Origin of the sequence: Janthinobacterium sp. UMAB-60 (assembly GCF_900095235.1) — a bacterium.
Lineage (GTDB): Bacteria > Pseudomonadota > Gammaproteobacteria > Burkholderiales > Burkholderiaceae_D > Janthinobacterium.
This window is the reverse complement of sequence record NZ_LT607485.1, coordinates 243155-300495: the sequence shown is the minus strand read 5'-3', so window position 1 is coordinate 300495 and position 57341 is coordinate 243155. Positions and strand designations below refer to the sequence as shown.

Annotated in this window: 53 protein-coding genes (2 of these 53 running past the window's edge); 39 read left to right on the top strand and 14 right to left on the bottom strand. The window is 61.8% G+C overall.

The window, feature by feature from the left end; translation table 11 throughout:
* Positions 1–782 carry the 3' portion of a trifunctional transcriptional regulator/proline dehydrogenase/L-glutamate gamma-semialdehyde dehydrogenase gene (gene putA, locus K0F86_RS09345; RefSeq protein WP_219134125.1) on the top strand. 2872 nt of this gene lie to the left of the window's left edge, so only the last 782 of its 3654 coding nucleotides appear in the window; the start codon falls outside the window, past its left edge; its stop codon occupies positions 780–782.
* 76 nt (positions 783–858) lie between these two features.
* On the opposite strand, the gene K0F86_RS09340 is transcribed toward putA, so the two are convergent.
* Entirely contained in the window at positions 859–1635 is a 777-nt protein-coding gene (locus K0F86_RS09340) for a 5'-methylthioadenosine/adenosylhomocysteine nucleosidase (protein ID WP_219134124.1), read from the bottom strand.
* Positions 1636–3087: 1452 nt separating this feature from the next.
* Between K0F86_RS09340 and K0F86_RS09335 the strand changes: the two genes are divergently transcribed.
* The 7 genes from K0F86_RS09335 (at position 3088) to K0F86_RS09305 (ending at position 11818) form a co-directional block, all read left to right on the top strand.
* Positions 3088–4713 carry a GMC family oxidoreductase gene (locus tag K0F86_RS09335; RefSeq protein WP_219134123.1) on the top strand — a complete coding sequence of 542 codons (1626 nt, stop codon included), beginning with the start codon at positions 3088–3090 and terminating at the stop codon, positions 4711–4713.
* Positions 4714–4846: 133 nt separating this feature from the next.
* Positions 4847–5617 carry an ABC transporter ATP-binding protein gene (locus K0F86_RS09330; protein ID WP_219134122.1) on the top strand — a complete coding sequence of 257 codons (771 nt, stop codon included), beginning with the start codon at positions 4847–4849 and terminating at the stop codon, positions 5615–5617.
* The gene (locus tag K0F86_RS09325) at positions 5617–6339 is read left to right on the top strand and encodes an ABC transporter ATP-binding protein (RefSeq protein WP_219134121.1); all 723 of its coding nucleotides are present in this window, start codon (positions 5617–5619) and stop codon (positions 6337–6339) included. Before K0F86_RS09330 ends, K0F86_RS09325 begins: the two co-directional genes overlap by 1 nt.
* Before the next feature lie 70 nt (positions 6340–6409).
* Entirely contained in the window at positions 6410–7618 is a 1209-nt protein-coding gene (locus K0F86_RS09320) for an ABC transporter substrate-binding protein (protein WP_219134120.1), read from the top strand.
* 157 nt (positions 7619–7775) lie between these two features.
* A complete protein-coding gene (locus K0F86_RS09315) occupies positions 7776–8660 on the top strand; it encodes a branched-chain amino acid ABC transporter permease (RefSeq protein ID WP_219134119.1) in 885 nt (294 codons plus the stop codon).
* 31 nt (positions 8661–8691) lie between these two features.
* A complete protein-coding gene (locus K0F86_RS09310; RefSeq protein ID WP_219134118.1) occupies positions 8692–9672 on the top strand; it encodes a branched-chain amino acid ABC transporter permease in 981 nt (326 codons plus the stop codon).
* Positions 9673–9748: 76 nt separating this feature from the next.
* On the top strand, positions 9749–11818 hold the full coding sequence (locus K0F86_RS09305) for a D-(-)-3-hydroxybutyrate oligomer hydrolase (protein WP_219134117.1): 2070 nt from the start codon (positions 9749–9751) through the stop codon (positions 11816–11818).
* A gap of 3 nt (positions 11819–11821) precedes the next feature.
* Here K0F86_RS09305 and K0F86_RS09300 read toward each other — a convergent pair whose 3' ends face one another.
* Together K0F86_RS09300 and sugE are read right to left on the bottom strand one after the other, a co-directional pair.
* Positions 11822–12979, bottom strand: coding sequence for an iron-containing alcohol dehydrogenase (locus tag K0F86_RS09300; RefSeq protein WP_219134116.1), 1158 nt, complete (start codon positions 12977–12979; stop codon positions 11822–11824).
* Between the two features lie 167 nt (positions 12980–13146).
* Positions 13147–13467: a quaternary ammonium compound efflux SMR transporter SugE gene (sugE, locus tag K0F86_RS09295; RefSeq protein WP_219134115.1), complete on the bottom strand. Its 321-nt coding sequence runs from the start codon at positions 13465–13467 to the stop codon at positions 13147–13149.
* Positions 13468–13792: 325 nt separating this feature from the next.
* Here sugE and mnmG point away from each other — a divergent pair, with 325 nt between their 5' ends.
* The 13 genes from mnmG (at position 13793) to K0F86_RS09230 (ending at position 25631) form a co-directional block, all read left to right on the top strand.
* Positions 13793–15730, top strand: coding sequence for a tRNA uridine-5-carboxymethylaminomethyl(34) synthesis enzyme MnmG (gene mnmG, locus K0F86_RS09290; protein WP_219134114.1), 1938 nt, complete (start codon positions 13793–13795; stop codon positions 15728–15730).
* Positions 15727–16371, top strand: a complete 645-nt coding sequence (gene rsmG, locus K0F86_RS09285; RefSeq protein ID WP_219134113.1) for a 16S rRNA (guanine(527)-N(7))-methyltransferase RsmG — start codon at positions 15727–15729, stop codon at positions 16369–16371. Before mnmG ends, rsmG begins: the two co-directional genes overlap by 4 nt.
* A gap of 168 nt (positions 16372–16539) precedes the next feature.
* On the top strand, positions 16540–17310 hold the full coding sequence (locus tag K0F86_RS09280; RefSeq protein ID WP_096232943.1) for a ParA family protein: 771 nt from the start codon (positions 16540–16542) through the stop codon (positions 17308–17310).
* A 64-nt stretch (positions 17311–17374) separates the two neighbouring features.
* Positions 17375–18259, top strand: a complete 885-nt coding sequence (locus K0F86_RS09275; protein ID WP_219134112.1) for a ParB/RepB/Spo0J family partition protein — start codon at positions 17375–17377, stop codon at positions 18257–18259.
* 269 nt (positions 18260–18528) lie between these two features.
* Positions 18529–18897 (top strand): ATP synthase subunit I, encoded by a 369-nt coding sequence (locus K0F86_RS09270; RefSeq protein ID WP_096232948.1) that lies wholly within the window; start codon positions 18529–18531, stop codon positions 18895–18897.
* Between the two features lie 51 nt (positions 18898–18948).
* Positions 18949–19758: a F0F1 ATP synthase subunit A gene (atpB, locus tag K0F86_RS09265; RefSeq protein WP_096232950.1), complete on the top strand. Its 810-nt coding sequence runs from the start codon at positions 18949–18951 to the stop codon at positions 19756–19758.
* Positions 19759–19817: 59 nt separating this feature from the next.
* Positions 19818–20099, top strand: a complete 282-nt coding sequence (atpE, locus tag K0F86_RS09260; RefSeq protein WP_010393790.1) for a F0F1 ATP synthase subunit C — start codon at positions 19818–19820, stop codon at positions 20097–20099.
* A 43-nt stretch (positions 20100–20142) separates the two neighbouring features.
* Entirely contained in the window at positions 20143–20613 is a 471-nt protein-coding gene (locus K0F86_RS09255; protein ID WP_219134111.1) for a F0F1 ATP synthase subunit B, read from the top strand.
* A gap of 2 nt (positions 20614–20615) precedes the next feature.
* Positions 20616–21161 carry a F0F1 ATP synthase subunit delta gene (locus tag K0F86_RS09250; RefSeq protein WP_071080008.1) on the top strand — a complete coding sequence of 182 codons (546 nt, stop codon included), beginning with the start codon at positions 20616–20618 and terminating at the stop codon, positions 21159–21161.
* 78 nt (positions 21162–21239) lie between these two features.
* A complete protein-coding gene (atpA, locus tag K0F86_RS09245; RefSeq protein WP_096232956.1) occupies positions 21240–22781 on the top strand; it encodes a F0F1 ATP synthase subunit alpha in 1542 nt (513 codons plus the stop codon).
* Positions 22782–22843: 62 nt separating this feature from the next.
* Positions 22844–23719 carry a F0F1 ATP synthase subunit gamma gene (atpG, locus tag K0F86_RS09240; RefSeq protein ID WP_070218929.1) on the top strand — a complete coding sequence of 292 codons (876 nt, stop codon included), beginning with the start codon at positions 22844–22846 and terminating at the stop codon, positions 23717–23719.
* A 29-nt stretch (positions 23720–23748) separates the two neighbouring features.
* Positions 23749–25149 carry a F0F1 ATP synthase subunit beta gene (gene atpD, locus K0F86_RS09235; RefSeq protein WP_071080005.1) on the top strand — a complete coding sequence of 467 codons (1401 nt, stop codon included), beginning with the start codon at positions 23749–23751 and terminating at the stop codon, positions 25147–25149.
* 62 nt (positions 25150–25211) lie between these two features.
* Complete coding sequence (locus K0F86_RS09230; protein WP_096232958.1) at positions 25212–25631, top strand: F0F1 ATP synthase subunit epsilon; 420 nt, start codon at positions 25212–25214, stop codon at positions 25629–25631.
* A gap of 75 nt (positions 25632–25706) precedes the next feature.
* On the opposite strand, the gene rsgA is transcribed toward K0F86_RS09230, so the two are convergent.
* The 7 genes from rsgA to K0F86_RS09195 all read right to left on the bottom strand — a co-directional run bounded on the left by rsgA (position 25707) and on the right by K0F86_RS09195 (position 31191).
* Positions 25707–26771 (bottom strand): ribosome small subunit-dependent GTPase A, encoded by a 1065-nt coding sequence (gene rsgA / locus K0F86_RS09225; RefSeq protein ID WP_219134110.1) that lies wholly within the window; start codon positions 26769–26771, stop codon positions 25707–25709.
* Positions 26772–27107: 336 nt separating this feature from the next.
* Positions 27108–27662 carry a hypothetical protein gene (locus K0F86_RS09220; protein WP_219134109.1) on the bottom strand — a complete coding sequence of 185 codons (555 nt, stop codon included), beginning with the start codon at positions 27660–27662 and terminating at the stop codon, positions 27108–27110.
* A 69-nt stretch (positions 27663–27731) separates the two neighbouring features.
* A complete protein-coding gene (speD, locus tag K0F86_RS09215) occupies positions 27732–28097 on the bottom strand; it encodes an adenosylmethionine decarboxylase (RefSeq protein ID WP_219134108.1) in 366 nt (121 codons plus the stop codon).
* A gap of 2 nt (positions 28098–28099) precedes the next feature.
* A complete protein-coding gene (locus tag K0F86_RS09210; RefSeq protein ID WP_219134107.1) occupies positions 28100–28270 on the bottom strand; it encodes a hypothetical protein in 171 nt (56 codons plus the stop codon).
* The gene (locus tag K0F86_RS09205; RefSeq protein WP_219134106.1) at positions 28267–29730 is read right to left on the bottom strand and encodes a DUF4178 domain-containing protein; all 1464 of its coding nucleotides are present in this window, start codon (positions 29728–29730) and stop codon (positions 28267–28269) included. The genes K0F86_RS09210 and K0F86_RS09205 overlap by 4 nt, the downstream gene beginning before the upstream one ends.
* A gap of 20 nt (positions 29731–29750) precedes the next feature.
* Complete coding sequence (locus K0F86_RS09200) at positions 29751–30773, bottom strand: SPFH domain-containing protein (RefSeq protein ID WP_219134105.1); 1023 nt, start codon at positions 30771–30773, stop codon at positions 29751–29753.
* 31 nt (positions 30774–30804) lie between these two features.
* Positions 30805–31191: a DUF350 domain-containing protein gene (locus K0F86_RS09195; RefSeq protein WP_219134104.1), complete on the bottom strand. Its 387-nt coding sequence runs from the start codon at positions 31189–31191 to the stop codon at positions 30805–30807.
* A 59-nt stretch (positions 31192–31250) separates the two neighbouring features.
* On the opposite strand from K0F86_RS09195, the gene K0F86_RS09190 reads away from it, so the two are divergent.
* A complete protein-coding gene (locus K0F86_RS09190; protein WP_219134103.1) occupies positions 31251–32762 on the top strand; it encodes a polyamine aminopropyltransferase in 1512 nt (503 codons plus the stop codon).
* The gene (locus K0F86_RS09185) at positions 32762–34396 is read left to right on the top strand and encodes an NAD(P)-binding protein (RefSeq protein ID WP_219134102.1); all 1635 of its coding nucleotides are present in this window, start codon (positions 32762–32764) and stop codon (positions 34394–34396) included. The genes K0F86_RS09190 and K0F86_RS09185 overlap by 1 nt, the downstream gene beginning before the upstream one ends.
* 183 nt (positions 34397–34579) lie before the next feature.
* Here K0F86_RS09185 and mmsB read toward each other — a convergent pair whose 3' ends face one another.
* The 3 genes from mmsB to chvE all read right to left on the bottom strand — a co-directional run bounded on the left by mmsB (position 34580) and on the right by chvE (position 38461).
* Entirely contained in the window at positions 34580–35794 is a 1215-nt protein-coding gene (gene mmsB, locus K0F86_RS09180) for a multiple monosaccharide ABC transporter permease (protein ID WP_219134101.1), read from the bottom strand.
* Entirely contained in the window at positions 35784–37325 is a 1542-nt protein-coding gene (gene mmsA / locus K0F86_RS09175; protein WP_219134100.1) for a multiple monosaccharide ABC transporter ATP-binding protein, read from the bottom strand. Before mmsA ends, mmsB begins: the two co-directional genes overlap by 11 nt.
* A gap of 113 nt (positions 37326–37438) precedes the next feature.
* The gene (chvE, locus tag K0F86_RS09170) at positions 37439–38461 is read right to left on the bottom strand and encodes a multiple monosaccharide ABC transporter substrate-binding protein (protein ID WP_226939565.1); all 1023 of its coding nucleotides are present in this window, start codon (positions 38459–38461) and stop codon (positions 37439–37441) included.
* 430 nt (positions 38462–38891) lie between these two features.
* Here chvE and K0F86_RS09165 point away from each other — a divergent pair, with 430 nt between their 5' ends.
* From K0F86_RS09165 to gabD, 15 genes are all read left to right on the top strand, one after another.
* Positions 38892–40052 carry a fumarylacetoacetate hydrolase family protein gene (locus tag K0F86_RS09165; RefSeq protein ID WP_219134099.1) on the top strand — a complete coding sequence of 387 codons (1161 nt, stop codon included), beginning with the start codon at positions 38892–38894 and terminating at the stop codon, positions 40050–40052.
* 26 nt (positions 40053–40078) lie between these two features.
* Positions 40079–40846: an SDR family NAD(P)-dependent oxidoreductase gene (locus K0F86_RS09160; protein WP_219134098.1), complete on the top strand. Its 768-nt coding sequence runs from the start codon at positions 40079–40081 to the stop codon at positions 40844–40846.
* Entirely contained in the window at positions 40843–42630 is a 1788-nt protein-coding gene (locus tag K0F86_RS09155; protein ID WP_219134097.1) for an IlvD/Edd family dehydratase, read from the top strand. Before K0F86_RS09160 ends, K0F86_RS09155 begins: the two co-directional genes overlap by 4 nt.
* 152 nt (positions 42631–42782) lie before the next feature.
* Complete coding sequence (gene xylF / locus K0F86_RS09150) at positions 42783–43757, top strand: D-xylose ABC transporter substrate-binding protein (protein WP_099389834.1); 975 nt, start codon at positions 42783–42785, stop codon at positions 43755–43757.
* A 197-nt stretch (positions 43758–43954) separates the two neighbouring features.
* On the top strand, positions 43955–45532 hold the full coding sequence (gene xylG, locus K0F86_RS09145) for a D-xylose ABC transporter ATP-binding protein (RefSeq protein WP_219134096.1): 1578 nt from the start codon (positions 43955–43957) through the stop codon (positions 45530–45532).
* On the top strand, positions 45529–46671 hold the full coding sequence (locus tag K0F86_RS09140) for a sugar ABC transporter permease (protein ID WP_100875092.1): 1143 nt from the start codon (positions 45529–45531) through the stop codon (positions 46669–46671). Before xylG ends, K0F86_RS09140 begins: the two co-directional genes overlap by 4 nt.
* 32 nt (positions 46672–46703) lie before the next feature.
* Positions 46704–47885, top strand: coding sequence for a DNA-binding transcriptional regulator (locus K0F86_RS09135; RefSeq protein ID WP_219134095.1), 1182 nt, complete (start codon positions 46704–46706; stop codon positions 47883–47885).
* Entirely contained in the window at positions 47882–48652 is a 771-nt protein-coding gene (locus K0F86_RS09130) for a hypothetical protein (RefSeq protein ID WP_219134094.1), read from the top strand. The genes K0F86_RS09135 and K0F86_RS09130 overlap by 4 nt, the downstream gene beginning before the upstream one ends.
* An 84-nt stretch (positions 48653–48736) precedes the next feature.
* Positions 48737–49750, top strand: a complete 1014-nt coding sequence (locus K0F86_RS09125) for a 2-dehydro-3-deoxygalactonokinase (protein WP_219134093.1) — start codon at positions 48737–48739, stop codon at positions 49748–49750.
* Complete coding sequence (araD, locus tag K0F86_RS09120; RefSeq protein WP_219134092.1) at positions 49747–51477, top strand: L-arabinonate dehydratase; 1731 nt, start codon at positions 49747–49749, stop codon at positions 51475–51477. The genes K0F86_RS09125 and araD overlap by 4 nt, the downstream gene beginning before the upstream one ends.
* A gap of 15 nt (positions 51478–51492) precedes the next feature.
* Complete coding sequence (locus K0F86_RS09115) at positions 51493–52386, top strand: SMP-30/gluconolactonase/LRE family protein (protein WP_219134091.1); 894 nt, start codon at positions 51493–51495, stop codon at positions 52384–52386.
* A gap of 13 nt (positions 52387–52399) precedes the next feature.
* Positions 52400–53053 (top strand): bifunctional 2-keto-4-hydroxyglutarate aldolase/2-keto-3-deoxy-6-phosphogluconate aldolase, encoded by a 654-nt coding sequence (locus tag K0F86_RS09110; protein WP_219134090.1) that lies wholly within the window; start codon positions 52400–52402, stop codon positions 53051–53053.
* Positions 53054–53117: 64 nt separating this feature from the next.
* A complete protein-coding gene (locus K0F86_RS09105) occupies positions 53118–53540 on the top strand; it encodes a CoA-binding protein (RefSeq protein WP_219134089.1) in 423 nt (140 codons plus the stop codon).
* Positions 53537–54379, top strand: a complete 843-nt coding sequence (locus K0F86_RS09100) for a PPK2 family polyphosphate kinase (RefSeq protein WP_219134088.1) — start codon at positions 53537–53539, stop codon at positions 54377–54379. Before K0F86_RS09105 ends, K0F86_RS09100 begins: the two co-directional genes overlap by 4 nt.
* A 92-nt stretch (positions 54380–54471) precedes the next feature.
* A complete protein-coding gene (gene gabD, locus K0F86_RS09095) occupies positions 54472–55926 on the top strand; it encodes an NADP-dependent succinate-semialdehyde dehydrogenase (RefSeq protein WP_219134087.1) in 1455 nt (484 codons plus the stop codon).
* 6 nt (positions 55927–55932) lie between these two features.
* On the opposite strand, the gene K0F86_RS09090 is transcribed toward gabD, so the two are convergent.
* The gene (locus K0F86_RS09090; RefSeq protein WP_219134086.1) at positions 55933–57069 is read right to left on the bottom strand and encodes a poly(3-hydroxybutyrate) depolymerase; all 1137 of its coding nucleotides are present in this window, start codon (positions 57067–57069) and stop codon (positions 55933–55935) included.
* A 175-nt stretch (positions 57070–57244) separates the two neighbouring features.
* Here K0F86_RS09090 and K0F86_RS09085 point away from each other — a divergent pair, with 175 nt between their 5' ends.
* Positions 57245–57341, top strand: partial view of a glutathione peroxidase gene (locus tag K0F86_RS09085; protein ID WP_219134085.1) — the 5' end (the start) only. The gene runs 482 nt beyond the window's last position; 97 of the gene's 579 nt are visible here — the first part of the coding sequence; the start codon lies at positions 57245–57247; its stop codon lies off the right edge, out of view.

Sequence of the window (57341 nt, the reverse complement as noted above, 5' to 3'; positions counted from 1 at the left end):
GCGGCTACGGTTTGACCCTGGGCATCCATACGCGCATCGATGAAACCATCGATTTCATCACCAGGCGCGCACACGTGGGCAATATTTATGTAAACCGCAACATCGTTGGCGCCGTCGTCGGCGTGCAGCCGTTCGGCGGCGAAGGCAAATCGGGGACCGGTCCGAAGGCGGGCGGCCCCCTGTACCTGAAACGCCTGCAGCGCAATGCGCCGGCCGGCGCGCAGCACCAGCGCCAGGCGCCGCCCGCGCTCGACGCGCTGACCGTCTGGGCCAAAATGCATGGCCACGACAAGGTCGAGCAACTGGCGCAGGAATACGCGCGTACCACCCTGCTGGGCAGCACCACCGTCTTGCCAGGCCCGACCGGCGAGCGCAATACCCTGAGCTTTGCGGCACGGGGCACGATTCTGTGCGCGGCGGCCACCTCCGGCACCTTGATGAACCAGCTGGCGGCCGTGCTGGCCACCGGAAACCAGGCCCTGGTGCTGGCGCAGGCGCCGGAGTTGATCCCGGGCGACTTGCCGGCGGCGCTGAAGGACCGCATCCAGGTCGTCAGCAGCCTGGAGTCGGTCAAGCATGATTTCCAGATCGCCATGATCGAGCCGAGTCTCGATGACCAGCTCAAACCGCTGCTGGCGGCACGGGAAGGGGCCCTGGTGGGCACCATCGCCACCACGCAGGAGGGTGTCATCCCCCTGTGGCGCCTGGTCGCTGAGCGGGCGCTGTGCGTGAATACGACAGCGGCCGGTGGTAACGCGAGTTTAATGATGCTCAGCGTCTAATATTTAAGCAGGTCATCAACGCAAAAAGGGCAGAACCAGTGGTTCTGCCCTTTTTTTATGCACGTTTGAATGAAAATCAGCCGGCCAGGCGCTGGCATAGCTGCTGAATCACCGTGAACGCGTACGGCGAAGCAACCGTTTGCACGAAACGCATGAAGTCGACGGCCGCCTCTTCGTTCGCGTTGTCGGAAATGGTGCGCATGACGGTAAACGGCACACCGAGTTCAAAACAGACTTGCGCCACGGCGGCGCCTTCCATTTCGACGGCCAGCAGGTCGGGGATATCCACTTTGAGCTGGTGCAGATGCGCGGCGCTGCTGATGAACTGGTCGCCGCTGGCGATCAGGCCCCGGTGGACTTGCGCGTGCTGCAAGCCAAATGCCACGATATCGGCCGCCTTGAGCACGCTGGAAACATCGTTACGCAAAAAATCTTCCGCGGCAGCTGCCAGTTGCGTGCTGAGGTCCAGATCCGTGGCGAAGCGCTGCAGTCCCGTCAGCGGCACTTCGAAGCGGGGAAATAAAGGTCGGGCGTCCATATCGTGCTGCAGCAGCGATTCCGCCACCACGATGTCGCCGACTTTCACGTGTTTAGCGCCACTGCCGGCCACGCCGGTGAAGACGATGTGGGTAACTCCGTACTTTTCCACAAGGATAGAAGCAGTCATGGCTGCGGCAACCTTGCCCAGACGCGACAGGACGCACACAGCGTCGATATTCCACAAGGTCCCCAGGGTGTAGTCGCGCATGCCGTGCGAGCGCCTCTGGGGGCCTTGCATGGCTTCTACCAGCCCCTGCTGTTCTTCGTGCAAGGCACTGATGATGCCTAAACGCATTTTTTTGTGTGAATTCATGCTGTTTTTACAGGTTTTTTGCATTGCAAGACGGTTTACAGGGTGAAAACAGCCGTTTGGGCGACTTTTCCACCGTTCGCGTTTGTCTCTGTGTTTTAAATAAAGATGTATACATAAAAATAGTAGTGATAGTAAACGGCCATTTTTTTGTGGATAAGTCGGTATACCGTCTAAAAATCATCGACTTAGCGCACAAAAAAGTAGGCGCACAAGCATTGTATCCAGCGAGGACTTGTTTGGGATAAAAATTGAGCTGTGGACAAAGAACGACTTTTCCCACATCTCATCCTGTGGATATGCAGGCACTTATCCACAGTAGCAAGCAAAAATCACGGGTTTTCTTGCTGTAGTGGCATGTTTGATGTGCTTCATACGTTCAGATCCCTGTTTGGCAATCAACCTTGAGCGTTCACGAACGTTGTTCTTTCACGGACCTTGGCATCGAGGTGATTCCTGGAAGACGGTTTGGCAGTGGGTCGCGCTGTTGCCGTTGGCTTTTTTCTTTGACGTTTTTTGCATGCTTTTTGGAAATATCCCCGGACTTCCGCTTTTTTTGTCGGTTTACAATAGATCTATATATAAAAATAGTAGTAATAGTAAACGCGGTTTTTTCTGTGGATAAGTCACTTTTTTTCAACAGGATCAAGCGTTTACGCGCAAAATAAAGCGTGCATAATCGCTGTATCACGCGAGGAGCAAAATTGTATAAAATGCGGGCCTGCGCATAACTTCGTGATTACTCACAAGTCATCCTGTGGATATCAAGTGGCTTATCCACAATCGTTTCAAATTCCCCCTCTTTTCGACATCGAACCGCTTGCTGGCCTTGTGCCTGCTTAAGCCGGTTGACGTTTCCATTTTGCAAAACGGTTTGGCAGTGCAGTGCGCGTGATGCCGGCGTGCCGGTTTTCGTCGCTCAGTTGTTGGCACGATTTTTTTTGTCAGCCAAAGCAGCTCGTCGGCTTTTTTTGAGGACAGGCTTGCGAACCTTTCCGAAGGTCAAGCACAGGCAAAGCGGGCGTTGTCGGGTTTACCTTAATAAGATCGTATACAAGAATAGTAATAGTAGTTAACGGCGGCATCTTCTGTGGATAAGTCCCGATTTATCCTTGTAAACAATCGCTTGGCGTGCGGATAAGCGCTGAGTAAGGGTTGTATCTGCGTGGGACGGTTTCTGGACAAAAAAACGCCGCCGAAAAAATTTTTCGTTTACGCACATATCGTCCCTGTGGATATCCATACGGTTATCCACAGCTTGCGACCCCTGTTTTGCCCGGCTTTTTAGCTTGTCGCGAGGCTCGCCACGATTAATGTCGCCCTGGCCCGGCACTGGTGGTAATCTCAATCTGGCTCAACAGCCATGCATGCATGAAGAAAGACAGACTCTGGTAGCGGAACGGGGCGGGGAGACACGCCGCGCGACAGCTTGATGGCATACCGAAAGGAGCTTCATTGGAATCGGCAGGCGAATACGACTACATCATCGTGGGTGGCGGCACGGCAGGTTGCGTGCTGGCCAATCGGCTCACACGCGACAAGGATGCCAACGTTTTACTCGTGGAAGCGGGCGGCAAGGACGATTACGTGTGGATCCACATCCCCGTCGGCTATCTGCATTGCATCGGTAATCCCCGCACGGACTGGCTGTATTCCACGCAGGCGGACGCGGGCCTGGGCGGGCGCAGCCTGATGTATCCGCGCGGAAAAGTGCTCGGGGGCAGCTCCTCCATCAACGGCATGATCTATATGCGCGGCCAGGCCGGCGATTACGACCACTGGGCCGACCTGACGGACGACCCCTCCTGGCGCTGGGACAAAGTCTTGCCGCTATTTAAACAAAGCGAGGATTATTACGGCGGCGCGTCGGAAAACCATGGTGCGGGCGGCGAATGGCGCGTGGAAAAACAGCGGCTGTCGTGGGATATTTTGAATGCTTTCCGCGATGCGGCGCAGCAAGTCGGCATTCCGAAAACCAGCGATTTCAATGGCGGAGATAATAGCGGCAGCGCCTATTTCGACGTCAACCAGCGCCGCGGCATCCGCTGGAATACCTCGAAAGCGTTCCTGAAACCGGCGTCGCGGCGGCCGAATCTGACCATCATGACTGGTTGCCACGTGGAACGTCTACTGCTGGAGACGACAGAATCGGGGCCGCGCTGCACGGGCATCGTGTTTACGGGCGGCGGCACGCAGTGGCAGGCGACGGCCAAACGGGAAACCTTGCTGACGGCGGGCGCCATCGGATCGCCCCAATTGCTGCAACTGTCCGGTATCGGCCCGGCCGCCTTGCTGCGCGAACACGGCATCACGCCCGTGCTGGACTCTCCTGGCGTGGGCGGCAATTTGCAGGATCACTTACAGCTGCGCATGGTCTTTAAAGTGCAGGGCGTCAAGACTTTGAACGTGATGGCCAGCAATATTGTCGGCAAGATGCAGATCGGCTTGCAATATGCGCTATTTCAGAGCGGGCCCATGTCGATGGCGCCGTCGCAGCTGGGCGCGTTCGCCAAGTCCGATCCGCAGCAAGCCACGCCGAACCTGCAATATCATGTGCAGCCGCTCTCCCTGGATAAATTCGGCGAACCGCTGCATGCGTTTCCCGCGTTTACGGCCAGTGTCTGCAATTTGCGCCCCACCTCGCGTGGTCATGTGCACATCGGGTCGGCCGACAGCTATGTGGCGCCGAAGATCGTGCCCAATTACCTGAGTACCGAGCCGGACCGCAAGGTCGCTGCCGACGCCTTGCGCCTGACGCGTGCCATCGCCGCCGCGCCGGCCCTGAAAAAATTTGCGCCGCAGGAATACAAGCCTGGCGTGCAATTCCAGAGCGAGGAAGAGCTGGCGCAGGCGGCCAGCCAGATCGGCACCACCATCTTTCACCCGGTGGGCACTTGCCGCATGGGCGTGACAGGCGATGCGTCGAGCGTCGTCGACAGCCAGCTGCGCGTGCTCGGCGTGGCCGGTTTGCGCGTCGTCGATGCCTCCATCATGCCGTACATTACTTCTGGTAATACGAACTCGCCCACCGTGATGATTGCGGAAAAAGCGGCGCAAATGATACATGCGGCCTGGAAATGACCGCGGCAAAGCGCGGGTTTGCGCTATTCGGGCTGGCGAAAAATCCCCGTAGTTATACTGTATTGTGCGTTAAATTTAAGTTGTGTATTATAAAAATGACTAAGTAGTACAAAAAGTACAACTAGGAGACACGATGTCAAACGTAATCTTGGAAACAAGAAATTTGACCAAGGAATTCAAGGGTTTCACCGCAGTGAGCGAGGTGAACCTGAAGGTAGAGCGGGGCCATATCCACGCCTTGATCGGTCCTAACGGCGCCGGCAAGACCACGTGTTTCAACTTGCTCACCAAATTCCTGGTCCCCACCGGTGGACAGATCCTGTTCAATGGGAAAGATATTACGGCAGCCAAACCAGCGCAGATCGCCCGCATGGGCGTGATCCGTTCCTTCCAGATTTCCGCCGTCTTCCCGCATCTCTCCGTGTTGCAAAATGTGCGCATCGGCTTGCAGCGCCAACTGGGCACCTCGTTCCACTTCTGGCAAAGCGAACGCACCTTGAACCAGCTCAACGACCGCGCCATGGCCTTGCTGGCCGAAGTCGACCTGACGGAGTTTGCCGACACCATCACTGTCGACATGCCGTACGGACGCAAGCGGGCGCTGGAAATTGCCACCACCCTGGCGATGGAGCCGGAAATGATGCTGCTCGACGAGCCGACCCAGGGCATGGGGCATGAAGACGTGCACCGCGTCACCGAACTGATCAAGAAAGTCTCGGTCGGCCGCACCATTTTGATGGTGGAACACAATATGAGTGTGGTCTCTGGCATCTGCGACAAGATTTCCGTCCTGCAGCGCGGCGCCATGCTGGCCGAAGGCAGTTACGCGGAAGTGTCGCGCAATCCGCAAGTGATGGAAGCGTACATGGGCACCACCCACGCCGAACTGGAAGGGGCACATTGATGACCGCTAGCAACAAGGCACCCGCGCTGGAAATTGCACAACTGCACACCTGGTATGGCGAATCGCACATCCTGCACGATGTGAACTTGAAAGTGGAGCAGGGCGAAGTGGTGACTTTGCTGGGCCGCAACGGCGCCGGCCGCACGACCACCTTGCGCGCCATCATGGGGCTGACGGGCGCACGCACGGGTTCCATCAAAGTCAATGGCGTCGAAGCGATAGGTTTGCCCACGCACAAAATCGCCCACCTGGGCATCGGCTATTGTCCTGAAGAGCGCGGCATTTTTTCCTCGTTGTCGACAGAGGAAAACCTGATGCTGCCGCCGACACTGGCCAGCGGAGAGAAAGGCATGTCGGTCGAGGAAATCTACGCCATGTTCCCGAATTTGCAGGAACGCCGCCACAGCCAGGGCACGCGATTGTCGGGCGGGGAACAGCAGATGCTGGCCGTGGCGCGCATCCTGCGCACGGGCGCGCGCTTGCTGCTGCTCGATGAAATTTCCGAAGGCCTGGCGCCTGTCATCGTGCAGGGCCTGGCACGCATGATTACCACCCTGAAAGCGAAGGGGTACACCATCGTCATGGTGGAACAGAATTTCCGGTTTGCCGCACCGCTGGCGGACCGGTTTTATGTGATGGAGCACGGTCAGATCGTCGAGACTTTTGCTGCATCCGAACTGGAAGCCAAGATGCCGGTATTGACCGAGCTGCTTGGCGTGTAATGCCCATGTAGTTCCGTATCGTCGTCGAGCAATCGTTTAAATAGCAAACAATAATCCCAACGGAGACACTATGAAACGTAACGCTATCGCCATTGCCACCGCCACTCTTTGCGCCCTGGGCTTTTCCGCCGCCGCGCACGCCCAGGTATCGGGCGACACCATCAAGATCGGTTTTATTTCCGACATGTCGGGCGTGTATTCCGACGTCGACGGCCTCGGTGGCGCGGAAGCCATCAAGATGGCGATCGCCGATGCCGGCGTGGTATTGGCCGGCAAGAAGGTGGAGTTTATTTCCGCCGACCATCAAAACAAGGCCGACATCGCCGCCTCGAAGGCGCGCGAATGGTTCGACCAGCAAGGTGTCGACATGCTGATCGGCGGCACCAATTCCGGCGCCAGCCTGGCCATGGCCAAGGTGGCGGCGGAAAAGAAAAAAATCTTCATTGCCATCGGTGCCGGTTCCTCGCGCCTGACGAATGAAGAATGCACGCCTTACACCGTGCATTACGCCTACGATACGGTGGCGCTGGCGCGCGGGACGGGCGGCACCATCGTCAAACAGGGCGGCAAGAGCTGGTATTTCATGACGGCCGACTATGCATTTGGCCATTCGCTGGAAAAAGACACGGCCGAGGTCGTCAAGGCGGCCGGCGGCAAGGTGCTGGGCAGCGTCAAGCATCCGCTGGGCGCCTCGGATTTCTCGTCCTTCCTGCTGCAGGCACAAGCGGCCAAGCCGCAGATCCTGGGCCTGGCCAATGCGGGCGGCGACGCCATCAACAGCATCAAGGCGGCCAACGAGTTCGGCCTGACGAAGTCGATGAAACTGGCCGGCTTGCTGATCTTCATCAACGACATCCACTCGCTGGGCCTGAACCTGACGCAAGGCATGTACCTGACCGATGGCTGGTACTGGGACTTGAATCCTGAAACGCGTGCCTGGTCGAAACGCTATTTCGCCAAGATGAAGAAAGAACCGTCGATGCTGCAGGCGGCCGACTATTCGGCCGCGGCGAACTACCTGAAAGCCGTCAAGGCGATCGGCACGGATGACACCGAGAAAGTCATGGCGTATTTGAAAAAGACCAAGATCAACGACATGTTCACCCAGAATGGCGAAGTGCGTCCCGATGGCCGTATGGTGCACGATATGTATTTGATGGAAGTCAAGAAGCCATCCGAGTCGAAATACCCATGGGATTACTACAAGGTGGTCGCCACCGTGCCCGGTGCGCAAGCGTATGTGACCAAGGCTGAATCGAAGTGTTCGCTGTGGAAGTAAGGCTGTAGCAACATCCACGGAGTGCTCGCCGCTGCGCGGGCGCTCTGTCCTGCACTTCGCCCGCAGGGTTCGCCTTGCGCCGCCGCAGCCGTTTGCGGTGGCGCGTTTCCCTTGATACCACACCGCTACCCGGCGGTGCTTTTTATACTGTGATGCCATGGAAATTTTCGGCGTTCCAATACAAGCGATGATGAGCCAGCTGCTGCTGGGTCTTGTCAACGGCTCGTTTTATGCCATGTTGTCCCTCGGTCTGGCCGTCATCTTCGGCTTGCTCAACGTTATTAATTTCTCGCACGGCGCCATGTACATGATGGGCGCCTTCCTGGCCTGGATGGGCCTCAGCTATTTCGACATCAATTACTGGGCCATGCTGGTCATCGCCCCTATCCTCGTCGGCCTGGTCGGCATCCTGATCGAAAAGACCATGCTGCGCTGGCTGTATAAACTCGACCACCTGTATGGCTTGCTGCTAACCTTTGGCATCACCCTGATCATGGAAGGCGTGTTCCGCTCGTTCTATGGCGTCTCGGGCCAGCCGTATGCCGTGCCTGAAGCGCTGGCCGGCGCGACGGACCTGGGCTTCATGACCCTGCCGAACTACCGCGCCTGGGTGGTGATCGCCTCGCTCTCCGTCTGCCTGGCCACCTGGTTCGTCATCGAAAAAACCAAACTGGGCGCCTACCTGCGCGCCGGCACGGAAAACCCGAAACTGGTGGAAGCGTTCGGCATCAACGTGCCGCTGATGGTGACCTTGACGTTTGGCTTCGGCGTGGCCCTGGCCGGTTTCGCCGGCGTGCTGGCGGCACCGATCATCCAGGTCTCGCCGCTGATGGGCTCGAACCTGATCATCGTCGTGTTTGCCGTGGTGGTGATCGGCGGCATGGGTTCCATCATGGGCTCCATCCTGACGGGCTTGGGCCTGGGCGTGATCGAGGGGCTGACCCGCGTGTTCTACCCGGAAGGCTCGGCCACCGTGGTGTTCGTGGTGATGGTCATCGTGCTGCTGTTGCGTCCCGCCGGCCTGTTCGGCAAAGAAAAGTAATCCTCATCAGTCATGTATTGGAGCTACCACGATGAATAAGAATGTAGGCTACGCCATTGCCCTGCTGCTGGCGTTGGCGGCCCCGTTTTACGGCTATCCCGTCTTCCTGATGAAGTTGCTGTGCTTTGCCCTGTTTGCCTGCGCGTTCAATTTGCTGATCGGCTACACGGGCTTGCTGTCGTTCGGCCATGCGGCCTTTTTCGGCGGCGCTGGCTATGTCACCGGCTACGCGCTGCGCACCTGGGGCTGGCCAACGGAACTGGGCTTGCTGGCCGGCGTCGCTACGGGCGCCTTGCTGGGCCTGGTGATCGGCGGTCTGGCGATCCGCCGCCAGGGCATCTACTTTACGATGATCACCCTGGCGCTGGCGCAGATGGTGTACTTCCTCGCCTTGCGGCTGCCGTTCACGGGCGGCGAAGATGGCTTGCAGGGTGTTCCACGTGGAACCTTGCTGGGCATGATAGACCTGGGCAATGACACGGTGCTGTACTACGTCGTGCTGGCCATTTTTGTCGCCGGCTTCGCCCTGATCGTGCGCACCATCCACTCGCCGTTCGGGCAAGTGCTCAAGGCCATCAAGGAAAACGAACCGCGCGCCATCTCGCTCGGCTACGACGTCAACAAGTACAAGCTGATGGCCATCGTGCTGTCCGCTTCGCTCGCTGCCCTGGCCGGCGCCACCAAGACCCTGGTGCTGGGCTTTGAAACCCTCACCGATGTGTACTGGGGCATGTCGGGCCTGGTCGTGCTGATGACCCTGGTGGGCGGCATGGGCACCTTGTCCGGCCCCATCCTCGGCGCCGTGCTGATCATCGCGCTGGAAAACAAGCTGGGCGATGTCGGCACCTATCTGGCCACGCACACGGGCATCGAGTGGTTCGGCACCCTGGGTGAATCGGTGGGCATGGTCACCGGCGTGATCTTCGTCATCTGCGTGCTGCTGTTCCGGCGCGGCATCGTCGGCGAAGCCATCGCGCGCTTCGGCGGCAGGCCAGCCAAAGCCGCTGTCTGATTTTCAAGCAACGCCGGACAAATCGTCCGGCGTTTTTCATTGTGCGTCCACTGTTACCTCAACGGAGAGAACCACCATGCAAATGACGATCACGCGCGCGGGCACGACTGGCATGCGCCTGTGCACCTTGCTGGCCTTGGCAGCCTGCGGCAGCAACCATGCGCCGGAAGAACTGAACCAGATTCCCGGCTACCTGGGCACCATCACGCGCGCCGACTACGACGGCAAGACGAACGATCTGCTGACGGCCGGCCTGGGCAAGACGGGGCTGGCGGGCGCCACGCCCTTGTATGCGAATGCCGAACAGCCGACGCCGCTCGAACTGCGCCGCAATGCGATCCACGCCAACTACCGCGCCGTGCTCGACATCGCCGCCAACAGCGGCTACGGCACCCTGTACGGGCCGAACGTGGATGCGTCCGGCAATGTGGGCAGCGGTGAAGGCTTGATTCCTGGCAGCGAATACATCGCCTATGCTGATGATGGCACGGGCAAGAAGAATGTCACCTTGATGGTGCAGGTGCCGGCCAGCTTCGACCCGGACCGTGCCTGCATCGTCACGGGCACATCGAGCGGCTCGCGCGGCATCTACGGCGCCATCGGCAGCTCCGGTGAATGGGGCTTGAAGAAGGGTTGCGCCGTGGCGTATGCGGACAAGGGTTCCGGCACGGGCCTGTATGTGTTCGAGGACGACAGCGTCAACCTGCAGAACGGCGTGCGCGCGGGCAGGGTGGCTGCCGGCAAGAGCGCGCTCTTCGCGCCGGACTTGAGCGACGCGGAGCGGCTGGCCTGGGTCGGGGCCAACCCGAACCGCATCGCCTTCAAGCATGCGCACTCGCAGCAGAACCCGGAGAAGGATTGGGGCAAGGTCACCTTGCAGGCGGTCGAGATGGCGTATTACGTCTTGAACGAACGCTACGGCGTGCTGGCCCGCGACGGCAGTTCGCGCATCGTGCGGCTGACGCCGAAGAACACCATCACGATCGCGTCGAGCATTTCCAACGGCGCCGGCTCGGCCCTGCTGGCGGCGGAACAGGATAGCAAGGGCTTGATCAGCGGCGTGGCGGCCAGCGAGCCGCAAGTGCAACCGCAGCCGTCCACGGCTTACAGCGTGCGCCAGGGTGGGGTGGTAGTGAACGCACCGGGGCGCGCGCTGTTTGACTACGCCACCTATGCGGCGCTGTACCAGCCATGCATCGCTTCCGTGGCCGGCAATGCGGGACGCTGCACGGCGCTCGTCAGCAAGGGGCTATTAAACGGCGCCGATCTGGCGGCGCAGCAGGCGGACGCGAAGCAGCGCTTGCGCGCGTATGGCTGGCTGATCGATTCCGATCCGCTGCAGGCGGCGCACGCGGGCACGAATATCCTGGTGGCCGTCACATATGCGTATGCTTACGGGAAATTTTCCGTGACCGATAAAGTATGCGGTTTCACGTTTGCGCAGACGGATGGCGGCGGCAACCCGATTGCGTTTACCTTGGCGCAAAAGGCGGCCAGCTTTGCCGCGCAAAACGGCATCCCCGGCAGTGTCGTGTACGAGAACAGCGTGGGCGGCGCCAAGGGCTACACGGCCGGCGTGTCACCCTCGACCAGCCTGGCGGACCAGTCGCTCGATGGCTTCCTGTGCCTGCGCAGCCTGGCGACGGGGCGCGACGCCGTCAGCGGCGCCAATTTGCAGGGCACCCTGGCCGGGCAGAGCGTGCGCGTGCGGACAGGCATGGCCGAGGTAGCGGCCAGCGGCCAACTGAACGGCAAGCCGGCCATCATCGTGCACGGCCGTAGCGATACCCTGATTCCCGTCAATCACGCTGCGCGCGCCTATCTTGGCCTGAACGCCGCCGTGGAAGGCAGCAATAGCAAGCTGCGCTATATCGAGGTGACCCATGCCAACCACTTCGATTCCTTCAGCAGCGCCTTGCCGACCCTGATCGTGCCGCTACACGTGTACCTGAACCGGGCGCTCGATGCCATGTATGCGCATTTGTCTGCCAAGCAAGCCTTGCCGCCATCGCAGGTGGTGCGCACGGTGACGCGCGCCGATGCGTCGACCTTGATCACGACTGTCAACGTGCCGGCGATAGCGTCGACGCCGGCGGCAGGCAATGCGATCAGTGTGACGGGGACGGTGGTGGATGTGCCCGACTGAGTCTCATAGCGCTGCCGCATAGATGGCGCGGGCATCCTCGCGTGTCACGACGCGCGGATTGTTGCCCAGCAATCGCGTCTGCAGCATGGCGCCGTCGGCCAGCCGATCGAGGTCGCTGGCCGCGATGCCCACCTCGCGCAGGGTACGCGCGATACCGGTGGCGCGCGCCAGCGCCTGCATGGCGTCGATCAGGGCCACGGCCCGCGCTTCCTCGCTGCCCACGATGCCGGGCTGCAAGACGGCCGCCAGTTGCGCATACAGCGGCGCCGCGTGGGACAAATTGAAACGCAGCACGTGCGGCAGCACCAGCGCATTCGACAGGCCGTGTGGCACGTGAAACAGTCCCCCGATGGGATAGGCAAGCGCGTGCACGGCGGCCACGGGCGCATTGGCAAACGCTTGGCCGGCCAGCATGGCGCCGAGCAGCATGGCCTGGCGTGCCGGCAAGTTGCTGCCGTCGCGGCAGGCGGTAAGCAGGTTGCTGGAGAGCAGCGACAGCGCCTGCGTGGCCAGCATATCGGACAGGGGATTTTTCAGCAGGCGGCTGGTGTACGCTTCGATCGCATGCACCATCGCGTCGATGCCGGTGGCGGCCGTCACGGCGGGCGGCAAGCCCAGGGTCAGGCTGGCGTCGAGGATGGCCAGGTCCGCATACAGTTGCGGCGCGACCACGCCCATCTTGCTGGTGGCACCCGTGGTGACGATGGCGATGTGCGTCACCTCCGAACCGGTGCCGGCCGTGGTGGGCAATTGCACCAGAGGCAGGCGCTGGCCATGGACATTGCCGATGCCATACAGTTGCGCCAGTTCCTGGCGGCCCGGCGCCAACACGGCGATCAGCTTGGCCACGTCCAGCGAGCTGCCGCCACCGAGGCCGATAATCAGTTCCACGTGAAACATCTGGGCCTGCGCCACACCGGCCAGCACGATGGCTTCCGAGGGATCGGCTTGCACGTCGGCAAAGACGTGTGCTTCGATACCCGCCGCCAGCAGGCTGTGCAGGGGGGCATCGGCCAGGCCCGTGCGCAGGAAGCCCGCGTCGGTGACGAGCAGGGCGCGGCGCACGGTGGGGAAGTGATGGGCGACGTGCGCGCCCAGTTGGGTGGCGGCGCCTGGTTCAACGATCAGATGCGGCACGGTGCGGAACTGGAAGGCGGACATGCGTACTCCTGGCGGGAACGATGACAGCAAGCTTACTCCGCTTTTCCGCCGTGCGCCTGTTTCACGTGGAACCAGAAGCGGGGCTTACTCCCACTCCAGCGCGCCGCGTTTCCATTCATACGCCAGGCCGATGGCCAGCACGCTCAGAAAACCCATGGGGATTCCTCTCAGTGGCTGGACGACAGTTTCATCAGCACGATGCCGCACACGATGAGGACGGCGGCGCACACGCGCATGGTGTTGACTTGCTCGTCCAGAAAGACGATGCCGACGATGAAGGCGCCGACGGCGCCGATGCCGGTCCAGATGGTGTAGGCCGTGCCCAGGGGCAGGGTGCGCATGGCAATCGACAGCAAGCCGAAGCTGGCGATCATCATGACGACGGTAATGACGGAAGGGGTGAGTTTGCTGAAACCCTCGGAGAGTTTCATCGAGTATGCCCACACGACTTCCAACATGCCGGCAATGAGTAAAAGTATCCAGGCCATGGCGGCTCCTTATACAGAGCGGGCCGTCCCGGTGTGTGCCCATGATGGGGGAGGCCGTCCTCCTGGATGATCGTCGCGATGGCCACTGGCGTGACCACGGTTGCGGACGATGCGGCAATTGTAGCAAACATTGCAGGACACTGCAGTCCCTGCAGTCCCCTCCTGGGTCTGCTGCGTGTTCCACGTGAAACAGAAATCACCGCTTCCTTGTCACTGCTGAGTAAAAATTAAGCAAAAATTGGCCCGTGGAAGGTTGCGCTCGCAAAAAGACTCTATAATCGGAGCTCTCTTCCCGCATTTTTACTTGCACTGTTACCTATTTATCATGTTATTTCCTACAGAATTCGACGTCATCGTTGTCGGTGGTGGTCACGCCGGTACCGAGGCGGCCCTCGCTTCCGCCCGCATGGGGCAGAAGACGCTATTGCTCACGCATAATATTGAGACACTGGGCCAGATGTCGTGCAACCCCTCCATCGGTGGCATCGGCAAGGGCCACCTGGTCAAGGAGGTCGATGCCATGGGCGGCGCGATGGCGATTGCCACCGACGAGTCCGGCATCCAGTTCCGCATCCTGAACTCCTCGAAAGGCCCGGCAGTCCGCGCCACGCGCGCCCAGGCCGACCGTATTTTGTACAAGGCCGCCATCCGTACGCGCCTGGAAAACCAGCCGAATCTGTGGCTGTTCCAGCAAGCGGTCGATGACCTGATCGTCGAAGGCGAGCGGGTCGTCGGCGCCGTGACGCAGATCGGTTTGAAGTTCCTGTCGCGCGCCGTGGTGCTGACGGCGGGCACTTTCCTCGACGGCAAGATCCACGTGGGCTTGAATAATTACTCGGCCGGCCGCGCCGGCGACCCGCCGGCCATCTCGCTGTCCGCCCGGTTGAAGGAATTGAAACTGCCGCAGGGCCGCTTGAAAACGGGCACGCCGCCGCGCATCGATGGCCGCACGATCGACTTTTCCGTGATGCAAGAACAGCCGGGCGACCTCGATCCCGTGCCCGTGTTTTCGGTCATGGGCAACACGGCCATGCACCCGCGCCAGGTGCCGTGCTGGGTCACGCATACGAATAGCCAGACGCACGACATCATCCGCGCCGGCCTCGACCGCAGCCCCATGTACACGGGCGTCATCGAGGGCGTGGGCCCCCGCTATTGCCCGTCCATCGAAGACAAGATCCACCGTTTCGCGGGCAAGGAATCGCACCAGATCTTCCTCGAGCCGGAAGGCTTGACGACGCACGAGTTCTATCCGAACGGCATCTCTACGAGCCTGCCGTTCGACGTGCAGATCGCCCTGGTGCAATCGATGAAGGGCATGGAAAACGCCCACATCCTGCGCCCCGGCTATGCCATCGAATACGACTATTTCGACCCGCGCGGCTTGAAGGCCTCGCTGGAAACGAAGGCCGTGGCGGGCCTGTTCTTCGCCGGCCAGATCAACGGCACCACCGGCTACGAGGAAGCGGCCGCGCAAGGCATGCTGGCGGGCCTGAATGCGGCTTTGCTGACGCAGGACAAGGAAGCCTGGGTACCGGGCCGTTCCGAGGCGTATCTGGGCGTGCTGGTCGACGATCTGATCACCCAGGGCGTGCAGGAACCGTACCGCATGTTCACCAGCCGCGCCGAGTATCGCCTGAGCCTGCGCGAAGACAATGCCGACATGCGCCTGACGGAAATCGGCCGCACCCTGGGCTGCGTCGGCGACGCCCAATGGCAAGCGTTCGAGACCAAGCGCGAAGCGGTAGCGCTGGAACTGCAGCGCCTGCGTTCCACGTGGGTCAATCCGCGCATCCTGGCGGCCGCCGAATCGGAACGCATCGTCGGCCAGGCCATCGAGCGCGAGTATTCGCTGGCGGACTTGTTGTGCCGCCCGAACGTCGCCTACGACACCCTGATGGGCATGACGGGCATCGCAGGCCAGGCCCTGGCCGGCCCCGGCGTGGAAGACCCCGCCGTGCGCGAGCAGGTGGAAATCCAGCTCAAATATGCGGGCTACATCGAGCGCCAGAGCAAGGAAATCGAGCGCCACGAACACTATGAAAATCTGGCCTTGCCGGCCGGTTTTAATTACCTGGACATCGGCGCGCTGTCGGTCGAAGTGCGGCAAAAACTCGACAAGCAGCGCCCGGAAACCCTGGGCCAGGCCTCGCGCATTTCGGGCGTGACGCCGGCGGCGATTTCGCTGCTGCTGGTGCACTTGAAAAAGCGCGGCTTCGGTGCCGCGCAGACCACCATTTTAAAGGACGAGGTTGTTGAATGAAGCAGTTTGACCGGGCCGCACTGGCCCCCATTTTGAATGAAGGCATCGCCGCGCTGGAGCTGGACTTGAGCGCGGATCAGACGGAAAAACTGCTCGATTACCTGGCCTTGCTGGCCAAATGGAACAGCGTGTACAACCTGACGTCGGTGCGCGATCCGATGCAGATGCTGACCCTGCACGTGCTCGACTCGCTGGCCGCCGTGCCCGCGTTCGCGGACGCCAAAAACGTGCTCGACGTGGGCGCCGGTGGCGGCTTGCCGGGCATGGTCCTGGCCATCGCGCGGCCCGATATCAAAGTGTCGATGATCGACACGGTGCATAAGAAGACGGCATTCCTGACGCAAGTGAAGGCGGAACTGGGGCTCGCCAACGTCACCGTGTACACCAAGCGCGTGGAACAGCTGGAAGTGCCGCAGAAATTCGACGTGATCACCTCGCGCGCCTTTGCCGACCTGTCCGATTTCGTCAACTGGTCGAACCACGTACTGGCCGAGGGCGGACAATTCATCGCTTTGAAAGGGGTGGCACCGCCAGACGAGAGAGAGAGACTGCCGGCAGACTGGCAAGTGACGCAATTACGCGCCATCCAGGTGCCAGGGCTAAATGCAGAGCGACATCTGGTCTTTATAGCAAGAATGTAAAGGCCGAAAAATTAAATGGTATAAATCATATAAATAGTTTATACGGTATAAATGATATAAACCGTATAAACGATTTATATCGTATAAATGAAATAAATAGTATAAATCGTTTCGGCCGGATGCCGGGGCGCACGATGAAGTTTGCATCTCTTTACAACTAGAAGATACATGGCCAAAATTTTTTGTGTAGCAAATCAAAAGGGTGGTGTTGGTAAAACCACAACAAGCGTCAACCTTTCCGCCGGTCTGGCCAAGTTGAACCAGCGCGTGCTGCTGGTCGACCTCGACCCGCAGGGCAATGCGACCATGGGCGCCGGCATCAACAAGGCCGGCCTCAAGGCGTCGACCTATGAAGTCATGCTGGGCGAGTCCGATGTCAAGACGGCACGCCAGCGTTCGGAAGCGGGGCGCTTCGATGTCTTGCCGTCGAACCGCGAGCTGGCCGGCGCCGAAGTGGAGATGGTCGAACTGGACAACCGCGAACGCCGCCTGAAGGATGCGCTGGCCGAAGTGGACAGCGAATACGACTTCATCCTCGTTGATTGCCCACCGGCATTATCGATGCTGACCCTGAACGGCCTGTGCGCCGCGCATGGCGTGATCATCCCGATGCAGTGCGAGTACTACGCGCTGGAAGGCTTGTCGGACCTGGTCAACACCATCAAGAAGGTGCATGCCAACCTGAACCCGGACTTGAAGATCATTGGTCTCTTGCGCGTGATGTTCGATCCGCGCATGACATTATCGCAACAGGTGTCGGCCCAACTGGAACAGCATTTCGGCGACAAGGTCTTCAAGACCATCATCCCGCGCAATGTGCGCCTGGCCGAAGCTCCATCGTACGGCCTGCCCGGCGTGACCTTCGACCCCAGCTCGAAAGGTGCCCAGGCGTATATCGCCTTCGGCGCCGAGATGGTCGAGCGCATCAAACATATGTAACAAAGGGCGAGCGACTCGCAAGGAATGATGTGAGCGCTTACTCTGAAAACACGATTAGGACAACATGGCTACGAAAAAATTAAAAGGACTGGGTCGCGGACTCGACGCCCTCCTGGGTGGCGGCGGCGACTTCGCCAGCCCGGACACGCATCAACCCTCCAGCTTGCCCGTGTCGCAAATGCAAGCCGGTAAATACCAGCCGCGCACGCGCATGGACGAGGGGGCCCTGAATGAACTGGCCGCCTCGATCAAGGCGCAAGGACTGATGCAGCCGATCCTGGTGCGGCCGATCGGGCAAGACACCCTGAGCGGACTTGTCAAATATGAAATCATCGCCGGCGAACGCCGTTTCCGCGCCTCGCAACTGGCCGGCCTGACGGAAGTGCCGGTGCTGGTGCGCGACGTGGACGACCTGGCCGCCGCCGCCATGGCCCTGATCGAGAACATCCAGCGCGAAGACTTGAATCCGCTGGAAGAGGCGCAGGGTATTCACCGCCTGATCGCCGACTTCAGTTTCACGCATGAGCAAGCGGCCACTGCGCTGGGACGCTCGCGCAGCGCGGTGTCGAACCTGCTGCGCCTGATGAACCTGGCCCATCCCGTGCAGACCATGCTGATGGCCGGCGATATCGACATGGGCCATGCGCGCGCCTTGCTGGCCGTCGATGCGGCCAGCCAGATCACGCTGGCCAACCAGGTCGTCGCCAAGCGCCTGTCGGTGCGCGAAACGGAAAAGCTCGTCACCCGCACGGTCGAGGAAGCGGCCAACCCGGTCGAGCCGCGGCTAAAGGAAAAGTCCGGCGACATCGCGCGCCTGGAAGAAGAGTTGTCCGATGCGCTGGCCACGCCCGTGGTGTTCAAAATGGGCAACAAAGGCCGTGGCCAATTAGTGATCGATTTTGCCGATCTTGACGTGCTCGATGGCTTGTTGACCCGCTTGCGTGGTTAAATAGCAAGCTGTAAAGACAGGGGGAGTGCGGCGTGGCCAATCCGGCCATGCTTTCCAGATGCACCACGTGATTCCTTGATAACACGGCTGGAAGCGGCCAGACAAGCGACTTTGCCATATAGTGGTGCAAATGGCGGCGAATAGTCGGTAAAGCGTCAGTTTCACGCCGCAATCGCCCTGCTGCGGTGCAGCAACGTTTGACTCTATAGATCAAAGCCAACTATAATCCCGTGTCTTTGCGTGTGTAGATTTTTTTGGGAACCTGGCAATTGAGTGATTCACAACAGAGTATTGCCAAGCCCGTCTACAAAGTAGTTGCCTTGCAGCTAGCAATCGTGATCAGCTTTGCCACAGTCACCCTGTTTTTCGGTGGTAGTGTGAGAGGCTGGTCCGCCGCATGCGGCGGTGCGATCGCCGTCGCCGGGAGTCTGGCGTATGCCTTGCTGGTGGTTCGCGGTAGTAGCGACGCCAAAAAGGCTTTTCGCGCGCACTTGCGTGCGGAAATGGTGAAAATATTTATTACAGCGGTGCTGTTTATATTAGCACTGGTGTTGTTTCAGTCGGCCGCCTGGTTATGGCTGATCTTGGGTTTCGCGGTGGCAACCTTAGCATACTGGTTTTCATTGCTCGCTGTTTAATCATTGGTTTTGGGGCCTGTTGTGCTCTGAAACGACAAATCTAAATTCATTATGACCACAGAACACGCTATTGAAGCGGGCCATGCTGCCCCGGCCAACGCCACAGAATACATCAGCCACCACTTGACCCACTTGAAAAGCGCCGATGGCGCCTTCAATCTGGACACCTTCTGGGTGTCTGCCATCATGGGCTTTGTTTTCCTTGCCGTTTTCTACATGGCTTCGCGCCGCGCGACGGCCGGTGTTCCTGGCAAACTGCAAAACTTCGTCGAAATGATCATGGAAATGGTCAATGAAACTATTAATGGGGCCTTCCACGCAAAAAGCAAGATCATCGCGCCGCTGGCCATCACGATTTTCGTCTGGGTCTGGTTGTTGAACGCAATGGACTTCCTGCCGGTTGACCTGCTGCCGACAGTGTTGAGCTGGTTTGGCGTGCACAAGCTGCGCGTGGTGCCGACCGCCGACGTCAACCATACTTTTGGCATGTCGTTGTCGGTCGTTGTGTGCATTATCGCGTTTTCCATCAAGGCCAAGGGCCTGGGTGGCTGGATCAAGGAATTGTTTACCGCGCCTTTCCATGCAAGTGGCATCATCGGCACGATCTTGTTGGCACCAGTTAATTTCTTGCTGCAAATGGTTGAGTTGGTTGCAAAACTGATCTCCCTGTCGCTGCGACTGTTCGGCAATATGTATGCCGGTGAGCTGATTTTCATCTTGATCGCGTTGTTGCCTTGGTGGGCACAGTGGGCGTTGGGTGGTCCATGGGCAATTTTCCATATCTTGATTGTAACTTTGCAAGCTTTTGTGTTTATGGCGTTGACGGTTGTGTATCTGAGCCTTGCGGTTGAGAAACATTAATCAGCAACTTTATATTTTGTTTTTTTAGTATCTTTCGTTTTTAAATTTAGGAGAATTTTATGCAAGCTCTGATCGCACAAGTACAAAGCATGACCGTTCTGGCAGCAGCAATCATCATCGGCCTGGCCGCAATCGGCACCGCTCTGGGCTTCGCTATTCTGGGTGGCAAATTCCTGGAAGCTTCGGCACGTCAACCAGAACTGATGCCACAACTGCAAACCAAACTGTTCGTTATCGCTGGTCTGCTGGATGCTATCTCGATGATCGGCGTTGGTATCGCTCTGCTGTACACGTTCGCTAACCCGTTCCTGGCTCCATTGATGGCTGCTGTTGCTCAGTAATTCGCTCCAATCCTAGGAGAAACTTTTAGTCAGGAGCAAAGGTATGGACATCAATATGTCGCTCATCGGCCAGATGATCACCTTCGCGGTGTTGGTCTGGGTCTCGATGAAGTTCGTATTTCCAGCGCTGAACGCAGCGCTGGATGAGCGTGCCAAACGAATCGCGGATGGATTGGCTGCGGCCGATCAAGGTCAGGCTTCGATGGCTGTCGCTGAGAAGCGTGCGCAAGAGGCATTGAACAGTGCACGTGAAGAAGCGTCGCAACGCGTTGCGGATGCTGAAAAGCGCGCGCAGCTGGTTGCTGAAGAGATCAAGCAAAATGCACAAGCTGAAGCTGCGCGTATCATTGCGCAAGCCCAGTCGGACGCCGAACAGCAACTGTCGAAAGCACGCGAACAATTGCGCGCTCAGGTGGCTGACCTGGCTGTCAAGGGTGCCGAGCAGATCTTGAAGCGTGAAGTCAACGCTACGGCTCACGCCGAAATGTTGCAGCGTCTTGCTGTCGAGCTGTAATCATGGCAGAACTCGCAACCGTCGCCCGTCCCTACGCGGAAGCTTTGTTCCGCGTAGCCCAAGCTGGTAAGGAGTCAAGCAACCTCGCGGCGTGGTCCGAACTGGTGTCCGAACTGGCACAGATCGGTAGCCACCCCGAGGTACAGGCGTACGCGCGCAATCCGAAAGTTTCGGAAAGCGACGTCGCCGCCACCATCCTGTCGTTGTTGAAATCGCCGCTCAATGAAGAGGTCAAAAACTTCGTCACGTTGTTGATCGAAAATGGCCGCATCAGCCTGCTGCCGGAAATCGGCGCGCAATTCCATGCCTTGAAAAATGGTCTGGAAGGTGCGGCTGACGCCGAGATCACGAGCGCTTTCGATCTGAGCGAAGGCCAAACGGCCGAGCTGGTCGCAACGCTGGAAAAGAAATTCAGTCGTAAGCTCAACCCTGCCGTCACAGTGGATCCATCGCTGCTCGGCGGCGTGCGCGTGGTTGTTGGCGACCAAGTGCTCGATACCTCGGTGCGCGCCAAGCTGCAGCAACTGCACGCTGCATTGGTGTCGTAAGACACGCGCTTCGGCAGGCCAGCTAAGACAGACCCTTACCCCTCGCGCAAGCTGAGAGAAACACTTTTAGGAGTTAGTATGCAACTCAACCCATCTGAAATCAGCGAGTTGATCAAGAGCCGGATCCAAGGTCTTGACGGCGGCGCTGAAGTGCGTAATCAAGGCACGGTTATTTCCGTCGCCGACGGTATCTGCCGCATCCACGGTTTGTCGGACGTGATGCAAGGCGAGATGCTGGAATTCCCAGGCAACACGTTTGGCCTGGCAATGAATCTGGAACGCGACTCCGTCGGTTCCGTGATTCTGGGTGCCTACGAGCACATCTCCGAAGGCGACACGGTGAAATGCACCGGCCGCATTCTGGAAGTGCCAATTGGTCCTGAGCTGCTCGGCCGCGTTGTCAACGCGCTGGGTCAGCCAATCGACGGCAAAGGCGCCATCGACACGAAACTGACGGCCGCGATTGAAAAAATCGCTCCGGGCGTGATCGCCCGTGAGTCCGTTTCGCAACCAATGCAAACCGGCCTGAAGTCGATCGATGCGATGGTTCCAGTTGGCCGCGGCCAGCGTGAACTGATCATCGGCGACCGTCAGACCGGCAAGTCGGCTGTGGCGATTGATGCGATCATCAATCAAAAAGGCCAGGGCATGAAATGTATCTACGTCGCGATTGGCCAAAAAGCCTCGTCGATCAAGAACATCGTGCGCTCGCTGGAACAGCACGGCGCGATGGAATACACCATCGTTGTCGCCGCTTCCGCTTCGGAATCGGCCGCCATGCAATACATCTCGCCGTACTCCGGTTGCGCCATGGGCGAATACTTCCGTGACCGCGGTGAAGATGCACTGATCGTCTACGATGATCTGTCCAAACAAGCTGTTGCATACCGTCAAATCTCGCTGCTGTTGCGCCGTCCACCAGGTCGCGAAGCATACCCAGGCGACGTGTTCTACCTGCACAGCCGCCTGCTGGAACGCGCAGCACGCGTGAATGCCGCCTACGTCGAGAAGTTCACCGACGGCGCCGTCAAAGGCAAGACCGGTTCCCTGACGGCACTGCCGATCATTGAAACGCAAGCTGGCGACGTGTCCGCATTCGTTCCAACCAACGTGATTTCGATTACCGACGGTCAGATCTTCCTGGAAACCTCGCTGTTCAACGCCGGTATCCGTCCTGCGATTAACGCCGGTATTTCCGTATCGCGCGTCGGTGGCGCCGCCCAGACCAAGGTCATCAAAAACCTGTCCGGCGGTATCCGTACCGACTTGGCGCAGTACCGTGAACTGGCCGCGTTTGCGCAGTTCGCATCCGACCTGGATGAATCGACCCGCAAGCAGCTGGACCGTGGTGCCCGCGTGACGGAATTGCTCAAGCAAGCCCAGTACTCGCCACTGTCGATCTCGCTGATGGCCGTATCGCTGTTCTCGGTGAACAAAGGCTTCATGGACGACGTGCCAGTCAAGCAAGTGCTGTCGTTCGAAGCTGGTGTCCACGCTTACATGAAGACCAAGCAAGCTGCTCTGCTGGCCAAGATCGAAGAAACCAAGCAACTCGACAAAGACAGCGAAGCAACTCTGTCGGCGGCCATTGCTGATTTCAAGAAATCCGGCGCATATTAAGCGGCCAGGCGGCGCCCACCTCGAGTGAGGCGCCGCCCTACGCGCAGAAGGAGTAAGGACTCATGGCATCAAGCAAAGAGATACGAGGCAAGATCAAGAGCGTAGAGAATACGAAGAAGATCACCAAGGCGATGGAAATGGTCGCCGCGTCCAAAATGCGCAAGGCGCAAGACCGGATGCGGGCCGCTCGTCCCTATAGTGACAAGATTCGGAATATCGCCGCCAATCTGGCGAATGCCAATCCGGAATACACGCACCCGTTCCTGGCAGTTGCCCAGGGTACGCAAGCGAAGGCAGTCGGTTTCATCGTTGTCACGACCGACAAGGGTCTGTGCGGCGGCATGAACACCAACATCCTGCGCCAGGTGACGTCGAAGTCGCGCGAGCTGGAAGCGGCTGGCAACCGGATTGAAGCAGTTGCCATCGGTAACAAGGGTTTGGGTTTTTTGAATCGCATCGGCGTCAAGATCGTCGCTTCTGCCATTCAAACTGGTGATACGCCCCACCTGGACAAATTGATCGGACCTGTCAAGGTCATGCTCGAAGAGTTCCAGGCAGGCAAGCTCGACGCAGTGTACCTGTGCTACACCAAATTCATCAACACGATGAAGCAGGAACCAGTGGTCGAACAGTTGCTGCCCCTGACGGCTGACAAGATGGTCGCCGACAAGAGCGCACACTCGTGGGATTACATCTACGAGCCGGATGCGCAAAGCATCATCGACGAATTGCTGGAGCGCTATGTAGAAGCGCTGGTGTACCAGGCAGTCGCGGAGAATCTGGCGTCCGAGCAATCGGCACGGATGGTCGCGATGAAAGCTGCAAGCGACAACGCGGGTAGTGTGATCGGCGAACTGAAGCTGATCTACAACAAGACCCGCCAAGCTGCGATTACCAAAGAACTCTCCGAAATCGTCGCCGGTGCGGCTGCGGTTTAAACGAATTTAACTATATTGAAGGAACGAACATGGCTGATGGCAAAATCGTTCAGTGTATCGGCGCTGTGGTGGACGTTGAATTTCCCCGCAACGCGATGCCTAAGGTATTTGATGCCTTGAAGATGGCAGGCTCGGAACTGACCCTGGAAGTACAACAGCAGTTGGGCGACGGCATTGTCCGTACCATTGCACTCGGCACGTCCGATGGCTTGCGTCGCGGCATGATGATCCAGAATACCGGCAAACCTATCATGGTGCCAGTCGGTAAAGCAACCCTGGGTCGCATCATGGACGTGTTGGGCAACCCGATCGACGAATGCGGCCCAGTGTCGCACGAGCAAGTCGCGTCGATCCACCGCACCGCTCCTGCATACGACGAACTGTCGCCATCGCAAGAACTGCTGGAAACCGGCATCAAGGTGATCGATCTGGTTTGCCCGTTTGCAAAAGGCGGTAAAGTTGGTCTGTTCGGCGGCGCTGGCGTAGGCAAGACCGTCAACATGATGGAATTGATTAACAACATCGCCAAAGCGCACAGCGGCGTGTCCGTGTTCGCCGGTGTGGGTGAGCGTACGCGTGAAGGTAACGACTTCTACCACGAGATGGCTGACGCGAAAGTGGTCGATCTGGAAAATCCAGAGAACTCCAAAGTGGCGATGGTCTACGGTCAGATGAATGAGCCGCCAGGTAACCGTCTGCGCGTTGCGCTGACCGGCCTGACGATCGCTGAATCGTTCCGTGATGAAGGCAAGGACGTTCTGTTCTTCGTCGACAACATCTACCGCTTTACGCTGGCCGGTACCGAAGTCTCGGCACTGCTGGGCCGTATGCCGTCGGCTGTGGGTTACCAACCGACCCTGGCTGAAGAAATGGGCCGTCTGCAAGAGCGTATCACGTCGACCAAGACCGGTTCGATCACCTCGATCCAGGCCGTCTACGTTCCTGCCGATGATTACACCGATCCGTCGCCTGCTACCACGTTTGCTCACTTGGATTCGACCGTTGCGCTGTCGCGTGACATCGCTTCCCTGGGTATCTACCCAGCCGTGGACCCACTCGATTCGACCTCGCGTCAGCTCGATCCGTTGATCGTTGGTCAAGAGCACTATGACACCGCGCGTGCCGTGCAAACGACCCTGCAACGCTACAAGGAATTGCGCGACATTATCGCGATTCTGGGTATGGACGAGCTGGCACCGGAAGACAAACTGCTGGTTGCCCGTGCACGTAAGATGCAGCGTTTCCTGTCGCAGCCTTTCCACGTCGCTGAAGTCTTTACCGGCGCGCCTGGTAAATACGTTTCGCTCAAAGACACGATCAAGGGCTTCAAAATGATCGCTTCGGGCGAACTCGATCACCTGCCGGAACAAGCGTTCTACATGGTCGGCACGATCGAAGAAGCAATCGAAAAAGCCAAGAAACTTAACTAAGTTAAGTCTGGGCCTAACCCCGCCCTTTACACGGCGGGGTTCTTCAACCCGATAGGACACACATGGCACACACAATTCACGTTGACGTGGTTTCCGCTGAAGAACTGATTTTTTCAGGCGAAGCAGAATTCGTCGCGTTGCCGGGTGAACAGGGCGAGCTGGGTATTTACCCACGCCACACGCCTTTGATTACCCGCATCCGTCCGGGCGCGGTCCGCATCAAGGTAGTCGGTCAGGCTGAAGAAGTATTCGTCTTCGTTGCCGGCGGCTTGCTGGAAGTGCAACCGGACACCGTGACCGTCCTGGCCGATACCGCGATCCGCGGTCACGACCTCGACGAAGCGAAAGCGCTGGAAGCGAAGAAGTTGGCGGAAGAAAATATCCACAACAAGGATTCGGGCATCGACTACGCGCAAGCGCAAGCCGAGCTGGCCAGCGCGATTGCGCAGCTGGCAGCGATCCAGAAGCTGCGCAAGCATTAATTTGCTCGCAAGCAGTAATACAAAAAGGCAGCCTGCGGGCTGCCTTTTTTTTCAGCAAACTGATTTCAGTCAAAATCAGCGGCGCTTGTCCTTGCCCCTTTCCAGTCCCGCCTTCAATATCGTCTTCCACTTGGCGCGCGCGGCAATGCGCTCGAGCGGCGTTGCCTCGCCACGGCGCGCGTCGCGCAGCAGCTTGTGATAATTGCGCAGGCGGTCCCCATCAACAGCGCCGCGCACGGCGCAACCGGGTTCGCTGGCATGCTGGCAGTCGCGGAACTGGCAGGTGGACGCCAGTGCCGCGATGTCGTCAAACGTGGCGGCCAGGGTCTGCGCATCGGCATCGGCCTGCCAGCTGCGCAAGCCCGGCGTGTCGATGATGCAGGCGCCGTGCGCGCACAGGTGCAGCGAGCGGGCCGTCGTCGTATGCCGGCCACGCCCGTCGCCGTGGCGTACGCCGTTGGTCGTTTGATCCACCGCGCACAGGGTGTTGGTCAGGCTGGACTTGCCGGCGCCCGATGAACCGAGCAGCACCAGGGTCTGGCCGGCGCCCAGCCAGGGGTCCAGGATGGCCACGTCATATGCATGGCGCGTATCGACGGCAAACAGCGGTACGTGGGGCGGCAGGCGCTGTCTCAATTGCGCCAGCTTGCCCGGCACGTCGTCGGCCACGTCAGCCTTGCTCAGCACCACCACGGGGCTGACCTGGGCTGACAGCACGATGGCCAGATAACGTTCCAGGCGGCGCGGATTAAAATCCGCATCCAATCCCATCACCAGCAAGGCCGTATCGACATTGCTGGCGAGCCGTTGGCGGCGGCCGTCATTGCCGCGCCGGGCGATCTGCGTGACTGGGGATAAGTGCGCCGTTATCCACAGCGTGCCGTGAAGATCGTGTTCAGCGGCGATCCAGTCGCCGACCGTGAGGACGTCGTCCTGCGCCTGCAGCGCGTGCAGCAGGCGCGGCAGGATCTGCGCCGGGTGTTCCTTGGTGCCGTCGTGCACGCCGATGCTGTCGCGATGCACGGCGCTCACGCGCAGCAGTTGTGCGGCGGGGGAAGAGATGTCGAGTTGGGTGGCTGCGCTGGCGATGGCCTGCTGCAGCCCGATAAGGCGTAGTTGCGCAAAATCGAATGCGATCATGGTAGCGTGATTCCAGATTCTGTCGTCCGCGTGCGGACGTGTAGCCTGCGCGTGCAGGCACCGCCAGTCGCGATGACTGGCACGAAAGAAGGGGGATGTCGGCTACGCGATCACGCGTATGGGCAATAGCGGGCTAAGGGTCTTAGCGGGAAAAACAGTGATCAGGCAGCCGACAGCACGGCAGTATCCGAATGGCGCATGTTGTCACCTCCTGAGGTGTGAGGGAAAACGCCAGTGTGCCAGCGGCGTACGCCGCCGTCAACCTCAGCTGCACATGCCGTAGGTCGGATTAGTCCGCAGGGCGTAATCCGACACATTGTTGGCGCGATTGTTGAATTAGCTGCACATGCCGTAAGCCTGGCGCTCGGGGAAATAGCGATACGTAAACGTGCGCACCGGGTAGCGCTTGCCGCCGACGAGCATGTCGGGCATCGACAGATCAAAGCGCTGCGGCAGCTGGCGCGGCAGTTGCAGGCGCAGCCGCCACTGGGTTTCTTTGCTGCTGCCGACGGCGGAAAACATGATGGGCAGCGTTTCGATGACGTCGACGATTTCCGCCTTGCGGTTCATGCCGCGCTGGTAGATGGTCAGCACCTTCGCCTCGGCGAACGGTTCCTTGTGCGGTTCTTCCAGCAGGAAGGACAGGCGCGTAAAACTGGCTTGCGTACCGACGGGCAAGGTGAAGATCAGCGCCAGTTCCGTACCGCCTTCCTTCAGGGTGACGGGTGGCGTGGCATACACGCTGATACCGCGCGGCAGCTCGAAGCGCGAACCTTCCGTCCACGTCTTGCACTCGGGCGTGGTGGCCTGGTACAGGCTCGGCGCCGTGTAGTCGTCACAGGCGGAAACCAGTAGTAGCAGGGGCAGGGCGAGGAGGGCGGAACGGCGCATGGGAGTCACGGTTGGGATATGAGCCGACAGTGTAAGCGATCCCCACGCGATCCACCAGCGACGCCAGGCCTACCCGGGCGGGGCGCGCCGCACGGACTGCAGCTGGCAGTGCGCCGCCTGCAGCGCGTCCTTGATGACGTCGAGCGCCAGCTGCGGCCGGGCCGCGCCGCACATGAAGATGTCGACGGCGGCAAAGCTGCATTCCGGCCAGGTGTGGATGGAAATGTGCGATTCGGCCAGCAGTACCACGCCCGTGACGCCCTGGCCTGCGCCAAAGCTGTGGAAATGGCTGTGCAGCACCTGCGCGCCGGCCGTAGTGGCCGCTGCGCGCAGCAGGCGTTCGAGCGCGGCGGCGTCGCGCAGGCATTCGGGCGCGATGCCGGACAGGTCGGCCAGCAGATGGATGCCCAGGGGCAGATGCGGTGTGGCTGTCATGCTTACTTGTGGCTGCCGCCGCTGGAGCCGCCGCCATAGCTGCCGCCGCCGCTGCCCGTGCGCGAACTCCAGCTGCTGCCGCTGCCGCTGCCGGCTACCTTGAACATGCGCACCCAGTTGGCGGCCGTGACGGAAAACGTCACCATCAGGGCATAGATCACATATTTACTCATGGGGGATTCTTTGCATTCTTGTCGAGGAAAACGGCGGGCAGGAACAGCGCCAGGCAGCCCAGCAAACTCCACATCAAGGTGCTGGAGAACGAGACAAACATCGGGATCGCATTCAAGACCAGCACGATGACGATGAAGACCTTGGCGATGCCACGGTGGCTCAGTTTAATATTTTGTACCTTGGCGCCGCCGTGGAAGGCGGCGCCGAACCAGGCGGCCATCTGGTCATAGGCGACGGGTACGGAGCGCGACCACGTCATTTCCTCGCCGGTGAGCTCCGCCGCCAGCTTGGTCTGTCCCTGCTCGAATTCAAACACGCGCGTGCTGTCGCCGACGGCCACCTTCCAGTTGAAGGCACCCGCCGCATACACGACCTGCGAGCCGTAGTCATACAGTTTGCGGTAGGTGGCGCCATCGAGCGTGCAGCTGGCGGCGTCCAATGACGCCCAGTTGGGCCAGTTCGGCAGCACGTTCGAGCGCGACCAGCCGTCGTCCGTCTCCACCAGCCAAAAGAAGCCGGCGCGCGCGTTGTACAACAGGTATTCGTTCCATTCGCTGCCTTCGTCGTCGGCGCGGCGCATCATGCCGATGACCGTGAAGTCGGCATTGCTGATCTTTGCGCTGGCGCCCAGCTCCAGCGTGATGTCGGCGTTGTCGTGCACCTGCTTGCCGATGGCCAGCACCTGCGCTTCCGGGCCGCTGGCGTCGAGCTGCGCGTGGCAGGCGGGACACACCAGCTGCGCCGCCGCGCCTGGGACGTACTTGATGCCGCTGCCGCAGGACGGGCAGTCGAGCGCATCGAGCTTGCCGCGGTACTTGCCGGCACTCTTGGCAATCGCATCGTCGTCGCGCAGCAGCTGGCACTGCAAGCCGTCCAGGGTGACGGCAACGCCCTGGTAGACGACCGGTTGCGGGCCATCCGTGTAATCGAGCGTGATAAAGCTCGCGTAGTTGCGGAAGTCCGCCACCTGGATGCGCCAGCCCGCGCCCACCTTGAACGGCAATTCGCCCTGGCCGGCGATGCATTCAGCATTGCGGATCTCGGCTGCCGTGTACGGCTCGCCGCAAATCGTATAGCGCTTGCCTGGCGCCAGCTCGCCAAAGACGGGTAAGGTGCCTTGCGTGCTGCGCTCACGCGTCAGCGTGTACAGGCCGGACGAGTCGCCCAGCCAGGCCGTGCTGGCGTCGTCGAACAGCAGATACCATTCGTTCCACATGCCGGCGCTGTAGCGCTGCTGGATGCGCCCGACGACGGTGAAGTGCAGGCCGTCGTGCACGCCGGCCGTGCCGATCTGGATTGGCGAATAGTCTTCCAGGACGGCCGACATCTTGCCCACGTCCCTGACGGAATCAGCGTCCTTGAGGATGGTGCTGTGGCAGTACTCGCACACGGCGAGCACGGAAGCGTGCGAGCGGAAATGGACTTCCGCGCCGCAGCTGGGACAGGAAACAGTTTGCATGCAGTCGTATTTCGCTCTAATCAGCCGATCAGTTTCTTCAGCAGTTCCGCTTTCGCGCCGTCATAGTCGGCCGCCGAAATCAGTCCCTTGTCCAATAAACCCTTGAGCTTTTCCAGGCGCGCCTCGATCGGTTCTTGCGCCGGAGCCGGCGCCGGTGCGGGCTGTTGCAACGCATTGCCCATCCCCTGCGCCATCACCTGGCCAATCGACAAGCCTGCCCCCAGGCCCGCGCCGATGCCGGCCATGCCGCCTTCGTTCTGCGCCGCTAGCGGGATCGCGTTGGCGACCTGGAATTTGGTGTACCCGCTCATCTTGTCGGCGCCCAGCCCGCCCTTCATGCCGGCCGAGATGCGCTCGTCGAGCGCCGCCTGCAATTCCTCGGGCAGGCTGATGCTGGCCACGTTGAATTCATCGAGGCCCACGCCATAGCGGGCAAACGCCTGCGCCAGGCCATCCTTGACCTCTTGCGCCATCAGCGCCTGGTTGGCCGCCATGTCGAGGAAGGGCACATTCGCACCGCCCAGCGAGCTGGCCATGCTCGACATCAGAATGCCGCGCAATTGATCTTCCACCTCGTCGCGCGTATAGACTTCGCGCGTGCCGCTGATCTCTGTGAAGAAGGTGCGGGCGTCGGCGATGCGGTATGAGTACATGCCGAAGGCGCGCACGCGGATCATGTCGAAATCCTTGTCGCGGATGGTGATCGGCTGCGGCGTGCCCCACTTGCGGCCCGTCTGCACGCGGGTGCTGAAGTAATACACGTCGGACTTGAAGGGCGAGTCGAACAGCTTGTCCCAGTTTTTCAGGTTGGTCAGCAGCGGCAAGGTCTGCGTCGTCAGCTTGTGCGTGCCGGGACCGAAGACGTCGGCGATCTTGCCTTCATTGACGAAGACGGCGACCTGCGATTCGCGCACATTCAGGATGGCGCCGTTCTGGATTTCGAAGTCCTGCATGGGAAAACGCCAGGCCAGTACGCCTTCCGTTTCTTCGTTCCACTGCAGTACGTCGATAAACTGCTTCTTGATAAAGCTGCCGAGGCTCATGATGGATATCCTTGAATAAGATAAAACGGTGTCAGGAAATGCAGGCGGCGTTGATGGCGCCGATCGACAGGGAAATGGCGCCCAGCAGGCCGCCGAAGGCGCTGTTGTTCGATTCGATCTGGTCCTTCGACATGCGCAGCAGGCGCGTGGTGACCACATAGGCGAGCAATTGCACCACCATGGCGCCGAAGGCCCAGGCGAAGAACTGCTGGTAGTCGGCCGTGTGCATCAGGGACGAGGCGATGGTGGCGGAAAAGCCCAGCAGCGCGCCGCCCAGCGACAGGGCCGCCGCCTGGTTGCCCTGGCGGATCAGCAGCACTTCGTTATACGGCGTGACGCGCGTGTAGATGATAAAAAATATAATCAACAGCCCGGCGGCCAGTAAAAGATGGATCAGATAGTTTAGGATGGCGGGCACGGCTTTCCTCGCAATGAGTATTTGATAACGTCAACGCATATTAGAACAAAAAAAGTCCAATGAACAAAAAGATTCTGATCTTGTCCGTCTTCGTGGTCGCCTCCTGCGGCCTCGCGTATGAGCTGATCGCTGGCGCCATGTCCAGCTACCTGCTCGGCGACTCCATCCTGCAGTTTTCCACCATCATAGGCTGTTACCTGTTCGCCATGGGTGTGGGTGCTCACTTTTCCAAGTATGTAAAGGACGACGATGTGCTCTCGCGCTTCGTCGACATCGAACTGGCCGTGGGCTTGATCGGCGGCCTCTCGGCCGCCATCCTGTTCATGACGTTTTCGTGGATGGCGGCGCCATTTCGCACCTTATTGTATGTGATGGTGTTCCTGATCGGCGCACTGGTCGGCATGGAAGTGCCGCTGGTGATGCGCGCGCTGAACACGCGGCAAACCGAATTTTCCGAACTGGTCAGCCGCGTGCTGACCTTCGATTATCTGGGCGCGCTGGCCGTCTCCCTGCTGTTTCCGCTGGTGCTGTCGCCCTACCTGGGACTGGTGCGCACGGGCTTTTTGTTCGGCATGCTGAATGTGGCCGTCGGCCTGTGGAGCATTTACGTGTTTCGCGCCGAGCTGAAGAACCTTACGGGGCGCTTCCTGCGCGCCTGCGCCGTGCTGCTGCTGCTGGTGACCGGCTTTGCCATGTCTGACCGCATGGTGGAGTGGGGCGAGCACGGCCTGTTCGGCGACCAGATCGTGTATTCCACCACCACGCCCTACCAGCGCCTGGTGATCACGCGCTGGAAGGACGATACGCGGCTGTACATCAATGGCAACCTGCAGTTTTCCTCGCGCGACGAGTACCGCTACCACGAGGCGCTGGTGCACCCCGTGCTGGAAGCGCTGCCGTGGGCGCGCCGCGTGCTGGTGCTGGGCGGCGGCGATGGCCTGGCGCTGCGCGAAATCCTGCGTTATCCCCACATCGAACACGTCACCGTGGTCGACCTGGACCCCGCCATGACGGCCGCGTTTACCACGCGCCCGGAGCTGGCAAAGCTGAATAACCATTCGTTCTCGGACAAGCGCGTCACCGTCGTCAATGCCGATGCCGCCGTCTGGCTGCGCAACAACGGCGACATGTTCGACGCGGCCATCGTCGACTTTCCCGATCCCTCCAGCTTCGCGCTCGGCAAACTGTACTCGGTGCCGTTCTACGACCTGGTGAAAAAGCACCTGGCGGCCAAGGGCTTGATGGTGGTGCAATCGACGTCGCCGTTCTTTGCCCCGCACGCCTACTGGACCATCAATTCGACCCTGCGCGAAGTGGGCATGCGCACCTGGCCTTACCACGCCTACGTGCCCTCGTTCGGCGAATGGGGTTTCATCCTCGCCTCGCCCCAGCTTGACTACACACCGCCGACGACATACCGCCTGCCGATGCGCTACCTGAATGCGGACACCACGCGCGAGATGTTCATCTTCCCGCCCGACATGCAGCCGCTGCCGATGGCGCCGAATCGCTTGAATACCCAGTCGCTCGTGCATGAATTCGAGCAGGACTGGAACCGGGTGATCCGCTGATGCAGCGCCGCTCCTTCATGCTGTGGGCCGCCGGTGGCACGGCGGCGGCCGCCGCCGGCATCGGCAGCATCGCCGCGTATCTGCGCTGGCAGGAAATTACGCCCAAGGTGCTGTATCCGGGCCGCAGCGAGGGGCACTATTTGCGCAAGCTGCTGCGCGAGCGCGCGGCGCTGCCGCCGCCATCGCGCACCTTGAGCACCGACGTGGCCATCCTCGGCTCCGGCATCGCCGGCCTGACGGCGGCCTGGCGCCTGAACAAGCTGGGGCACCAGGATTTCCTCATGATCGACGGGCCGCAGCCGTATGGCAACGCGGCCGGCGGCCACTTCGGCGACCTGGCCTATCCGACCGGTGGCCACTACTTGCCGCTGCCTTCGCCCGAATCGACCCATGTGCGCGAGATCCTGTTCGACCTGGGGATTATCCAGCGCGATCCGCAGGCGGAAAAGCCATATTATGACGAGCGCTACATCCTGCACGCGCCGGAAGAACGATTGCTGTTCAACGGCCAGTGGCAGGACGGCTTCATTCCCACCGAAGGCGTGCCGCCCGAGGAACTGGCGCAGCATGCGCGCTTCTTTGCGCAGGTGGCGCAGCTGCGCCAGGCGCGCGGCAATGACGGCAAGCGCGTCTTCGTGTTCCCGACCATCGAGTCTTCGCAGGACCCGGCCTGGCAGGCGCTCGACGCCATCACCTTGAAGCAGTGGATGGAGCGCGAAGGCTATACCTCGCCCACGCTGCACTGGTATCTGAATTACTGCTGCCGCGACGACTACGGCACGCGCTACGACCAGGTCTCGGCCTGGGCCGGCCTGCATTACTATTGCAGCCGCTGGGGCCAGGCGGCGAATGCGGGCAATGGCGCCTGGCTGACCTGGCCCGGCGGCATGCAACCGGTCGCCACGGCCATGGAGCAAGCATCAAAAGTGCGGCGCCATTCCGGCACGGTGGTCTCGCTCACCACGACAGCAAATGGCGTGGAAGCGCTGTGCCTGGAACTGGTCGACGGCCAGCCACGCACCTATCTGGTCCGCGCACGCAAGGCCATCTGCGCCATGCCCTTGTATGTGGCGGCGCGCGTGGTGCCGGACATTGCCAGCTACGGCTTTGATGCGAAGCTGCACACGCCCGCGTATGCGCCGTGGATGGTGGCGAATTTTTTACTGAAACGCTTTCCCCACGAACTGCCGCATGCGCCCCTGTGCTGGGACAATGTGGTGTACCAGGAGCCGGGCCTCGGCTATGTTGTCTCGACGCACCAGGACATCCGCGTGCGCCCGCCCGAGAAAACCGTCTTCAGCGCCTACGTGGCCCTGTCCGACCGCACGCCGCAGCAAGCGCGCAAATGGCTCGATACGGCCACGCCCGAGCAATTGCTGGCGCTGGCCAGCGTCGATTTAAAGACGGCGTATGGACGCGATTTTGCCAGCTGCGTCGAGCGCGTCGACATCACCGTGCGCGGCCACGCGATGGCGGCACCGTTGCCGGGGTTTCGCAGCAACGCGGGCTTGAAGGCGCTGCGCGAGCACGATGGCGCCATCCTGTTCGCGCATGCGGATTTGTCGGGCTTTTCCGTGTTCGAGGAAGCGGCGTGGTGGGGGGATCGCGCAGCGCGATTGGCCGCCAACGTCTGACATAAGCTACTGCGCGTCGCAATTTGCGGCCTGCGATGCTCACTGTGCTAAAGCACAGCTGCGCTTCTCAGCCACAACTTGCTGCCGCTCGCTACGCTTTTGTCCGACGTTATATATAAAAAAGGCCGGCGCGAACGCCGGCCAGAGCCCCCTAAGGCTCGAACCTGTGCTTCCTTGTTCTTCTCATTTATTTTTATTAATGACGTCGATGAAGACGGCGGCCAGCAGCACCAGGCCCTTGATCACCTGCTGGTAATCGATGCCGATGCCCATGATGGACATGCCGTTGTTCATCACGCCCATGATGAAGGCGCCGATGACGGCCCCCATCACCTTGCCCACGCCACCCGAGGCCGAGGCGCCGCCGATGAAGCAGGCGGCGATCACGTCCAGCTCGAAGCCCGTGCCCGCTTTCGGCGTGGCCGTGTTCAGGCGCGCCGCGAAGATCAGCCCCGCCAGCGCGGCCAGCATGCCCATGTTGACGAAGGTGTAGAAGCTGACCCGTTCCGTCTTGATGCCGGACAGGCGCGCCGCCTTCTCGTTGCCGCCGACGGCATACACGCGGCGTCCCAGCACGGTGCGGTTGGTGATGAAGGTGTAGGCGACGATCAGCAGCGACATCACGGCCAGCACGTTGGGAAAGCCGCGGTACGACGCCAGCAGGTAGCTGAAATACACCATCACGGCGGCGAAGATGGCGTTTTTCAGCAGGAAGAAGGCGCGCGGCTCGTTTTCCATGCCGTGTTTCAGTTGCTTGGCACGGCTGCGCAGCGAAGTGATGATCAGCGCCGCAGCGGCGATCACGCCCAGCAGCAGCGACAGGCCGCGCAGATTCTCTCCGCCGAACGGATCGGGCAAAAAGCCCGAGCTGAGCATCTGGAAGCCTTCCGGGAAAGGGCCGACCGACTGGCCTGCCAGCAGCGCCAGGGTCAGGCCCTTGAACACCAGCATGCCGGCCAGGGTGACGATGAAGGACGGGATCTTGAAGAAGGCGACGAAATAGCCTTGCGCGCCGCCGATGACGGCGCCGGCCAGCAGGCAGAGGATGCTGGCGGCGACAAAGTTCATCTCGTAGTTGACGATCAATACCGCCGCCAGCGCGCCGACGAAGCCGACCACCGAGCCGACGGACAAATCGATATGGCCGGCCACGATCACCATCAGCATGCCCAGCGCCATGATGACGATGTAGCTGTTTTGCAGCACCAGGTTCGTCAGGTTCAGCGGCTGCATCAGGGTGCCGTCGGTCATGTACTGGAAAAAGCCCATGATGACGATCAGCGAGAGCAGCATGCCGTAGTCGCGCATATTGTTCTTCAAAAAGCCGGCATAGCTTTTCGCTTGCGGCGCGGCCGCTGGCGCGCCGGCCGCCGTTCCCGCTGTCAGTTTATTGTCCATTGTTTTCTCCGTGTGTAACGATCGCGCGCATGATGCGTTCCTGCGATGCTTCTGCCGCGCTCAGTTCTGCCGCGAAGCGGCCTTCGTTCATGACATAGATCCGGTCGCACATGCCCAGCAGCTCCGGCATTTCCGAGGAAATCATGATGATGCATTTGCCTTCGGCCGCCAGCTCGCTGATGATGCTGTAGATCTCGTACTTGGCACCGACGTCGATGCCGCGGCTCGGTTCGTCGAGGATCAGGATGTCGGGGCGTGAAAACAGCCACTTCGCCAGCACCACTTTCTGCTGGTTGCCGCCGGACAGGTTGACCACCTTCTGCGCCACGCTCGAGCAACGGGTCTTGAGCTTGCGGCGGAACTCCTCGGCCACGCCGAATTCACGCTGCTCGTCGATCACCATGTGCCTGGAAATCGCGTCCAGGTTGGCCAGGCTGGTGTTCTTCTGGATGTCTTCCTCGAGGATCAGGCCCAGGCTCTTGCGGTCTTCCGTGACATACGCGAGGCCATGCGCGATCGCCTTGCCGATGGTGCTGACGTCGATCTCCTGGCCATTCTTGAGCACCGTGCCGCTGATGCGCTGACCGTAAGCGCGTCCGAAAATGCTCATCGCCAGTTCCGTGCGCCCGGAGCCCATCAAGCCGGCGATGCCGATGATCTCGCCCTTTTTGGCGTGCAGGTTGATGCCCTTGATGACGGGGCGGTCGGCATGCTCGGGATGGAAGACGCGCCAGTCGCGCACTTCGAAAATGGTCTCGCCGATGGTAGGCGTGCGCGGCGGATAACGGTCGGCCATCTCGCGCCCGACCATTTTTTCGATGATGCGGTCTTCGCTGACGGGCTCCGTGCGGCAGTCGAAGCTGTCGACCGTGTTCCCGTCGCGCAGCACCGTGATGGCATCGGCGACCCGTGAAATTTCATTGAGCTTGTGCGAAATCAGGATCGAGGCGATGCCCTGGCGTTTCAGGTCCAGCAGCAGGTCGAGCAGGGCCGCGCTGTCGCTCTCGTTCAGGCTGGCCGTCGGCTCGTCGAGGATCAGCAGCTTGACGTCCTTGCACAGCGCCTTGGCGATTTCGATCAGCTGCTGCTTGCCTACGCCCAGGTTGGTGATCAGGGTGTCAGGCGACTCCTTCAGCCCGACTTTGTGCAGCAGTTCGCGCGTCTTCGTTTGCGCGTATTCCCAGTCGATGACGCCCATGCGGGCCGGTTCGTTGCCGAGGAAGATATTCTCGGCGATCGACAGCTGGGGCACCAGCGCCAGTTCCTGGTGGATGATGATGATGCCGATTTCTTCGCTGTCCTTGATGCCGCGGAAGTGCCGCGTCTGGCCCAGGTAATCGATGTCGCCCGTATAGCTGCCATGGCCGTAGACGCCGCTCAGCACTTTCATCAGGGTCGATTTGCCGGCGCCGTTTTCGCCGACGATGGCGTGGATCTCGCCGCTGCGTACCCGCAGGTTGACATTGTCGAGCGCCACGACGCCCGGGAATGTTTTGCGTATCCCGCGCATTTCCAGGATAGTGTTCGTCATATAACCTCTCTGGCACGGCCGCGCTGGTGGGCGCCGGTCGTGCGGCAGTCTTGTTCTGGATCGTGCGTGAAGCGAAAGGCCCGGCAGCGCCGGGCCTTCAGTACCTTGGATGCTTATTTCACTTGCGCTTCCGTGTAGTAGCCGCTGCCGGTGACGAGCACCTGCTTCCAGTTCGCCTTGTCGACGGTGACGGGTTTCAACAGGTAGGACGGCACGACTTTCACGCCGTTGTTATAGGTCTTGGTATCGTTGACGGTCGGTACCTTGCCCGACATCATGGCGTCGACCATGTTCGCCGTCACCTTGGCCAGTTCGCGCGTGTCCTTGAACACGGTCGATGCTTGTTCGCCGCGGATGATCGATTTCACCGACGGGATTTCCGCATCCTGGCCCGTCACGACGGGGAACGGCTGCTTCGGCGTGCCGTAGCCGACGCCCTTGAGCGAGGACAGGATGCCGATGCTCAAGCCGTCATACGGCGACAGCACCGCATCGACCCTGGCATTGCCGTAGTAGGCGCTGAGCAGGTTGTCCATGCGCGCCTGCGCCACGGCGCCATCCCAGCGCAGCGTGGCGACCTTTTCCATGCCCATCTGCTTCGAGCGCACCACCAGCTTGCCGCTGTCGATATACGGTTTCAGGACCGACAGCGCGCCGTTGTAGAAGAAGTGCGCGTTGTTGTCGTCTGCCGAGCCGCCGAACAGTTCGATATTGAACGGTCCCTTGCCTTCCTTGAGTTTCAGCGCCGATTCGATATAGCCCGCTTGCAGCACGCCGACCTGGAAGTTGTCGAAGGTGGCGTAGTAATCGATGTTTTTCGTGCCGCGGATCAAACGGTCATACGAGATGACCTTGATGCCCTTGTCTGCCGCCTTTTGCAGCACGTTCGACAAGGTGGTGCCGTCGATGGCGGCGATCACCAGCACCTTGGCGCCCTTGGTGATCATGTTTTCCACCTGCGCCAGCTGGTTCGGGATATCGTCGTCGGCAAACTGCAAGTCCGTCTTGTAGCCGCGCTCCTTGAATACCTTGACCATGTTGTCGCCGTCGGCGATCCAGCGCATGGACGATTTGGTCGGCATCGAGATGCCGATGGCGCCCTTGTCGGCGGCGCTTGCTACGGGCATTACCGCCATGCCGGAGATGGCCAGCGCCAGGCTCGCGGTCAGCATTTTCATTGTTGTTTTCATTTCAGGTCTCCACCGTCTTCGATAGTTGAATGTGCCAGGGCCGTCGTCCCACCGGGCGGGCTCCGTGCGGATGGCCGATTGCAGGCCACGGCTGATACTAGTTTGTCCATCCATCCCTCACCAATCACTTTTTTCGCATCGGTGATATCCAAAACGGTATCAATCGGCCAATTGATGCAATGCGCCATGGCGCCCCTTCCCGCCCGCTGACAGGGCGGAAACGGGGGCCGGGCCGCAGCTTTTTTTGGTGCGCTGCAATACCAATAATCATCATTCAATTTGGTGATTTTCGTAATTGCGGCGACACAGGGCGGCGCGCAGAATCGGTCCGGACTTGAAGACCGGCCATCCCGTCACGACCTTTTGAAAGCATGCCATGCAGCCGATTTCCCCCGCTTCCCTGTTGCCCGCCGACCTGGCGCAGGCCCTCCTTATCGGCCGCATCTGGCGTGACGGCCCTTGCGTCGTCGCCGTGCGCGGCGGCGAGGTAGTCGACATCACGCAGACGGTGGCGACGGTGGCCGAGCTGTTCGAACGCAGCGATGCGCTCGATATCGCCCGCCATGCGCCCGGTATCGCGCTCGGTTCCGTGCAGGCGCTGCTGGCGCAAGCGCTGGCCGCACCGGCAGGCGAGCCGCTGCTGCTGGCGCCGTGCGACCTGCAGGCCGTCAAGGCCTGTGGCGTGACCTTCGCCGTCAGCCTGCTGGAACGGGTGATCGAAGAACAGGCGGGCGGCGACGCGGCACGCGCCGCGAGCCTGCGCACTGCACTGCAAACAACCCTGGGCAGCGACCTGTCGGCATTACAACCCGGCTCGGAGGCGGCGCAGCGCCTGAAACAGCAGCTGCAGCAGCGCGGCGCCTGGTCGCAATACATGGAAGTGGGTATCGGCCCCGATGCGGAAGTGTTTACCAAGGCGCAGCCGATGTCGTCGGTGGGCTGCGGCGCGCAGGTGGGCTTGCTGCCATCGTCCGCCTGGAACAACCCCGAGCCCGAGATCGTCCTGGCCGTCAACAGCCGCGGCGAGGTGCTGGGGGCGACCTTGGGCAACGACGTCAACCTGCGTGATATCGAAGGGCGCAGCGCCCTGTTGCTGGGCAAGGCCAAGGACAACAACGGCTCCTGCGCCATCGGCCCCTTCATCCGCCTGTTTGACGAACACTACACGCTCGACACCGTGCGCCAGGAGGAAGTGTCGCTGCTGATCGAAGGCGCGGACGACGGCTTTGTGCTCGAAGGCGCCAGCTTCATGCGCGAGATCAGCCGCGATCCGCTCGACCTGGTGCGCCAGGCGGCAGGCCAGTACCACCAGTATCCGGACGGCTTCATGCTGTTCCTGGGCACCATGTTCTCGCCCGTGAAGGACCGCGGCGCGCAGGGCGGCGGTTTTACCCATCACCTGGGCGACCGCGTGACGATTGCCAGCCCGTCGCTGGGCGCGCTGGTCAACGACGTGCAGCGCTGCGATGCGATCCCTCCCTGGACGTTCGGCGTGCGCGCGCTGTATCAGAACCTGGGCCAACGCGGCTTGCTTTGATCCGATTTTTTTAAAAGAGAGACACCATGCAGCATGCAACTTACCCCAGCCTGGCAGGCCAGCGCGTCGTCATCACGGGCGGCGGCACCGGCATCGGCGTGGCCATCGTCGAGGCGTTCGCGCGCCAGGGCGCCCACGTCACCTTTCTCGACATTGCCCACGAAGCGTCGCGCGCGCTGCAGGATAAGCTGGCACACCTGCCGCAGCCGCCCGTTTTCCGCTATTGCGACCTGACGGACCTGGGCGCCCTGGCCGCCACCTTTGCCGAGATCAAAAACGCCAGCGGTGGTACCGATATCCTTGTCAACAACGCGGCCAATGACGACCGCCACCAGTTGCAGGACGTGACACCCGCCTACTGGGACGAACGCATGGCCGTCAACCTGCGGCATCAGTATTTCTGCGCCCAGGCAGTGGCGCCGGCCATGCGCGCCAAGGGCCGCGGCGTGATTCTCAACCTGGGCTCGATATCCTGGCACCTGGCGCAAGCGAACCTGTCGATCTACATGACGGCGAAAGCCGGTATCGAGGGGCTGACGCGCGGCCTGGCGCGCGACCTGGGCGTCGACGGCATCCGCGTCAACTGCATCATTCCCGGCGCCGTGCGCACGCCGCGCCAGGAGCGGCTGTGGCATACGCCGGAAGCGGAAGCCGTGATCCTGCAGGGCCAATGCCTGCAGACGCGCGTGGAGCCGGAAGACGTGGCGGCGCTGGCGCTGTTCCTCGCGTCCGACAATGCGGCCAAGTGCGCCGGACGCGAATACTATGTCGACGCCGGCTGGTACGGCGCATGAACAATCCAGCCCAACGCCCGGCGCGGCGCTTCCGCTCGCAGGACTGGTTCGATAATCCCGAGCACATCGACATGACGGCGCTGTACCTGGAGCGCTTCATGAACTACGGCATCACGGCCGAGGAGCTGCGTTCGGGCCGGCCCATCATCGGCATCGCGCAAAGCGGCAGCGATATCAGTCCCTGCAACCGCATCCACCTGGAACTGGCGCAGCGCGTGCGCGACGGTATCCGCGACGCGGGCGGCATCCCGATGGAATTTCCGCTGCACCCGATCTTCGAGAACTGCCGCCGTCCCACGGCCGCGCTGGACCGCAACCTGGCCTATCTGGGCCTGGTGGAGATTTTGTATGGCTACCCGATCGACGCCGTGGTGCTGACCACGGGCTGCGACAAGACCACGCCGGCCCAGCTGATGGCCGCCGCCACGGTGGACATTCCCGCCATCGTGCTGTCGGGCGGTCCCATGCTCGATGGCTGGATGGATGGCGAATTGGTGGGGTCCGGCGCCGCCATCTGGAAGGGCCGCCGCCAGCTGTCCGCCGGCTTGATCGACAACGACAAATTCCTGCAGATCGCCGCCGCCTCGGCGCCGTCGGCCGGTCACTGCAACACCATGGGCACGGCATCGACCATGAATGCGCTGGCGGAAGCCTTGGGCATGTCGCTGACGGGCTGCTCGGCCATCCCCGCGCCTTACCGCGAACGGGGCCAGATCGCCTATGCCACGGGGCGCCGCATCGTCGAACTGGCGCATGACGACGTGCGCCCGTCGAGCATCCTCACGCGCGAGGCCTTCCTGGACGCCATCATCGTCAACGCGGCCATCGGCGGCTCCACCAACGCCCAGCCGCACCTGATGGCCATGGCGCGCCATGCGGGCGTGGCATTGCACTCGAGCGACTGGATGGAGCATGGTTACGACGTGCCGCTGCTGTTGAACATGCAGCCGGCCGGGAAGTATCTGGGCGAGCGCTTTCACCGCGCCGGCGGCGTGCCTGCCGTGATGTGGGAGTTACAGCAGGCGGGCTTGCTGCACGCAGATCGCTTGACGGTCACGGGCCAGACGATGGCGGCCAACTTGCAAGGCCGTGAAAGCGCGGACCGCGAGATGATCCGCCCGTTTGCCGCGCCGCTGAAGGAAAAGGCGGGCTTTCTGGCCCTGCAGGGCAACCTGTTCGACTTCGCCATCATGAAGACCAGCGTGATCTCGCCCGCTTTCCGCGAGCGCTACCTGTCGCGCCCCGGCAGCGAGGGTGTGTTCGAGGCGCGCGCCATCGTCTTTGACGGGTCAAGCGACTATCACGCGCGCATCAACGAGCCGGCCCTGGCGATTGACGACAGCTGCATGCTGGTCATGCGCGGCGCCGGTCCCGTGGGCTGGCCCGGTTCGGCCGAAGTGGTCAACATGCAGCCGCCCGACGCGCTGCTCAAGGCGGGCATCCTGAACTTGCCGACCCTGGGCGACGGGCGCCAGTCGGGCACCTCGGACAGTCCCTCGATCCTGAACGCCTCGCCGGAAAGCGCCGTGGGCGGCGGCCTGGCGCTGCTGCGCACGGGCGACATCATCCGCGTGGACTTGAACGCGGGCCGCTGCGACATGCTGGTCGATGCGGCTGAGCTGGCGCGCCGCGCGCAAGAATTGCCGCCGCCCGTCAACGACAGCGCCACGCCGTGGCAGGAGATGTACCGCGCCAGCGTGGGCCAGCTGGAAACGGGCGCCTGCATGGAGCTGGCGCTGAAATACCGCGCCGTGGGACAAACGCTGCCGCGCCACAACCATTAGCAGGCAGGTCGGGGTAGGTCGGGTTAGCGCTCCGCGCGTAACCCGACACCACCACAGACATAAAATTTTTCAGCAGCACCCGCAGTTAAAAAACGTTGTTAATAAAATCCACAAGGAGACACACAATGAACAAGATCATCAGTGCAGCCATCATGACCGCCATGCTGGCGTTGAGCAGCAGCGCCGCCCTGGCCGACGCGAAAAACCCGAAGATCGGCTTTTCCATCGACGATCTGCGCGTCGAGCGCTGGACGCGCGACCGCGATTTCTTCATCGCCGCCGCCGAAAAGCAGGGCGCCAAGGTCTTCGTGCAGTCGGCCGACGCCAGCGAGCAGCGCCAGATTTCGCAGATCGAGAACCTGATCTCGCGTGGCGTGGACGTGCTGGTGATCGTGCCGTTCAATGCGACAGTGTTGAACAACACCGTCAAGGAAGCGAAAAAGGCCGGCATCAAGGTGCTGTCGTATGACCGCCTGATCCTGAATGCCGATATCGACGCGTATATCTCGTTCGACAACGAGAAAGTGGGCGAGATGCAGGCCGAAGGCGTGACCAAGCTGCAGCCGAAGGGCAATTACTACCTGCTGGGCGGTTCGCCCACCGACAACAACGCCAAGATGCTGCGCGAAGGGCAGATGAAGGTGCTCAAACCGTTCATCGACAAGGGCGACATCAAGATCGTCGGCCAGCAGTGGGTGAAGGACTGGAGCGCCACCGAAGCGCTGTCCATCGTGGAAAACGCGCTGACGGCCAACGGTAACAAGATCGACGCCATCGTCGCCTCGAACGACGGCACGGCTGGCGGTGCCATCCAGGCCCTGGCCGCGCAAAAACTCGCTGGCAAGGTGCCGGTTTCGGGCCAGGATGCCGATCTGGCGGCGGTGAAACGCGTCATCGCTGGCACGCAGTCGATGACCGTCTACAAGCCGTTGAAAACCATCGCTTCGGAGGCGGCCAAGCTGGCCGTGCAACTGGCGCGCAATGAAAAGCCGGCGTACAACTCCAGCTATGACAACGGCCTGAAAAAAGTCAGCACGGTGCTGCTGAAACCAACGCCGCTGACCAAGGCGAATGTGAACATTCTCGTCGATGACGGTTTTTATACCAAGGCGCAGCTGGGTAATTGATCACCCGCTTGATGTCGGCTTACGCGCTGCGCGCTAAGCCGACCTACGATTGCCTGCATCGGCCGTTATCCGACAATCGCCGGCTCCGGAAACGCCGGTTGTGGTGTCGGCCGTCCGCATCGACCGTAGGTTGGATTAGCGACGCCTTGGCGTCGCGTAATCCGACATTTCCCCCCGTATCCGCAACGAGAGTGAGCATGTCCGACTATCTGCTTGAAATGAAAGGCATCGTCAAACAGTTTGGCGGTGTCCGCGCGCTTGACGGCATCGACCTGCAGGTGCGGGCCGGCGAGTGCATCGGCCTGTGCGGCGAGAATGGCGCCGGCAAGTCGACCCTGATGAAGGTGCTGTCCGGCGTGTACCCGCACGGCACCTGGGATGGCGAGATCCTGTGGGATGGCCAGCCCCTGCGCGCGCAATCGATCCGCGACACGGAAGAGGCGGGCATCATCATCATCCACCAGGAACTGATGCTGGTGCCGCAGCTGTCCGTGGCCGAGAATATCTTCATGGGCCGTGAGCTGACCCTGCCCGGTGGACGCATGCATTACGCGGCCATGTACAAGCGCGCCGACGAGCTGCTGCGCGAATTGAAAATACCCGAGCTGAACGTGGCGCTGCCGGTCATGAACTATGGCGGCGGCCACCAGCAGCTGGTGGAAATCGCCAAGGCGCTCAACAAGAATGCGCGCCTGCTGATCCTCGACGAGCCGTCGTCGTCGCTGACGGCGTCGGAAATCGCCGTGCTGCTCGATATCCTGCGCGCGCTGAAAGCCAAGGGCGTTACCTGCATCTACATTTCGCACAAGCTCGATGAAGTGGCGGCCATCTGCGACACCATCGTCGTCATCCGCGACGGCAAGCATATCGCCACCACGCCGATGGCGCAGATGAATGTGGAACGCATCATCGCGCAGATGGTGGGCCGCGAAATGAGCCAGCTGTACCCACAGCGCTCGCCTGAGAAAAAGGGCGCCATCGGCGAGGTGCTGTTCGAGGCGCGCCACGTGACGTGCATCGACGCCGACAACCCGCAGCGCAAGCGGGTCGACGATGTGTCATTTACCCTGCGCCGTGGCGAGATCCTCGGCATCGCCGGCCTGGTGGGGGCGGGGCGCACGGAGCTCGTCTCGGCCCTGTTCGGCGCCTATCCGGGGCCGTGCCAGGCCGAAGTGTGGCTCGATGGCCGCCGCATCGACACCTCGTCTCCGCAAAAAGCGATTGCCATGGGCCTGGCCATGGTGCCGGAAGACCGCAAGCATCACGGCATCGTGCCGGACCTCGACGTGGGACAGAACATCACGCTGGCCGTGCTGGAGCAATTCGCGCGCGCCACGCGCATCGATGGCGAGGCGGAATTGACGGCCGTGCGCGGCGAGATCGCGCAGCTGGAACTGAAGGCGGCCAGCCCGTCGCTGCCCATTACGAGCCTGTCGGGCGGCAACCAGCAAAAGGCCGTGCTGGCCAAGATGCTGCTGACGCGCCCGCGCGTGCTGATCCTCGACGAACCCACGCGCGGCGTCGACGTGGGCGCCAAATATGAAATCTACAAATTGATGCTGGCGCTGGCCGACCGGGGCGTGGCCATCATCATGGTCTCGTCGGAACTGGCCGAAGTGCTGGGCGTGTCCGACCGCGTGCTGGTGATGGGCGAAGGCCGCCTGCGCGGCGACTTTATCAACGATGGCCTGAGCCAGGAAACCGTGCTGGCGGCGGCGCTGGACCAGCGTCCGGCGCCCGCCGCCAACACCGCAAACAAGGAACCCGCAGCATGAAACCGCACAGTATCAAACAGCTGTTCACCCAATACAAGATGCTGGCCCTGTTGATCGCCGTGGCGCTGATCTGGGCCTTCTTTTCATGGAAGACGCAGGGCAGTTTCCTCACGCCGCGCAACCTGTCGAACCTGCTGCGCCAGATGTCCGTCACCGGCATCCTCGCCTGCGGCATGGTGCTGGTGATTATCGCCGGCGAGATCGACCTGTCGATCGGCTCCCTGCTGGGCCTACTCGGCGGCATCGCCGCCGTGCTGGACGTGACGCAGCACTGGCCGCTGGCGCTGAACCTGGCGGCGGTACTCGGCTGCGGCCTGGTGATCGGCCTGCTCAACGGCTACCTGACGGCGTACCGGGGCATCCCGTCCTTCATCGTGGGACTGGGCGGCATGCTCGCGTATCGCGGTGTCCTGCTGGGCATCACGGGCGGCATCACGATCGCCCCCGTCTCCGAGCCGATGGTCTACCTGGGGCAGGGCTACCTGCCCGCGGTGCCCGGCATCGTGCTGGGCATCGGCCTGTTCCTGCTGGCCGCCTTCCTGACGTGGCGCGCGCGCGCCAGCCGCGCGCAGCATGGCTTGCCGCAGACGGCGCCCTGGGCCGACGGCTTGCGCCTGGCCGTCATCGGCGCCGTGCTGTACGCCTTCGTGCAAACCCTGAACGGCTATGAAGGCATCCCGTTGCCCGTGCTGCTGTTGTTGGCGCTGCTGGGACTGTTCAGCTATATCACCAGCCAGACCGTGTTCGGCCGGCGCATCTACGCCGTCGGCAGCAATATGGAAGCGACGCGTTTGTCCGGCATCAACGTCAAAGCCGTCAAGCTGTGGATCTTCGGCATCATGGGCCTGATGTGCGCATTGGCTGGTCTGATCAACACGGGCCGCCTGGCGGCCGGTTCGCCGTCGGCCGGCACCTTCAGCGAACTCGATGCCATCGCCGCCTGCTTCATCGGCGGCACCTCGATGCGCGGCGGCTCGGGCACCGTGTACGGCGCCCTGATCGGCGCGCTGGTCATGGCCAGCCTCGATAACGGCATGTCCATGCTGGACGTGGACACCTACTGGCAGATGATCGTGAAAGGCAGTATCCTCACCCTCGCCGTGTGGGTCGATGTCAGCACGCGAGCGGGGCGTCGTTAGCCGTGAAACGATCTGGCACGGGAGGAGACACCATGAAGATGCCGACCGCGCACCGCATCGCGCTGCTGTTTAACGGGAATAAAATCTACGACCGCGACATCATCGCGGGCATCGCCGCCTACCTGAACACCACGCGCGTGTCGTGGGACCTGTTCCTGGAAGAGGATTTCCGCTGCCGCCTGCCCGGCATCGAACGCTGGCAGGGCGACGGCATCATCGCCGATTTCGACGATCCCGCCGTCTGCGCGGCGCTGGCAAACAGTCGCCTGCCCGTGGTGGCCGTGGGCGGCTCGTATGCGCGCGCCGAGGATTACCCGGCCGGCATCCCCTACGTGGCGACCGATAATTTCAAGATCGTCAAGCTGGCCTATGAACACCTGGTGGAAGCGGGCTTGACGCGTTTTGCCTGTTTCAGCCTGCCCGAGGCGGACGTCAACCGCTGGGCGCAGGAGCGCGAAACGGCGTTTTGCGCGCTGATGCAGCGCGATCACATGCGCGCCGACGTGTACCGGGGCGTCGCCACCAGCGCGCCCGCGTGGGATGAAGCGGTGGAGCAGCAGATCGCCTGGCTCAACAGTCTGGAAAAACCCGTCGGCATCATCGCCGTCAGCGACGCGCGCGCGCGCCAGCTGCTGCAGGCGTGCATGCATGCGGGTATCGCCGTGCCGGAGCAAGTGGCCCTGATCGGCATCGACAACGACCCGCTGGCGCGCATGCTCACACGCATTCCCTTGAGTTCCGTGATCCAGGGCACCGAGGAAATGGGCCGCACGGCGGCGCATTTGCTGCACCAGATGCTCAATGGCGCGCGCCTGTCCGGCACGCGCATCCTGGTGCCGCCGGCCGGCCTGAACGTGCTCGCGTCCACCTGTCACCAGCCCTTCCAGCATCCGCAGGTGATGCAGGCGCGCCACTTCATCCGCCAGTACGCCTGCCAGGGCATCAAGACGGAGCAGGTGGCCGATTACGTGGGCGTGTCGCGCTCCTCGCTCGAAGCGCACTTCCGCCATGAGCTGGGGCGTAGCGTGCACGACGAGATCCTGCATTTCAAGCTCGATGCGGCCAAGACCCTGCTGGCGCGCGGGCCGGGCCAGGTGGCCGAGGTGGCCGTGCGTTGCGGCTTTACCACGGTGCAGTACATGCATGCCGTCTTCAAGCGCGAACTCGGTTGCACGCCGCGCGAATTCCAGCAGCGCAGCCAGCCACCGCCATGACGATTTTTACCTTGCACAACGCGCGCGGCATGCGCGTGGCCATCGACGCGCACGATGCCAGCGTGCGGGCCTGGTGGGCCCCCGACCGCTATGGCCGCCTGGCCGATGTGCTGGGCGCGGCGCCCCCTGCGGCGCGTGCGCCCACAATCTGGCAGTGCGCGCCGCCAAACGATGGCCACCTGCTGCTGCGCCTGATGCAAGACGGCCTGTCGGTGCGCCTGGCTTACCGGCTTGACGACGATGGCAGCCTGCACCTCGACTGCGCCGCCACGGCCGATGCCATTTCCCGTTTTGCGCTTGCCGCGCCCCGCTTCAATCTGCAGGGCCACCATGCCAGTGTGGGCGAGCATGTGCTGCGCCTGGCCGCCGATCGCTATTGGCCGGGGGGCCGCACGGGCGATACGCCGCTCGATGTGGCGGGCAGCGCGTTTGACTTCCGCCAGCCGGCGCCGCTCGCATCGCGCCTGGCCTGGCCCGCGCTGGTGAACTTGCCGGGATTTGGGCATGACTTTTACTGGACGGGCAGCGGCCAGCTGCGCGAGGTGGCGCGGGTGGTCGATCCCGCTTCCGGCCGGGTCTTGCGTTTTTCCAGCACCCAGGACAGTTGTCACCTGTACTCCGACGCGCGCTGTTTTTCCCTGCTGGCGCAGGGCGTGCAATTGCAGCCGGGACAGGTGATGCGCTTCCAGCTCGCCTACCGTTTGGGCGTGCAGGATCTCGACGCGTTTGACATATCCGAACCGGTATCAATGATGTCAAATAAGTGATTGGTCAGATATGCGGGGCAGTTCTACCATGGGGTAGTTTTTCCCTCATTTATTTTTGCTCTTAGCGACGCTGCGAACCTGCCCATGAACATACTCACCATCGATGCCGGCACCACCAATACGCGTACCTTGCTGTGGCGCGCCGGCGCCGTCGTCGCCCAGGCGCAGCTGGAAACGGGCGTGCGCAATACCGCCATCGATGGCCATAACGGCGCGCTGAAACAGGCGCTGCGCGATACCATCGCCAGCGTGCTGGCCAGCGCCGGCATCGCGCCGTTCGCCGTGGACCTGGCGCTGGCGTCGGGCATGATCAGCTCGCCCATGGGCGTGCGGGAAGTGCCGCATTTGCCGGCGCCCGCCGGCCTGGCCCAGCTGGCGCAAGGCATGCAGGCGGTGGATTTGCCTGACGTGCTGGCGCAGCCCCTGTGGCTGATCCCCGGCGTGCGCAACCAGCATGGCGCCGTCGGCCTGCATAACGTCGAGGCGATGGACATGATGCGCGGCGAAGAGACGGAAGTCGTCGCGCTGCTCGAGCGCCTGCAGTTGCGCGGCGCGGCGACCCTGATCATGCCCGGTTCGCATACAAAATTGATCAGCGTGGACGAGCAGCGCCGCATCCTCGGCTGCAGCACCACCATCGCGGGCGAACTGCTGCAGGCGATCACGCAGCACACCCTGATCAAGCAATCGGTCGATGGCGGTTTTGCCCAGACCCTGGTGCCGAAAATGCTGCTGGCCGGCGCCGCCGCAGCGCAAAAAACGGGACTGGCGCGCGCCTGCTTCAGCGTGCGCACGCTGGGCCAGTTCAGCGCCGTCGAATGCAATGAGCGGGCCAATTTCCTGATGGGCGCGGTCCTCAGCGGCGACCTGCTGGCGCTGCGCAACAGCACCGCCATCCAGATGCGCCCCGATACCCCGCTCGTCATTACCGGTAAACCCATGCTGCGCCAGGCACTCGGCTTGCTGATCGAAGAACACGGATTTTTTTATGGCAAGCGCATCATCGTCGACGACCAGCAGCAAGACCATCTGGCCGGTCACGGTGCGCTGCTGATCGCCGCCGCGCGCGGCTTGATTTCTCCGCAGGAGACGGTATGAGTGACAACAAGAACAAGCGTCCCTTGCGTTCGCAGTCGTGGTTTGGCGGCGACGACAAGGACAGTTTTATTCACCGCAGCTGGATGAAGAACCAGGGCTATCCCGGCGACGCCTTCGATGGCCGGCCCGTCATCGGCATCTGCAATACCTGGTCCGAGCTGACGCCCTGCAATGGCCATTTCCGCGACCTGGCCGAGATGGTCAAGCGCGGCGTGCTCGAAGCGGGCGGCTTCCCCGTCGAGTTTCCCGTGATGTCGCTGGGCGAGACCAATCTGCGCCCGACGGCCATGCTGTTCCGTAACCTGGCCAGCATGGATGTCGAGGAATCGATCCGCGCCAACCCGATCGACGGCGTGGTGCTGCTGACGGGCTGCGACAAGACCACGCCGGCCCTGCTGATGGGCGCGGCCAGCGTGGATTTGCCCACCATCGTGCTGTCGGGCGGCCCCATGTTGAACGGGAATTACCGGGGCAAGCCGATCGGCTCGGGCACGGATGTGTGGAAGTTTTCCGAAGACGTGCGCGCCGGGCGCATGACCTCAAACGAATTCAAGCAGGCCGAATCGTGCATGTCGCGCTCGGCCGGCCACTGCATGACCATGGGTACGGCTTCCACCATGGCCAGCATGGTCGAGGCGCTGGGCGTGACCCTGCCCGGCAACGCGGCCATTCCCGCCGTCGATGCGCGGCGCAAGCTGCAGGCGCAGCTGACGGGCCGGCGCATCGTCGACATGGTGCATGAAGACCTGAAACTGTCGCAGATCCTCACGCGCGACGCGTTTGAAAACGCCATCATGGTCAACGGCGCCATCGGCGGCTCGACCAATGCCGTGATCCATCTGCTGGCCATTGCCGGGCGCATCGGCGTGGACATGCGCCTGGCCGACTGGGACCGCCTGGGCCGCGACATTCCTTGTTTGCTCAACCTGATGCCGTCGGGCCAGTACCTGATGGAGGATTTTTACTATGCGGGCGGCCTGCCCGTGATCATCCGTGACTTGCTGGGCAAATTGCATGGCGAGGCGCTCACCGTCACGGGCGCCAGCATGGCCGTCAACGTGGCCGAGGCGGAAAATTTCAATCCCGAGGTGATCACGCCGCTGGCGCAGCCATTCAAGGACGAGGGCGGCATCGCCGTCCTGCAGGGCAACCTGGCGCCGCGCGGCGCCGTCATCAAGCCTTCCGCCGCTTCGCCGGAACTGATGCAGCACCGTGGCCGCGCCGTCGTCTTCAACAGCATCGAGCATTATAAAAAGCGCGTCGACGATCCCGCGCTCGATATCGACGCCAGCTGCGTGATGGTGCTGCAAAATTGCGGCCCGCAAGGCTATCCGGGCATGGCCGAGGTGGGCAATATGGGACTGCCGAAAAAACTGCTGGAGCAGGGCGTGCGCGACATGGTGCGCATCTCGGATGCGCGCATGAGCGGCACGGCCTACGGCACGGTGGTGCTGCACGTGGCGCCGGAAGCGGCCGTGGGCGGCCCGCTGGCCCTGGTGCGCGATGGCGACATGATTGAACTCGACGTGGCGGGACGCCGTTTGCACCTCGACGTCGACGAGGCCGAGCTGGCGCGCCGGCGCGCCGAGTGGCGCGCGCCGCCACCGGCCATGCAGGGCGGCTATCAATCGATGTACATCAAGCACGTGACGCAGGCCGACGAAGGCGCGGACCTGGATTTTCTCGTCGGCTGCCGGGGTTCGGCCGTGCCGCGCGAATCACACTAAAAACAAGGAAAAATGATGGGGACACGGGCCCAATTGCTGGTCGATGCGCAGAATTTCCTGGGCGAGGGCGTGCGCTGGTGCGAACGCAGCGGCCGCGTTTTCTGGACGAATATCGAAGGCTGCCAGCTGCATGCGCTGGTGCTGGCCACGGGCGAGCGCCAGAGCTGGGCCATGCCCGAGCGCCTGGCGTGCTTTGCGCTGACGGACAACGACGACGTGCTGCTGCTGGGACTGGCCTCCGGACTGGCGTGGTTTGACGCGTGCAGCGGGGCCGTCACGCCCTTGCACACGGTGGAGGGGGACTTGCCCATGACGCGCCTGAACGATGGCCGCTGCGACCGCCAGGGACGCTTTGTCTTCGGCACGCTCGATGAGCGCCCGTGCCGCGATGCCATCGCCAGCTTTTACCGCCTCAACCTGGACTTGAGCCTGGAGCGCTTGCCGCTGCCGCCCATCGCCATCTCGAACAGCATCTGCTTCAGTATCGATGGCACGGCCATGTACTTTTGCGATTCGATGAAGAAGGCGATCTACCGCTGGGACGATTACCTGGGGGGCGACGGCAGCCGGGTGCGCGTGTTTGCCGTGCTCGATCCGGGGCCGGGCGCGGCCGATGGCGCCACCATCGATGCGCACGACCACTTGTGGAGCGCGCAGTGGGGCGCGGGACGCGTATTGCGCTTCGCGCCGGACGGCAGCGTCGAGCGGGCGATCACCTTGCCCGTCTCGCAACCCAGCTGCGTGAGCCTGGGCGGCCCGCACTACGACGAATTATTCGTCACCACGGCGCAGGAAAGCTTGACGCCGGCCCAGTTGGCGGGCGAACCGCTGGCCGGTGGATTGTTTCATGCGCGCCAGGTGGACGTGCGCGGTTTGCCGGAAGTGCGCTTTGGCGCCCTGCCGGCCTGACAGGAGAGAGCATATGCAAAAGCACACGGTTTATGAGGGTATTATCGAGCGGGGCATGGTCGGCATCGTGCGCGCCCCTTCGGCGCAGGCGGCCGTGCAGATCGCCGAGGCGTGCATCGCCGGTGGCATCACGGCGCTGGAAGTGGCGTTCACCACGCCCGATACCCTGGGCGTGCTGCGTACCCTGCGCGAACGCCATGGCGACGAAGTTTTGCTGGGCGCGGGCACGGTGCTCGATACGGAGACGGCGCGCGCCGCCATCCTGGCCGGCGCCCAGTTCATCATTTCGCCCGGCGTGAACGTGGAAACCATCGCGCTGTGCCAGCGCTACCAGGTGTTGTCCATGCCGGGCGCGATGACGCCGACGGAGATCGTCACGGCCCTGCAGGCGGGCGCCGACATCGTCAAGGTCTTCCCGGCCGAGATGTTCGGCCCCGCCTACATCAAGGCCCTGCGCGCACCCCTGCCGCAAGCGCCGCTGATGCCCACGGGCGGCGTGACGGTGGAGAACCTGCATGCATGGTTTGCCAGCGGCGCCGTGGCCGTGGGCATCGGCGGCAGCCTGAGTGGCCCGGGCGCCACGGGAGATTACGCGGCCGTGACGGCGCGTGCGCGCGCATTTGTGGCGAAGATGGCGGCCGTGCGTACGGCTAAGTCTTCTGGCTAGCTCCCGGCGGGCCGGGAATCTGCTACGCTAGGCGGGCAATGTCGCACGCCTCATAGACCAGAATATGTCCAACATCGCCCGCATCCTGCAAGACAGCCGCATCATCGCCATCGTCGGCATGTCCGACAAGCCCGAACGCGCCAGCCATGAAGTGGCCGATTACCTGCTGCGGCATGGCTACCGCGTATTGCCCGTCAATCCGGCCCTGGCCGGGCGCGACGTGCTGGGCCAGCGCGCCTACGCCACCCTGACGCAGGCTGCGGCGGCTGTCGCGCCGGCGCGCATCGACATCGTCGACTGCTTCCGCAAGTCCGAGGATATCCTGCCCATCGCCGAGGAAGCCATCGCCGTCAAGGCAGGCTGTTTGTGGCTGCAGCTCGACATCATCAACGAGCAGGCGGCGCAGCTGGCGCGGGCGGCGGGCCTGGAGGTGGTGATGAACCACTGCACAAAAATTGAGCACCGCAAGCTGGCGGTGGCGGCATGAAGGCGCGCACGCAATTTCGCGCCGGCCAGGGCTTCGAGCTGAACGAGGAATTCGCCGGCAAGCGCTTGCTGGGCGCCGCCACCAAGGCGGCCAACAAGAAGCTGACCCCAGCCCAGTGCAAGGCCCTGGACCGCGAGGAAACCGTGGCCCTGACGGCGCAGATCGCCGAGTGCCAGAGCATGCTGTATGCACAGCACAAGAAAAAAGTGCTGCTGGTCCTGCAGGGCATGGATACCTCGGGCAAGGATGGCACGGTCAAGGCGATCTTCAGCAATATCAATCCGATGGGCATCCGCGCCGTGGCGTTCAAGGGCCCCACCGATATCGAACTGGCGCACGACTACCTGTGGCGCGTGCACCAGCACGTGCCCGTCAAGGGCGAGATCGCCATCTTCAACCGCAGCCATTACGAGGATGTGCTGATCACGCGCGTGCAGGACATGATCGACAAGGCCGAATGCCAGCGCCGCTACGCGCAGATCCGCGATTTCGAGCGCATGCTGAGCGAAACGGGCACCGTCATCCTGAAAGTCTTCCTGCATATCTCGAAGGACGAGCAACGGGGACGGCTGCAGGAGCGGCTTGACGACCCGGACCGCCAGTGGAAGTTCGATCCCAACGATATCGCCCAGCGCAAGAAGTGGGATGGCTACCAGCGCGCCTATGAAACGGCGATCCGCGAGACCGATGCCGATCACGCGCCGTGGTACGTGGTGCCATCGAACTCCAAGACGCAGCGCAACCTGGTGGTCGCCTCGCTGCTGCTGGAAACGCTGCAGGGCATGAAGCTGGAATACCCGGCGCCGGACCCGAAACTGTCGTCTTTCAAGGTCGAGTAGAACTCAGGGCAGTTCAGCGCGGCGCCTGCGGAATCGGCCGCGCTGTGGCATAGTATCCCTCGTCGATAATTCAAACCAGACCGGAGATCCATATGCTGCAGTTGAAAGATCCTACCTTGTTGCGTCACCAGGCTTACGTGAATGGAGCCTGGGCGGATGCCGATGGTGGCCAGACGATTAACGTGAGCAATCCCGCCACCGGCGAGCATATCGGCACAGTGCCCCTGATGGGCGCGGCCGAGACGCGCCGCGCCATCGAGGCGGCCAATGCCGCCTGGCCTGCCTGGCGCAAGAAGACGGCCAAGGAACGCGCGGCCGTGCTGCGCCGCTGGCATGACCTGATCCTGGAAAACGCCGATGACCTGGCGCTGATCATGACCACCGAGCAGGGCAAGCCCCTGCCGGAGGCGAAGGGCGAAGTGCAGTTCGGCGCCTCGTTCATCGAGTGGTTTGCCGAAGAAGGCAAGCGCGTCGCGGGCGATACACTGCAATCGCCATGGCCGGACCGCCGCCTGGTCATCACCAAGGAACCGATCGGCGTGTGCGCCGCCATCACGCCGTGGAACTTCCCCGCCGCCATGATCACGCGCAAAGTCGGCCCGGCCCTGGCCGCCGGCTGCCCGATGGTCCTGAAGCCTGCCGAAGCGACGCCGTTTTCCGCGCTGGCGCTGGCCGTGCTGGCCGAGCGCGCGGGCGTGCCTGCGGGCGTGTTCAGCATCGTCACCGGTGCGCCGAAAGACATCGGCGGCGAAATGACCTCGAACCCCATCGTGCGCAAGCTGACGTTTACGGGTTCGACCCAGGTGGGCCGCTTGCTGGCGGAACAGTGCGCGCCGACGATCAAGAAACTCTCGCTGGAACTGGGCGGCAATGCGCCGTTCATCGTCTTCGACGACGCCGACCTGGATGCTGCAGTGGAAGGCGCCATCGCCTCGAAATACCGCAACGCGGGCCAGACCTGCGTGTGCGCCAACCGCCTGTACGTGCAGGACAGCGTGTATGACGCGTTTGCCGAAAAACTGGTGGCCGCCGTGGCCAAGCTGAAGGTGGGCAATGGCATCGAGGCGGGCGTCACGCAAGGCCCGCTGATCGACGCCAAGGCGGTGGCCAAGGTGGAAGAGCACGTGGCCGATGCCTTGGCCAAGGGCGGTCGCCTGCTGGCCGGCGGCAAGCGCCATGCGCTGGGTAATGGATTCTTCGAGCCGACCATCATCGCCGACGTGACGAACGACATGCGCGTGGCCACCGAAGAAACCTTTGGCCCGCTGGCGCCGCTGTTCCGCTTCAAGACCGATGAGGAAGTGATCGGGCTGGCCAACAACACGGAATTCGGCCTGGCCGCCTACTTCTATTCGCGTGACATCGGCCGCATCTGGCGCGTGGCCGAAGGCCTGGAAACGGGCATGGTTGGCGTTAACACGGGCCTGATCTCGAACGAGATCGCCCCCTTCGGCGGCGTCAAGCAATCGGGCCTGGGCCGTGAAGGGTCGACCTACGGTATCGAAGACTATCTCGTGATCAAGTACATCTGCATGGGCGGGATCTGACGCCGTTTAACGTGAGCCGCGGCGCGCAGCCAACCTGTCCAGCATGCCCTTGACCGCTTCCATCTGCGTGCCGCTCTTGCGGTAGAAATCCGGGTCGATCGGGTTGATGCTGGTGTAGCCCCAGAAATCCCAGCAGCCTTTCGGGTTGTACGGGTAGACGGGGCTCGGTTCGGCCTGCGGATACAGCACGATGATCTTGTTGGCATCCGCCACCTGGTTGTAGCCGGTGCTGGTATAGAAGCGGTCGCCGATCGCCTGCGTCGTCTGCAGGCAGCCGTGGAACACCACGTGCACGCGGCAGCTCTCGCTGTCGCAGGCTTTCGGGATGTAGGCGTAGCCCGTATTGTTCATGCTGGAGTAGGCGTTCTGGATGAAGCTGCGCTGGTTGAAGGCGATCAGCTTGCCCGTCAGGGTGGTCGACGACGGTTGCAGGTCCGGGTACAGGTGCTGCAGGATGTCGCGCGCCTGCACGAAGTCGCAGTCGTTGATGAACGGCGACTCCGTCACGGCGCAGGGCTTGTCCTGATTGTTGTCTGTGATGATGGCATGGCCCGCGCCGACCGTATCGACGAAGCGGATCTGCGCCGCCGGCGTGCCTGCCAGTTGATAGAATTTTCCCACCTGTTCCACCACCGGCCGCGTCACGGTCTGGTCTTTCGTTCCGCTGAACAGATACACGCGCTGGCGTTGCAGGTTGGCCGTGTCGTCGATGAGACGGGCGCGCGCAAAATCGTTCGCCGCGCGCAGCAATTCGCTGGCCACGGGCGGCGCCACCTGCGCGCTGCCCGGATTCATGCAGGTGGTCAGGGCATTCGTCAGGTAGGGAATGTAGGGGAAGCGGCCCGGTTGGCCCGAGCAGAAAAACGGGCCACCGGCGATGATGCCGGCGCCGGCCACCGTGGCCGAGTAGGCGACGGCAAATTGCGCCGCCATGAAGCCGCCCGAGGACAGGCCGGACACGGTGGTCTGGCTCAGGTCGGCCTGGTAGGCGGGCAGGGCGGCGGCATCGTTGCTCGCGGCGGGCTTGACGGCTTTGGCGGCCGTGGCGGCGTGCGCGCTTGCTGGCGCCAGGACGAGCAAGCTGGCGGCCAGCAGGGTGGTGGTTAGTGTGGTCAGGTGCGCGGTCAGGTGCGGGAAGGACATGGTGACTCCACAAGGCAAGGGCAGGAAGGCCGAGCATAGGTAAAAAAACTATGCGTTGGGCAAGTACTGCACTGTCGTTGATGTCGCTCAAGCTATCGCTGTTGTTGTGGCCCTCATGCGCGTGGGCGGCGTTTGACATAGAATGGTTTTTTTCCGTTCAACCATGGTGCCCCTCATGTCCAAGACCCTTGCCCAGCTGTTTGCGCTGACCACCCTTGCCGCCAGTGCCAGCCTGGCCGTGCCGGTCCATGCCGCCGAAACCGCGCCAGCGG

Bases quoted from the DNA above. Each gene is read 5' to 3' on its own strand.
- K0F86_RS09310 (WP_219134118.1), top strand. From the start codon at position 8,692: ATGAATAAGAATGTAGGCTACGCCATTGCCCTGCTGCTGGCGTTGGCG.
- K0F86_RS09330 (WP_219134122.1), top strand. From the start codon at position 4,847: ATGTCAAACGTAATCTTGGAAACAAGAAATTTGACCAAGGAATTCAAG.
- K0F86_RS09220 (WP_219134109.1), bottom strand. From the start codon at position 27,662: ATGCGCCGTTCCGCCCTCCTCGCCCTGCCCCTGCTACTACTGGTTTCC.
- rsmG (WP_219134113.1), top strand. From the start codon at position 15,727: ATGAAGCAGTTTGACCGGGCCGCACTGGCCCCCATTTTGAATGAAGGC.
- K0F86_RS09160 (WP_219134098.1), top strand. From the start codon at position 40,079: ATGCAGCATGCAACTTACCCCAGCCTGGCAGGCCAGCGCGTCGTCATC.
- K0F86_RS09100 (WP_219134088.1), top strand. From the start codon at position 53,537: ATGAAGGCGCGCACGCAATTTCGCGCCGGCCAGGGCTTCGAGCTGAAC.
- chvE (WP_226939565.1), bottom strand. From the start codon at position 38,461: ATGGCGGTAATGCCCGTAGCAAGCGCCGCCGACAAGGGCGCCATCGGC.
- K0F86_RS09205 (WP_219134106.1), bottom strand. From the start codon at position 29,730: ATGCAAACTGTTTCCTGTCCCAGCTGCGGCGCGGAAGTCCATTTCCGC.
- K0F86_RS09105 (WP_219134089.1), top strand. From the start codon at position 53,118: ATGTCCAACATCGCCCGCATCCTGCAAGACAGCCGCATCATCGCCATC.
- K0F86_RS09280 (WP_096232943.1), top strand. From the start codon at position 16,540: ATGGCCAAAATTTTTTGTGTAGCAAATCAAAAGGGTGGTGTTGGTAAA.
- K0F86_RS09200 (WP_219134105.1), bottom strand. From the start codon at position 30,773: ATGAGCCTCGGCAGCTTTATCAAGAAGCAGTTTATCGACGTACTGCAG.
- K0F86_RS09315 (WP_219134119.1), top strand. From the start codon at position 7,776: ATGGAAATTTTCGGCGTTCCAATACAAGCGATGATGAGCCAGCTGCTG.
- K0F86_RS09115 (WP_219134091.1), top strand. From the start codon at position 51,493: ATGGGGACACGGGCCCAATTGCTGGTCGATGCGCAGAATTTCCTGGGC.
- xylF (WP_099389834.1), top strand. From the start codon at position 42,783: ATGACCGCCATGCTGGCGTTGAGCAGCAGCGCCGCCCTGGCCGACGCG.
- K0F86_RS09110 (WP_219134090.1), top strand. From the start codon at position 52,400: ATGCAAAAGCACACGGTTTATGAGGGTATTATCGAGCGGGGCATGGTC.
- K0F86_RS09140 (WP_100875092.1), top strand. From the start codon at position 45,529: ATGAAACCGCACAGTATCAAACAGCTGTTCACCCAATACAAGATGCTG.
- speD (WP_219134108.1), bottom strand. From the start codon at position 28,097: ATGACAGCCACACCGCATCTGCCCCTGGGCATCCATCTGCTGGCCGAC.
- K0F86_RS09320 (WP_219134120.1), top strand. From the start codon at position 6,410: ATGAAACGTAACGCTATCGCCATTGCCACCGCCACTCTTTGCGCCCTG.
- K0F86_RS09135 (WP_219134095.1), top strand. From the start codon at position 46,704: ATGAAGATGCCGACCGCGCACCGCATCGCGCTGCTGTTTAACGGGAAT.
- K0F86_RS09325 (WP_219134121.1), top strand. From the start codon at position 5,617: ATGACCGCTAGCAACAAGGCACCCGCGCTGGAAATTGCACAACTGCAC.
- araD (WP_219134092.1), top strand. From the start codon at position 49,747: ATGAGTGACAACAAGAACAAGCGTCCCTTGCGTTCGCAGTCGTGGTTT.
- atpE (WP_010393790.1), top strand. From the start codon at position 19,818: ATGCAAGCTCTGATCGCACAAGTACAAAGCATGACCGTTCTGGCAGCA.
- K0F86_RS09155 (WP_219134097.1), top strand. From the start codon at position 40,843: ATGAACAATCCAGCCCAACGCCCGGCGCGGCGCTTCCGCTCGCAGGAC.
- gabD (WP_219134087.1), top strand. From the start codon at position 54,472: ATGCTGCAGTTGAAAGATCCTACCTTGTTGCGTCACCAGGCTTACGTG.
- atpA (WP_096232956.1), top strand. From the start codon at position 21,240: ATGCAACTCAACCCATCTGAAATCAGCGAGTTGATCAAGAGCCGGATC.
- K0F86_RS09300 (WP_219134116.1), bottom strand. From the start codon at position 12,979: ATGTCCGCCTTCCAGTTCCGCACCGTGCCGCATCTGATCGTTGAACCA.
- rsgA (WP_219134110.1), bottom strand. From the start codon at position 26,771: ATGATCGCATTCGATTTTGCGCAACTACGCCTTATCGGGCTGCAGCAG.
- K0F86_RS09185 (WP_219134102.1), top strand. From the start codon at position 32,762: ATGCAGCGCCGCTCCTTCATGCTGTGGGCCGCCGGTGGCACGGCGGCG.
- atpB (WP_096232950.1), top strand. From the start codon at position 18,949: ATGACCACAGAACACGCTATTGAAGCGGGCCATGCTGCCCCGGCCAAC.
- K0F86_RS09305 (WP_219134117.1), top strand. From the start codon at position 9,749: ATGCAAATGACGATCACGCGCGCGGGCACGACTGGCATGCGCCTGTGC.
- K0F86_RS09130 (WP_219134094.1), top strand. From the start codon at position 47,882: ATGACGATTTTTACCTTGCACAACGCGCGCGGCATGCGCGTGGCCATC.
- K0F86_RS09165 (WP_219134099.1), top strand. From the start codon at position 38,892: ATGCAGCCGATTTCCCCCGCTTCCCTGTTGCCCGCCGACCTGGCGCAG.
- K0F86_RS09190 (WP_219134103.1), top strand. From the start codon at position 31,251: ATGAACAAAAAGATTCTGATCTTGTCCGTCTTCGTGGTCGCCTCCTGC.
- K0F86_RS09210 (WP_219134107.1), bottom strand. From the start codon at position 28,270: ATGAGTAAATATGTGATCTATGCCCTGATGGTGACGTTTTCCGTCACG.
- K0F86_RS09255 (WP_219134111.1), top strand. From the start codon at position 20,143: ATGGACATCAATATGTCGCTCATCGGCCAGATGATCACCTTCGCGGTG.
- K0F86_RS09250 (WP_071080008.1), top strand. From the start codon at position 20,616: ATGGCAGAACTCGCAACCGTCGCCCGTCCCTACGCGGAAGCTTTGTTC.
- mmsA (WP_219134100.1), bottom strand. From the start codon at position 37,325: ATGACGAACACTATCCTGGAAATGCGCGGGATACGCAAAACATTCCCG.
- K0F86_RS09275 (WP_219134112.1), top strand. From the start codon at position 17,375: ATGGCTACGAAAAAATTAAAAGGACTGGGTCGCGGACTCGACGCCCTC.
- K0F86_RS09125 (WP_219134093.1), top strand. From the start codon at position 48,737: ATGAACATACTCACCATCGATGCCGGCACCACCAATACGCGTACCTTG.
- K0F86_RS09230 (WP_096232958.1), top strand. From the start codon at position 25,212: ATGGCACACACAATTCACGTTGACGTGGTTTCCGCTGAAGAACTGATT.
- K0F86_RS09090 (WP_219134086.1), bottom strand. From the start codon at position 57,069: ATGTCCTTCCCGCACCTGACCGCGCACCTGACCACACTAACCACCACC.
- xylG (WP_219134096.1), top strand. From the start codon at position 43,955: ATGTCCGACTATCTGCTTGAAATGAAAGGCATCGTCAAACAGTTTGGC.
- atpG (WP_070218929.1), top strand. From the start codon at position 22,844: ATGGCATCAAGCAAAGAGATACGAGGCAAGATCAAGAGCGTAGAGAAT.
- mmsB (WP_219134101.1), bottom strand. From the start codon at position 35,794: ATGGACAATAAACTGACAGCGGGAACGGCGGCCGGCGCGCCAGCGGCC.
- mnmG (WP_219134114.1), top strand. From the start codon at position 13,793: ATGTTATTTCCTACAGAATTCGACGTCATCGTTGTCGGTGGTGGTCAC.
- atpD (WP_071080005.1), top strand. From the start codon at position 23,749: ATGGCTGATGGCAAAATCGTTCAGTGTATCGGCGCTGTGGTGGACGTT.
- sugE (WP_219134115.1), bottom strand. From the start codon at position 13,467: ATGGCCTGGATACTTTTACTCATTGCCGGCATGTTGGAAGTCGTGTGG.
- K0F86_RS09340 (WP_219134124.1), bottom strand. From the start codon at position 1,635: ATGAATTCACACAAAAAAATGCGTTTAGGCATCATCAGTGCCTTGCAC.